The sequence below is a fragment of the Actinophytocola sp. KF-1 genome (assembly GCF_054661535.1).
Genome location: NZ_BAAFVK010000008.1, coordinates 337,000 through 393,958, shown reverse-complemented (window position 1 = coordinate 393,958; position 56,959 = coordinate 337,000). Strand labels below are relative to the sequence as shown.

Annotated in this window: 50 protein-coding genes and 1 pseudogene (1 of these 51 cut by a window edge); 21 read left to right on the top strand and 30 right to left on the bottom strand. The window is 73.4% G+C overall.

Translation table 11 applies throughout. The features are described 5' to 3' along the window. Positions 1-104: 104 nt before the first annotated feature. From ACYQ77_RS25775 to ACYQ77_RS25760, 4 genes are read left to right on the top strand one after another with little or no spacing between them, the layout of a single operon-like run. Positions 105-1,181, top strand: coding sequence for a polyprenyl synthetase family protein (locus ACYQ77_RS25775; RefSeq protein ID WP_459715639.1), 1,077 nt, complete (start codon positions 105-107; stop codon positions 1,179-1,181). Between the two features lie 8 nt (positions 1,182-1,189). Then, positions 1,190-2,695 carry a phytoene desaturase family protein gene (gene crtI, locus ACYQ77_RS25770; RefSeq protein ID WP_459715637.1) on the top strand — a complete coding sequence of 502 codons (1,506 nt, stop codon included), beginning with the start codon at positions 1,190-1,192 and terminating at the stop codon, positions 2,693-2,695. Then, positions 2,692-3,654, top strand: coding sequence for a phytoene/squalene synthase family protein (locus tag ACYQ77_RS25765; RefSeq protein WP_459715634.1), 963 nt, complete (start codon positions 2,692-2,694; stop codon positions 3,652-3,654). Before crtI ends, ACYQ77_RS25765 begins: the two co-directional genes overlap by 4 nt. Next, on the top strand, positions 3,651-4,376 hold the full coding sequence (locus tag ACYQ77_RS25760) for a class I SAM-dependent methyltransferase (protein WP_459715631.1): 726 nt from the start codon (positions 3,651-3,653) through the stop codon (positions 4,374-4,376). The genes ACYQ77_RS25765 and ACYQ77_RS25760 overlap by 4 nt, the downstream gene beginning before the upstream one ends. Here ACYQ77_RS25760 and ACYQ77_RS25755 read toward each other — a convergent pair. Both ACYQ77_RS25755 and ACYQ77_RS25750 read right to left on the bottom strand, forming a co-directional pair. Then, positions 4,352-5,368: a DUF5914 domain-containing protein gene (locus ACYQ77_RS25755; RefSeq protein WP_459715629.1), complete on the bottom strand. Its 1,017-nt coding sequence runs from the start codon at positions 5,366-5,368 to the stop codon at positions 4,352-4,354. The genes ACYQ77_RS25760 and ACYQ77_RS25755 overlap by 25 nt on opposite strands. Next, the gene (locus ACYQ77_RS25750; protein WP_459715626.1) at positions 5,328-6,197 is read right to left on the bottom strand and encodes a YhjD/YihY/BrkB family envelope integrity protein; all 870 of its coding nucleotides are present in this window, start codon (positions 6,195-6,197) and stop codon (positions 5,328-5,330) included. Before ACYQ77_RS25750 ends, ACYQ77_RS25755 begins: the two co-directional genes overlap by 41 nt. A 95-nt stretch (positions 6,198-6,292) precedes the next feature. On the opposite strand from ACYQ77_RS25750, the gene ACYQ77_RS25745 reads away from it, so the two are divergent. Then, positions 6,293-7,024 carry a CDP-alcohol phosphatidyltransferase family protein gene (locus tag ACYQ77_RS25745; protein ID WP_459715624.1) on the top strand — a complete coding sequence of 244 codons (732 nt, stop codon included), beginning with the start codon at positions 6,293-6,295 and terminating at the stop codon, positions 7,022-7,024. Here the strand turns inward: ACYQ77_RS25745 and ACYQ77_RS25740 are convergent. From ACYQ77_RS25740 to ACYQ77_RS25730, 3 genes are read right to left on the bottom strand one after another with little or no spacing between them, the layout of a single operon-like run. After that, positions 6,986-8,458: a phytoene desaturase family protein gene (locus tag ACYQ77_RS25740; RefSeq protein ID WP_459715621.1), complete on the bottom strand. Its 1,473-nt coding sequence runs from the start codon at positions 8,456-8,458 to the stop codon at positions 6,986-6,988. The two genes, ACYQ77_RS25745 and ACYQ77_RS25740, sit on opposite strands and share 39 nt — an antisense overlap. A 1-nt stretch (position 8,459) precedes the next feature. Beyond that, complete coding sequence (locus ACYQ77_RS25735) at positions 8,460-9,569, bottom strand: glycosyltransferase family 2 protein (protein ID WP_459715618.1); 1,110 nt, start codon at positions 9,567-9,569, stop codon at positions 8,460-8,462. Next, positions 9,566-10,375, bottom strand: coding sequence for a carotenoid biosynthesis protein (locus ACYQ77_RS25730; RefSeq protein ID WP_459715615.1), 810 nt, complete (start codon positions 10,373-10,375; stop codon positions 9,566-9,568). The genes ACYQ77_RS25735 and ACYQ77_RS25730 overlap by 4 nt, the downstream gene beginning before the upstream one ends. 94 nt (positions 10,376-10,469) lie before the next feature. Between ACYQ77_RS25730 and ACYQ77_RS25725 the strand changes: the two genes are divergently transcribed. Next, a complete protein-coding gene (locus ACYQ77_RS25725) occupies positions 10,470-12,026 on the top strand; it encodes an FAD-dependent oxidoreductase (protein ID WP_459715613.1) in 1,557 nt (518 codons plus the stop codon). 14 nt (positions 12,027-12,040) lie between these two features. Here ACYQ77_RS25725 and ACYQ77_RS25720 read toward each other — a convergent pair whose 3' ends face one another. Beyond that, a complete protein-coding gene (locus tag ACYQ77_RS25720; protein ID WP_459715610.1) occupies positions 12,041-13,255 on the bottom strand; it encodes a GNAT family N-acetyltransferase in 1,215 nt (404 codons plus the stop codon). A 132-nt stretch (positions 13,256-13,387) separates the two neighbouring features. Here ACYQ77_RS25720 and ACYQ77_RS25715 point away from each other — a divergent pair, with 132 nt between their 5' ends. Further along, positions 13,388-14,113 (top strand): DinB family protein, encoded by a 726-nt coding sequence (locus ACYQ77_RS25715; RefSeq protein WP_459715607.1) that lies wholly within the window; start codon positions 13,388-13,390, stop codon positions 14,111-14,113. Positions 14,114-14,120: 7 nt separating this feature from the next. Here ACYQ77_RS25715 and ACYQ77_RS25710 read toward each other — a convergent pair whose 3' ends face one another. After that, a complete protein-coding gene (locus ACYQ77_RS25710) occupies positions 14,121-15,119 on the bottom strand; it encodes a LacI family DNA-binding transcriptional regulator (protein ID WP_459715604.1) in 999 nt (332 codons plus the stop codon). An 84-nt stretch (positions 15,120-15,203) separates the two neighbouring features. Here ACYQ77_RS25710 and ACYQ77_RS25705 point away from each other — a divergent pair, with 84 nt between their 5' ends. Together ACYQ77_RS25705 and ACYQ77_RS25700 are read left to right on the top strand one after the other, a co-directional pair. Then, entirely contained in the window at positions 15,204-17,084 is a 1,881-nt protein-coding gene (locus tag ACYQ77_RS25705; protein ID WP_459715603.1) for a discoidin domain-containing protein, read from the top strand. Between the two features lie 52 nt (positions 17,085-17,136). After that, positions 17,137-18,954 (top strand): ricin-type beta-trefoil lectin domain protein, encoded by a 1,818-nt coding sequence (locus tag ACYQ77_RS25700; protein ID WP_459715600.1) that lies wholly within the window; start codon positions 17,137-17,139, stop codon positions 18,952-18,954. Between the two features lie 121 nt (positions 18,955-19,075). Here the strand turns inward: ACYQ77_RS25700 and ACYQ77_RS25695 are convergent, their stop codons facing one another. Beyond that, on the bottom strand, positions 19,076-19,618 hold the full coding sequence (locus tag ACYQ77_RS25695) for a hypothetical protein (RefSeq protein ID WP_459715598.1): 543 nt from the start codon (positions 19,616-19,618) through the stop codon (positions 19,076-19,078). Between the two features lie 118 nt (positions 19,619-19,736). Here ACYQ77_RS25695 and ACYQ77_RS25690 point away from each other — a divergent pair, with 118 nt between their 5' ends. Beyond that, positions 19,737-20,318 carry a TetR/AcrR family transcriptional regulator gene (locus ACYQ77_RS25690; protein WP_459715595.1) on the top strand — a complete coding sequence of 194 codons (582 nt, stop codon included), beginning with the start codon at positions 19,737-19,739 and terminating at the stop codon, positions 20,316-20,318. A 143-nt stretch (positions 20,319-20,461) separates the two neighbouring features. On the opposite strand, the gene ACYQ77_RS25685 is transcribed toward ACYQ77_RS25690, so the two are convergent. The 5 genes and pseudogenes from ACYQ77_RS25685 to ACYQ77_RS25665 all read right to left on the bottom strand — a co-directional run bounded on the left by ACYQ77_RS25685 (position 20,462) and on the right by ACYQ77_RS25665 (position 24,801). Further along, positions 20,462-20,971, bottom strand: a complete 510-nt coding sequence (locus ACYQ77_RS25685; protein WP_459715593.1) for a YbaK/EbsC family protein — start codon at positions 20,969-20,971, stop codon at positions 20,462-20,464. Continuing rightward, positions 20,961-21,263: an ArsR/SmtB family transcription factor gene (locus ACYQ77_RS25680; RefSeq protein WP_459715591.1), complete on the bottom strand. Its 303-nt coding sequence runs from the start codon at positions 21,261-21,263 to the stop codon at positions 20,961-20,963. The genes ACYQ77_RS25685 and ACYQ77_RS25680 overlap by 11 nt, the downstream gene beginning before the upstream one ends. A gap of 285 nt (positions 21,264-21,548) precedes the next feature. After that, positions 21,549-21,962: pseudogene (locus ACYQ77_RS25675) on the bottom strand (IS30 family transposase); the annotation flags it as partial. Positions 21,963-22,163: 201 nt separating this feature from the next. Then, positions 22,164-23,492: an alpha/beta hydrolase gene (locus tag ACYQ77_RS25670; RefSeq protein WP_459715588.1), complete on the bottom strand. Its 1,329-nt coding sequence runs from the start codon at positions 23,490-23,492 to the stop codon at positions 22,164-22,166. A gap of 160 nt (positions 23,493-23,652) precedes the next feature. Continuing rightward, complete coding sequence (locus ACYQ77_RS25665; RefSeq protein ID WP_459715586.1) at positions 23,653-24,801, bottom strand: serine hydrolase domain-containing protein; 1,149 nt, start codon at positions 24,799-24,801, stop codon at positions 23,653-23,655. Between the two features lie 176 nt (positions 24,802-24,977). Between ACYQ77_RS25665 and ACYQ77_RS25660 the strand changes: the two genes are divergently transcribed. Both ACYQ77_RS25660 and ACYQ77_RS25655 read left to right on the top strand, forming a co-directional pair. Then, entirely contained in the window at positions 24,978-25,607 is a 630-nt protein-coding gene (locus tag ACYQ77_RS25660; protein WP_459715583.1) for an MBL fold metallo-hydrolase, read from the top strand. Next, positions 25,604-28,411: a helix-turn-helix transcriptional regulator gene (locus tag ACYQ77_RS25655; RefSeq protein ID WP_459715580.1), complete on the top strand. Its 2,808-nt coding sequence runs from the start codon at positions 25,604-25,606 to the stop codon at positions 28,409-28,411. Before ACYQ77_RS25660 ends, ACYQ77_RS25655 begins: the two co-directional genes overlap by 4 nt. Positions 28,412-28,454: 43 nt before the next feature. On the opposite strand, the gene ACYQ77_RS25650 is transcribed toward ACYQ77_RS25655, so the two are convergent. Both ACYQ77_RS25650 and ACYQ77_RS25645 read right to left on the bottom strand, forming a co-directional pair. Beyond that, positions 28,455-29,411, bottom strand: coding sequence for a hypothetical protein (locus tag ACYQ77_RS25650; RefSeq protein ID WP_459715577.1), 957 nt, complete (start codon positions 29,409-29,411; stop codon positions 28,455-28,457). A gap of 4 nt (positions 29,412-29,415) precedes the next feature. Next, positions 29,416-29,769, bottom strand: coding sequence for a hypothetical protein (locus ACYQ77_RS25645; RefSeq protein WP_459715574.1), 354 nt, complete (start codon positions 29,767-29,769; stop codon positions 29,416-29,418). Between the two features lie 51 nt (positions 29,770-29,820). Between ACYQ77_RS25645 and ACYQ77_RS25640 the strand changes: the two genes are divergently transcribed. Beyond that, complete coding sequence (locus tag ACYQ77_RS25640) at positions 29,821-33,396, top strand: CHAT domain-containing protein (RefSeq protein ID WP_459715572.1); 3,576 nt, start codon at positions 29,821-29,823, stop codon at positions 33,394-33,396. A gap of 93 nt (positions 33,397-33,489) precedes the next feature. Here the strand turns inward: ACYQ77_RS25640 and ACYQ77_RS25635 are convergent, their stop codons facing one another. Continuing rightward, positions 33,490-34,653 (bottom strand): S1 family peptidase, encoded by a 1,164-nt coding sequence (locus tag ACYQ77_RS25635; protein WP_459715569.1) that lies wholly within the window; start codon positions 34,651-34,653, stop codon positions 33,490-33,492. Between the two features lie 527 nt (positions 34,654-35,180). On the opposite strand from ACYQ77_RS25635, the gene ACYQ77_RS25630 reads away from it, so the two are divergent. Then, a complete protein-coding gene (locus tag ACYQ77_RS25630; RefSeq protein ID WP_459715567.1) occupies positions 35,181-35,612 on the top strand; it encodes a hypothetical protein in 432 nt (143 codons plus the stop codon). A gap of 80 nt (positions 35,613-35,692) precedes the next feature. On the opposite strand, the gene ACYQ77_RS25625 is transcribed toward ACYQ77_RS25630, so the two are convergent. The 11 genes from ACYQ77_RS25625 to ACYQ77_RS25575 all read right to left on the bottom strand — a co-directional run bounded on the left by ACYQ77_RS25625 (position 35,693) and on the right by ACYQ77_RS25575 (position 47,326). Next, a complete protein-coding gene (locus ACYQ77_RS25625; protein WP_459715565.1) occupies positions 35,693-36,610 on the bottom strand; it encodes an NADP-dependent oxidoreductase in 918 nt (305 codons plus the stop codon). A gap of 112 nt (positions 36,611-36,722) precedes the next feature. Then, positions 36,723-37,310: a uracil-DNA glycosylase family protein gene (locus tag ACYQ77_RS25620; protein WP_459715563.1), complete on the bottom strand. Its 588-nt coding sequence runs from the start codon at positions 37,308-37,310 to the stop codon at positions 36,723-36,725. A gap of 72 nt (positions 37,311-37,382) precedes the next feature. After that, positions 37,383-38,012: a TetR/AcrR family transcriptional regulator gene (locus tag ACYQ77_RS25615; RefSeq protein WP_459715560.1), complete on the bottom strand. Its 630-nt coding sequence runs from the start codon at positions 38,010-38,012 to the stop codon at positions 37,383-37,385. 118 nt (positions 38,013-38,130) lie between these two features. Continuing rightward, entirely contained in the window at positions 38,131-39,096 is a 966-nt protein-coding gene (locus ACYQ77_RS25610; protein WP_459715558.1) for an ABC transporter permease, read from the bottom strand. A 10-nt stretch (positions 39,097-39,106) separates the two neighbouring features. Continuing rightward, entirely contained in the window at positions 39,107-40,036 is a 930-nt protein-coding gene (locus ACYQ77_RS25605) for an ABC transporter permease (RefSeq protein ID WP_459715556.1), read from the bottom strand. Further along, entirely contained in the window at positions 40,014-41,099 is a 1,086-nt protein-coding gene (locus tag ACYQ77_RS25600; RefSeq protein WP_459715554.1) for an ABC transporter ATP-binding protein, read from the bottom strand. Before ACYQ77_RS25600 ends, ACYQ77_RS25605 begins: the two co-directional genes overlap by 23 nt. Beyond that, positions 41,096-42,118 (bottom strand): ABC transporter ATP-binding protein, encoded by a 1,023-nt coding sequence (locus ACYQ77_RS25595; RefSeq protein WP_459715551.1) that lies wholly within the window; start codon positions 42,116-42,118, stop codon positions 41,096-41,098. The genes ACYQ77_RS25600 and ACYQ77_RS25595 overlap by 4 nt, the downstream gene beginning before the upstream one ends. Further along, positions 42,115-43,947 (bottom strand): ABC transporter substrate-binding protein, encoded by a 1,833-nt coding sequence (locus ACYQ77_RS25590; RefSeq protein WP_459715549.1) that lies wholly within the window; start codon positions 43,945-43,947, stop codon positions 42,115-42,117. The genes ACYQ77_RS25595 and ACYQ77_RS25590 overlap by 4 nt, the downstream gene beginning before the upstream one ends. 57 nt (positions 43,948-44,004) lie before the next feature. Beyond that, positions 44,005-45,291: a HAMP domain-containing sensor histidine kinase gene (locus ACYQ77_RS25585; protein ID WP_459715546.1), complete on the bottom strand. Its 1,287-nt coding sequence runs from the start codon at positions 45,289-45,291 to the stop codon at positions 44,005-44,007. Positions 45,292-45,294: 3 nt separating this feature from the next. Further along, entirely contained in the window at positions 45,295-46,002 is a 708-nt protein-coding gene (locus ACYQ77_RS25580) for a response regulator transcription factor (protein WP_459715543.1), read from the bottom strand. An 85-nt stretch (positions 46,003-46,087) separates the two neighbouring features. Beyond that, positions 46,088-47,326: an alpha/beta hydrolase gene (locus ACYQ77_RS25575; RefSeq protein ID WP_459715540.1), complete on the bottom strand. Its 1,239-nt coding sequence runs from the start codon at positions 47,324-47,326 to the stop codon at positions 46,088-46,090. A 107-nt stretch (positions 47,327-47,433) separates the two neighbouring features. On the opposite strand from ACYQ77_RS25575, the gene ACYQ77_RS25570 reads away from it, so the two are divergent. From ACYQ77_RS25570 to ACYQ77_RS25555, 4 genes are all read left to right on the top strand, one after another. Next, the gene (locus tag ACYQ77_RS25570) at positions 47,434-49,122 is read left to right on the top strand and encodes a GNAT family N-acetyltransferase (RefSeq protein ID WP_459715537.1); all 1,689 of its coding nucleotides are present in this window, start codon (positions 47,434-47,436) and stop codon (positions 49,120-49,122) included. Positions 49,123-49,391: 269 nt separating this feature from the next. After that, complete coding sequence (locus tag ACYQ77_RS25565) at positions 49,392-49,793, top strand: cupredoxin domain-containing protein (protein WP_459715535.1); 402 nt, start codon at positions 49,392-49,394, stop codon at positions 49,791-49,793. 258 nt (positions 49,794-50,051) lie between these two features. Beyond that, positions 50,052-51,464, top strand: a complete 1,413-nt coding sequence (locus ACYQ77_RS25560; RefSeq protein WP_459715533.1) for a phenylacetate--CoA ligase family protein — start codon at positions 50,052-50,054, stop codon at positions 51,462-51,464. A gap of 1 nt (position 51,465) precedes the next feature. Next, entirely contained in the window at positions 51,466-52,449 is a 984-nt protein-coding gene (locus ACYQ77_RS25555) for a hypothetical protein (RefSeq protein ID WP_459715530.1), read from the top strand. Here the strand turns inward: ACYQ77_RS25555 and ACYQ77_RS25550 are convergent. Both ACYQ77_RS25550 and ACYQ77_RS25545 read right to left on the bottom strand, forming a co-directional pair. Further along, entirely contained in the window at positions 52,430-52,849 is a 420-nt protein-coding gene (locus ACYQ77_RS25550) for a hypothetical protein (protein ID WP_459715529.1), read from the bottom strand. The two genes, ACYQ77_RS25555 and ACYQ77_RS25550, sit on opposite strands and share 20 nt — an antisense overlap. A 1,118-nt stretch (positions 52,850-53,967) precedes the next feature. Then, the gene (locus tag ACYQ77_RS25545; protein WP_459715527.1) at positions 53,968-54,693 is read right to left on the bottom strand and encodes an SDR family oxidoreductase; all 726 of its coding nucleotides are present in this window, start codon (positions 54,691-54,693) and stop codon (positions 53,968-53,970) included. Positions 54,694-54,776: 83 nt separating this feature from the next. Between ACYQ77_RS25545 and ACYQ77_RS25540 the strand changes: the two genes are divergently transcribed. After that, positions 54,777-55,643, top strand: coding sequence for a LysR family transcriptional regulator (locus tag ACYQ77_RS25540; RefSeq protein ID WP_459715525.1), 867 nt, complete (start codon positions 54,777-54,779; stop codon positions 55,641-55,643). A 161-nt stretch (positions 55,644-55,804) separates the two neighbouring features. After that, complete coding sequence (locus tag ACYQ77_RS25535) at positions 55,805-55,951, top strand: hypothetical protein (RefSeq protein ID WP_459715523.1); 147 nt, start codon at positions 55,805-55,807, stop codon at positions 55,949-55,951. Positions 55,952-56,084: 133 nt separating this feature from the next. On the opposite strand, the gene ACYQ77_RS25530 is transcribed toward ACYQ77_RS25535, so the two are convergent. Further along, complete coding sequence (locus ACYQ77_RS25530; RefSeq protein ID WP_459715522.1) at positions 56,085-56,783, bottom strand: helix-turn-helix transcriptional regulator; 699 nt, start codon at positions 56,781-56,783, stop codon at positions 56,085-56,087. Between the two features lie 86 nt (positions 56,784-56,869). Between ACYQ77_RS25530 and ACYQ77_RS25525 the strand changes: the two genes are divergently transcribed. Beyond that, positions 56,870-56,959, top strand: partial view of a hypothetical protein gene (locus ACYQ77_RS25525; RefSeq protein ID WP_459715520.1) — the start only. Its footprint extends 351 nt past the window's final position; only the first 90 of its 441 coding nucleotides appear in the window; it begins with the start codon at positions 56,870-56,872; the stop codon falls past the right edge of the window.

The following is a 56,959-nucleotide window of genomic DNA, read 5'->3' as shown; positions in this document are numbered from 1 at the left end:
GGAGCGCGGTGGTTGAGGCGGTCCGGCGGGGGTACCCGACTACTGCGCAATCGACGCACAACCGACGCAGTCGTAGGGGAGCGCCCGTGACCATGGCCGTTCGAATGGCGAGCTCACCTGACAGCAGCAGGGAATGGCGGGCCGGCACACGCGCCGCGGTCGCCGAGGCGGTCAGCCGCTTCGTCGCCGACCGCTGCCGGGACCACCTCGGTCCGGCGCCGGAGACGCGGCTGCTCGCCGACGTCCTGGTGCGCTTCGTGGCGGGTGGGAAGTACGTGCGCTCGGCGTTCGCGCTCGCAGGCTGGTCGTGCGTGGCGGCGCCGACCCCCGCCGCGGTGCGCGCCGCGGGCAGCCTGGAACTGTTGCACTGCTTCGCGTTGCTGCAGGACGACGTGATGGACGAGTCCCCGCTGCGGCGCGGCGGGCCCGCCGCGCACGTGGTCTTCGCGGACTGGCACCGCGAGCAGGGCCTCACCGGTTCGCCGTCGCGGTTCGGCGAGTCGGCCGCGGTGCTCGCGGGCGACCTGTGCCTGGTGTGGGCGGAGCAGATGCTGCGCGAGAGCGGGGTCGGCGACGCGGCGCTGGCGCGGGCGCTCCCCCGCTACGACCGGATGCGCAGCGACCTCGCGGTCGGCCAGCTCCGCGACCTCGTGAACGACGCCCGCCGCAGGCCCGCCCTCGCCGACGTGCGGGCGGTGGCCAGGGCGAAGTCCGGGGACTACACCGTCCGCGGCCCGCTCGAACTGGGGGCGGAGCTCGCGGGCGCCACCCCGGCGCTGCTCGGCGCGCTCGGCCAGTACGGCGCCGCGGTCGGCGAGGCGTTCCAGCTGCGCGACGACCTGCTCGGCCTGTTCGGCACCCCCGACCGCACCGGCAAGCCGGTGGGCGAGGACCTGCTGGCGCGCAAGGCGACCACCGTGCTGGTCCTCGCGCGGGAGCGGGCCGACAGCGCGCAGCGGGGGGAACTCGCCCGTCTCGCCCGGCTGCCCGCGCTCGAGCAGTCCGATGTGGACAGCTACCTGGCGGTGATCGCGGCGACCGGGGCCGGGGAACAGGCCGAGCGGTTGATCGAACAGCGGCTGCGCGAGGGCATGAGCGCGCTCGCGAACGCGGTGCTGCCCGACGAATCCCGGCAGCGCCTCGCCCACCTCGCCGACCTGTGCGGCAACCGGAACTCCTAGGAGGCGTCGTGCGAACCGTACGAGGACGGACCGACCGCGTGGTCGTCGTCGGCGCCGGGCTGTCGGGGCTGGCGGCGGCCCTGCACCTGGCGGGCCAGGGGCGGGAGGTGGTGGTCGTGGAACGGGAGCCGGTGCCGGGCGGCCGGGCGGGCAGGCTCGACGTCGGCGGGTACCGGCTGGACACCGGGCCGACGGTGCTCACCATGCCGGACATCGTCGAGGAGACGCTCAACGCCGTCGGCGACTCGATCGGCGGCCGGATGGAGCTGTGCCGCCTCGCGCCCGTGTACGACGCGCGGTTCGCGGACGGCAGCAGGCTCGCCGTGCACAGCGACGTCGACGCGATGACCGACGCGGTCCGCGACTTCGCGGGCGCCGGCGAGGCGGTGCGGTACCTGCGCCTGCGGGAGTGGCTGACCCGGCTCTACCGCGCGGAGTACGACCGGTTCATCGCCGCGAACACCGACTCGCCCCTGTCGCTCCTGACGCCCCAGCTCGCGCGCCTGGTCGCCATGGGCGGCTTCGACAGCCTCGGCAGGCAGGTGGGGCGTTTCCTGCGCGACGAACGGCTGCGGCGCGTGTTCAGCTTCCAGTCGCTCTACGCGGGCGTCGCCCCGCAGCGCGCGCTCGCCGTGTACGGCGTCATCTCCTACATGGACACCGTCGCCGGGGTGTTCTTCCCGCGCGGCGGGGTGCGCGCCCTGCCGGACACGCTCACCGCGGCGGCACGCGACGCGGGCGTGCGGTTCGAGTTCGGCGCGGCCGTCACGGCGCTGGAGCGGCGGGGGCGGCGGGTGACCGCCGTGGTGACCGACCGCGGCGACCGGTTCCCCTGCGACGCGGTCGTGCTCACCACCGAGCCGCACGTCGCGTACCGGCTGCTCGGCCGCGCGCCGCTGCGACCGCTGCCGCTGCGCGCGGCGCCGTCGGCGTTCGTCGTGCACCTCGGCCTCCCCTCGGGCGCCGACACCGGGCACCACGTACTCAGCTTCGGCGCGGCGTGGCGCGAGACGTTCCGGGAGCTGATCGACCGCGGCCGCACCATGACCGACCCGTCGCTGCTGGTCACGCGCCCGACGGCGACCGACCCGGCGCTCGCGCCGGAGGGCCGCGACCTGCTGTCCGTGCTGGCCCCGGTGCCCAACCTGGCGCGTGGCCGGATCGACTGGGACACCGTCGGCCCCGCCTACGCCGAGCAGGTCCTCGCCGAGACCGAACGCAGGCTGCTGCCCGGGCTGACGTCCTCGGCCGAGGTGCTGCACACGACCACCCCCGCCGACTGGGCGCGGGCCGGGCTCGCCGCGGGCACCCCGTTCAGCTACGCGCACTCCCTCGCCCAGACCGGCCCGTTCCGGCCGGGCAACTTCCCCCGCTCGACCGGCAACGTGGTGCTCGCCGGGGCCGGCACGGTCCCCGGCGTCGGCGTGCCGACGGCCCTGATCTCCGGCCGGCTCGCCGCCGACCGGATCACCGGCGCGACCGCGCAGAAGAGGACACTGGTGGGTGCCCGATGAGCCACCGCGAACTCGACGCCGCCGGGATCACCGACCCGGCTCTGCGCACCGCCTACCTGCGCTGCCGCGTGCTCAACGCCGTGCACGGCCGCACGTACTTCCTCGCCACCCGGTTGCTCGCCCCGCACCAGCGGCCCGCCGTGCACGCCCTCTACGGGTTCGCGCGGTGGGTCGACGACCTGGTGGACGAGCCGGGGCCGGACGCGGCACCCGAGGTCGTGGCCGCGCACCTCGACCGCGCCGGGCAGCTGCTGTCCGCCGGGCTGGCAGGTGGGGACGGCGACCACGAGCCGGTGGTGCGCGCGCTCGTCCACACCGTCCGCCGCTACGACATCGACCCCGGGCTGTTCTCGGCGTTCCTCACGTCGATGCGGATGGACCTCGACGTCCGCGACTACGCGACCCGGGCGGACCTGGAGACCTACACCTACGGCTCCGCGCGGGTGATCGGGCTGCAGATGCTGCCCGTGCTGGGCACCGTGACCGACCGGGCGGCGGCCGAGCGGCCCGCGGCCCTGCTCGGCGAGGCGTTCCAGCTCACCAACTTCCTGCGGGACGTGGCGGAGGACCTCGACCGGGGCCGGGTGTACCTGCCCGCGGACGAGCTCGCGGCGGCCGGTGTGGACCGCGAGCGGCTGGTGTGGTGCCGGGCGCGGGGCGCGGCGGACGCCGTCGTGCGCGCGGCCGTGGCCGACCAGGTCGCGCGGACGTGGGCGGTCTACCGGGAGGCGGCGCGCGGGATCCCCATGCTGCGCCCGGAGTCCCGGCCGTGCGTCGCGACCGCGTTCGCGTTGTACTCGGGCATCCTGCGCCGCGTCGAGGCGATGGAGCACGACGTGTTCGCGGGGCGCGCGGCCGTCAGCACCGGCCGCAAGCTGCGGGTCGCCGCGCCGGCGTTCGCGCGGGCGTGGTGGTCGCGCCGGTGCGCCCGCGCCGTGCACGAAGGACAGGCGGCGTGAACCGGCTGCGGGACGCGGACCTCGCGTCCGCGTTCGACGCGGGCGCGCCCGCCTACGACCTGCTCGTCGACCGCAACCCCGGCTACCACGAGCACCTGCGGCTGTCCGCGGAGCGCGGTCTCACCGGCACCGAGCAGCGGGTCCTGGACGCCGGGTGCGGCACGGGCGCGTCGACCGCGGCGGTGCTGTCGGTGGCGCCGCACGCGGAGGTCGTCGGGGTCGACGCGGCGGGCGCGATGCTGGACCGGGCGCGGGCGAAGCGGTGGCCGCCCGGCGTGCGGTTCGTGCACAGCGGCGTCGAGGACCTGGCGGCCGCGGGGGTGACCGGGCCGTTCGACGCGGTCTTCGCCGCGTACCTGTTCCGCAACCTCACCGACCCGGACGGGCAGCTGCGCGCGCTGCTGGACCTGCTGCGGCCGGGCGGCACGCTGGTGGTGCACGACTACGTGGCCGGGGCGGACGGTGTCACGCGGGCGAAGTGGCACGCGGTGTGCTGGGGCATCGTGATCCCGCTCGCCGTGGTGCACCGCGGCGGCACCGGCCTCTACCGGCACCTGTGGCGCAGCGTCGCGGAGTTCGACGACGCGCAGGCGTTCGCGAACCGGGTCGCCGCCGCGGGTTTCGACCGGGTGCGGTTCGCGACGGTGCCCGGGTGGCAGCGCGGGATCGAGCACACGTTCCTCGCCACCCGGCCGGATCAGCGCGCGGAACGCAACGCGTAGCGGCGTTCCGCGTAGGCGAGGTCGTCGCGCCACAGGCGGGCGGCGGCCCGGCGCATCAACGGGCGCAGCAGCGGCGCGACCCGCTGCGCGTGCGCGAACCCGGGGCGCCGCGACGTGGCGATGGTCGCCTCGACCACCGCGGTCCTCGGCCACCCGTCGGGCCCGGGTCCGCGCGGGGTCGCGTGCGTCTCGACGACGCTGTCCCGGCCCTCACCGTCGGTGATGCGCATGACCACCGTCCTGGGCTCCGGGCACGTGAACTCCGCGCGCACCGGGACGCCGAGGCGGGGCGCGACGCGGAACGTCACGTCGACGACGAACCGGTCGTCGCCGTCGGCCACGCCGGTGTCCGCGGCGGGCGCGGACACCACGGTGAGCCGGGTGAACGAGTACGGGTGGAACCACGCGCCGTGCCACGGGTCGAGGCGGTTGGCGACCACGTCGTCCGGTTCGCACACGCCGGTGAGGGTGGCGACGGCGGCGACGCTCTGCTCGGGGTCCGGCCGGGCCCCGAGCACGGGAGTGGGCAGCGGTGGTTCCCCGCCGAGGGCGTCGAGCCGCACCCACGCGAGCACCCCGTCGTCGTGGGCGGGCAGCGGGCGCCAGCCGGGACCGCCCGTCGCGTCGAGCGGCAGTCCGTGCCACCGGCAGCGCAGCGTGCCGCAGTCGACGCGGCCGAGCGCGAGCGGCGCGCCGAGGTGCGGGCAGACGCCGGACCCCACCACGAGGCCGCCGTCGGCGCTCCGCCACGCGACGAGCTCCTGGCCTCCGACCGCGGTGCCGAAGGGACGGTCGCCGCGGATGTCGGTGCTCGCCGCGAGGACGAACCAGTTGCCGGACGGGCGGGCCGCCGCGCGTTTGGCGGCGGCCTCGATCACCGCGGGCTTCGCGGCGGCGAAGGCAGGCTCCTGCGCCGGCCAGTCCTGCTGGTCGAGCGGGCGCACGGGCACGTCATCCGGCCACCGCGCGATCAGCCGGTCGAACAGGGCCATGGGGAGTTCCTCTCCGCGAGTGGACGGTGTGGGCGCTGACGGCGACGCGGTACCCGGCGAGCAGCACGACGTGCAGCCCGAACAGCCACAGGCCGAGCGCGACGACGTCGCCGACGAACGGCAGCCCGCCGAACGGGATGCTCCAGTCGACCGGGATCGCCAGGAACAGCACGAAGCCGTGCAGGAAGCCGGTGAGCACCGCGCCGAGGGCGAACCCGGCGGCCACGGCGGCGCGGGCCGGGAGGACCGCGGGCCCGGTCGCCGCGAGCACGAAGCCGACCACCAGCCACATCGGCAGCAGGTCCAGGTGGAACGACAGCACCACCCCGAGCACGGTGGCCCACCCGCCCGCCGCGTACAGGGGCGCGACGACCGGTGCGAACGCGAGCGGGAACGCCACGAGCAGCGGCGCCGCGACGAGCACGGGCACGAACCGCAGGCGCCCTGCCCAGCCGTCGGGCCCGCGGACCGGCCTGCCCGTGACCGCGATGAGGCCGCGCCGCAGCCCCTCGCCGTACAGGCTCGCGGGCAGGAGCATGGCGACCAGCAGCGGCCAGCCCGCGGTGACGGCCTTGCCGGCGAGTGCCGTCAGCGCCGGGGTGGCGTCGTGCGCGCCGGGCAGCGACCGGCCGAGCAGCCGGGCCCCGTCGAGGACGAGCCCGTCGCCGAACAGGGCCGCCGCGCCCCGCAGTGCCAGCAGCAACACGGGGACCACGGCGACCATCCCGTAGAAGGTCAGTCCCGCCGCCCACAGCGCGAGGTCACGGCCCCGCAGGGCGTCGCGGACGTGCCTGGCCACAGCACGGGTCGTCGCACCGGGGCTGGGCATGCCGCCGGGATACCCCGCACGGCCGGTCTCACCCGGCCCCGACGTGTGACGCCGTCCGGAGGGCGGAGCGCGACCCGGCCGCATAGCGTTGGCACGTGACCGACGACGAGCGGCAGGCGCACGACCCGGTGGCGGGCTGGTCGCGGCTGCACGGCGAGGACGTCTCCGGCAGCCGCGTCGTCGTCGGGTGGCTCCGGTTCGTGCACCGGCTCGCCCGCCGGGTCGAGCGCGTGCCGCCGGACGTGCTGTCGGCGGCGGGGGTCGTGGTCGCGGCCGGCGCGGCCGGGCTCGCCGCGCTCGGCGGGCGGTGGCCGCTGGCGGCGCTGGTGGCGGTGGTCGCGACCGGGGTGCTGGACGGGCTCGACGGCGCGGTGGCGCTGCGCACGGGACGAGCCCGGCCGCTCGGCGCGGTCGTCGACGCGGTGGCCGACCGGGTCGCTGACCTGTGCCTCGCGGCGGTGCTCCTGGTGCTCGGCGCGCCCGGCTGGGCGGCCGCGGCGCTGGGTGCCGCGGTGCTGCTGCACGAGTACGCGCGGGCCAGGGCCCAGGGCGCGGGCATGGGGTCGGCCGGTTCGGTGACCGTGGCCGAGCGGCCCACGCGGATCATCGTCGTGGCGGTCGCGTGCGCGGGGGCGGGGACGTTCCCGTCGGGCACGCCGGGACCGGGCTGGTCGTGGGGCGCGGTCTCGGCGGCGGTCTGGGGTGTGGTCGCCGCGGTGGGGTTCGTCCAGCTGACGGCGGGGATCCGCGCGGAGCTGGCCGGGCGACCGTGGGTGGACCCCGCGGGGTCAGGCCGGGCCCACCAGCCCGGCGACGATGGCGGCTGACATCGCCACGAGCGGCAGCCCGCCGCCGGGGTGCGCGGAGCCGCCCACCAGGTACAGGCCGGGCACCGGTCCCTGGTTGCCGGGCCGCAGCAGCGCGGCGCGCGGTCCGTTGGAGGACGAGCCGTAGATCGAGCCGCCGACCGACCCGGTGTCGCGCGCCCAGTCGGCCGGGGTGCGGACCTCGCGCCACCGGACCCGGTCCCGCACGTCCAGCCCGCGGTCGGCCATGACCGCCAGCACGCGGTCCGCGTAGTCCTCGGCGAGCCCCGGCGCGGTCCAGTCGACCGGGCCGTGGCGGGGCGCGTTCACGAGCACGAACCACGCCTCGTCGCCGTCGGGCGCCACCGCGGGGTCGGCCGGGGAGCAGACGTACACCGCCGGGTCCGGCACGGGCCGCGGCGCGGCGCCGAAGATGGCGTCGAACTCGGCGTCGTAGTCGGCGGGGAACAGCACCCGGTGGTGGCGCGGCTCCGGAGTCCGCCCGCGCAGGGCGAGCAGCAGCACGAACCCCGACAGCGACGGCTGCACCCGGCGCAGCGCCCGCAGCGGACGCCGGGCCGCAGGTCCGGTCAGCAGGTCGCGGTACAGGTGTTCGGCGTCCACGTCGGACACCACGAGGCCCGCCGCGAGCCGCGTCCCGTCCGCGAGGCGCACGCCGGTCACCCCGGCCGCGCCGCGGTCGATCCCCGCCACGGCGGTGCCGAAGCGGAACCGGACGCCGAGCGCGCGGCACCGGCCTGCGAGCGCGTCGGCGAGCACCCGGAGCCCGCCGCGCACGTACCAGCCGCCGAACCGCTGCTCGACGAACGGGACCACGCTCATCAACGCGGGCAGCCTGCGCGGGTCCGACCCGCTGTAGGTGGCGTAGCGGTCGAGCAGCACACGCAGCCGCGGGTCGGTCAGCCTGCGCCGCCCCAGCGACCGCAGCGTGCGCCACGGCGCGATCGCCAGCAGGTCCCGCACGCTCGCCGACCGCCGCACCAGGTCGCGGACGCCGCCGAGCGGGCGCTGCAGCACCGGCTCCCCCACCAGGTCCCACAGGCGGGCCGCGTCGGCCATGAGCGCCTGCCACTCCCGCGCGGCCCGGTCCCCGAACGCCGCGGCGAGCGCGGCGGGCACCCGGTCCTCCGCGTGGGGCAGGTCGACCTCGGTGCCGTCCGCGAACCGGTAGTGGCACACCGGGTCCACGGGCACGATCTCGACCACGTCGTCGAGCGGGGCGCCGGTCGCCGCGAACAGGTCGCGGAACACGCCGGGCAGGGTGAGCAGCGACGGCCCGGTGTCGAAGGTGTAGCCGTCGCGGCGCAGGGCGCCGAGCTTCCCGCCGTGCGTCCCGGCCTGCTCGACGACGGTCACGCCATGCCCGAGCGCGGCGAGCCGGGCGGCCGCGGCGAGCCCGCCGACACCCGCGCCGATGACGACGACGTCGGCCACGTCAGGCGCTCCCCCGCAGCGACCGGCCCTTCCACGTCAGCCGTCCGGTCCTGCGTGCGCGCCACGACCGCCGCAGCAGCGCCAGCAGGACGCCGACCGAGACCGGGTGGGCCAGCGCGTCCGGCCAGGCACGCCCGCCGGTGTGCCGGGCCGCCACGACCCGCCCGGCGACCCCGGCGGCGTAGCCGACGAGGCCCGCGCGCGACCCGGCCAGCGCGGCGGCGGGCGGCAGCACGTAGAGCCACACCAGGCCGAGCGCGAGTGCCGCCGCCGCGACCGGGCTGCCCGCGACCGACCACAGCGACTTGGTGTAGCCGTCCCGGACCTCCGGCCACCCCGCGTACATCCGGCAGGTGGCGACGGTGCTGCCGTCCACGACGACCCCGCGCCCGCCCGCGCGTTTGACCGCCCGCATGAGCGCGATGTCGTCGAGCACGGCGGTGGCCACGGCCGCGAAACCACCCGCGCGGTCGAGCGCGGCGCGGTCGAGCACGAGGAACTGCCCGTTGGCCGCCGACAGCGACGGGCGCGGTGACCGCTCGGCGAGCCGCAGCGGCAGGAACACCAGCCAGGACCACTGCAGCAGCGGCTGCACCAGCCGCGTGGGCAGGTCGTCGGCGAGCTGCCGCGGGAACGGCGACACGGCGTCGAGGCCGAGGCCGCGGAGCAGGGCGACGGCGGCGGCGACCGCGTGCGGCGCCAGCACGACGTCGGCGTCCACGAACACCAGCACGCTGCCGCGCGCCTCCTCGGCGAGCCGGGCGCAGGCGTGCGGTTTGCCGGGCAGTCCCGGCGGTGGCGGGTCACCGTCGACCACGCGCAGGCGCCGGTCGCCGCCCGCCGCGTCGCGCACGACGTCGGCGGTGCCGTCGGTGGAGCCGTCGTCGAGCACCACGACCTCCATGTCCGGGACCCCGCGCTGGGCGAGCAGCGAGCGGATCGCGGGTGTGACCCGGTGGGCCTCGTCGCGGACGGGCAGGCACACCGAGACCGGTTCGGCGACCTCGGGCGGGTCGGCGGGTGGCACGCGCATGAGGCGCGCGTTGACGACCGCGTGGCAGGCGGACAGGACGGCGGCGGCGGCCGCGGCCCGCACGACCGGACCGCTCACCGGTAGGTCCGCCACAGCACCACCGCGAACGGCACCGCGACCAGCCCCATGAGGATCCCGGCGACGAGGGACACCCACGGCCGGTCGAAGAACGCCGCGTGCGCCCACACCGACGACCCGTAGGTCCACAGGTACAGCAGCGGCGCGGGCCCCCGGCGCGGGTCGAGTTCGGCGCGGCGCGGCGCGGCGGGCGTGCCGCGGTGCAGGAACAGCACCATCAGCACCGCGACGAGCAGCCACCCGGCGAAGTTGGTGAGCGGCACGTCGGCCACCCCGGGCAACCCCGGCGACGGGTGCGCCCAGACCCAGTGCCCGGCGTCGACCATCTGCGGGTCGAGGAACACGTCCCACGACGCGAGCGCCCACGCGCCGACCGCGACGACGGCCCACGGCGAGGCCGGTCCGGCGAGCGCACGCCCGGCCAGGAGGGCGGGCCACGCCATCATGATCCACGCGAGCGGGACCAGCGCGGGCACGCCGAGCACCTCGACGCCGAGCGTGCCGGTGTAGCGGTACTCGCCGAACGGGAATCCCGTGTGCACGCCGACGGTCTCGGCGAGCAACCCGCCACCGCCCGCGACGAGCACGAGCCGGGCCGCGGTCCCCGGCCCGGACCTGGCGGTCGCGTCGCACACCGACGCGACCGCGAACGCCACCACCGCGATCACCGTCGTCGGCAGCCGCTGCCCCGGCTCGGTCATCGAGTAGACGATCTGCGCGAGCACGACGAGCAGTCCGGCCGCCCAGGCCACCAGCGCCGCGGCACGTATGCCCGCGACGCGCCGGGTCGGTGCTGTCGGGGGCATGGGCGAACACTAACCGCGCGGCACCGGTCCGGCATGACGGCGCGACCGCGGCCTTCGCCCAGCGCACGGCGGCACGCCCTGCGAGCATCAGTGGATGCTGCCGATGCGTGGAGAGCCGTCCGGACCGCCGCCGCGTCCGGGCCGGGACCGCTACGCCGAGGTGCTCCCGGCACCACCCGGCCGCCCGTCGGCCGGCCACCTCGGGCGCCCGCCCCGCGTGGTCGTCGTCGGCGGCGGCATCGCGGGTGTGACCGCGGCGGTCGCCCTCGCGGAACGCGGGGTCGCGGTGCGGCTGCTCGAGCGGGAGCCAGACCTCGGCGGCAGGCTGCGCGGCTGGTCATCGGGACCGGGACGCACGATGACGCGCGGCTTCCACGCGTTCTTCCGGCAGTACTACAACCTGCGCGCGCTGCTGCGGCGTGTCTCCCCGGACCTGGACGTGCTGCGCCCGGTGCCGGACTACCCGCTGCTGCACGTCGACGGCACGGCCGAGAGCTTCGCGCGCATCCCCCGCACCCCGCCGTGGAACGTGGCGGGATTCGTGTTGCGCAGCAAGACGTTCACGCTCCCGGACCTGCGCAGGATGAACCCCGTCGCCGCGGCCCGGCTGTTCGACGTGTCCGTCCCCCGCACGTACGCGGAGCTCGACGCCGTCGACGCCACGACCTTCCTGCGCGACGTCGGATTCCCCGCCGCGGCCCGCCACCTGGCGTTCGAGGTGTTCTCCCGCAGCTTCTTCGCCGACCCCGCGAACCTGTCGGCGGCCGAGCTCGCCACGATGTTCCACATCTACTTCCTCGGGTCCAGTGAGGGCCTGATCTTCGACGTCCCCCGGGACGGCTACCCGACGACGCTGTGGCACCCGCTGCGCCGCCTCCTCACCCGCCTCGGCGTGGAGGTCCGGACGGGCACCGCCGTGTCCGCCGTCGAGCGCGACGCGTCCGGGTTCACGGTCGGCACCGGGGGCGAGCGGCTCCACGCGGACGCGGTGGTGCTCGCCACGGACGTCCGCGGACTGCGGCGGCTGGTCGCGGCCTCCCCCACGCTCGGCGACCCCGGCTGGCGGGCCCGCGTCGGCGAGCTGGACACGACACCGCCGTTCCTGGTCAGCAGGCTGTGGCTGGACCGGCCGGCACGGCCGGAGCGCCCGCCGTTCCTCGGCACGAGCGGGTTCCGGCTGCTCGACAACGTCAGCGTGCTGGAGCTGTTCGAGGACGAGGCCCGCGCGTGGCGGGAGGAGACCGGCGGGTCGGTGGTCGAACTGCACGCCTACGCCCTGCCCGACGACGCCGACGAGGACCGGGTGCTGCACGACCTGACCGCGCAGATGCGCACGGTCTACCCGGAGCTGGCGGACGCGCGCGTCCGCCACGCCGAGCAGGTCCTCGCCGCCGACTGCCCGCTGTTCGCGCCGGGCAGCTTCGCCCGCCGTCCCGCGGTCACCACACCGGACCCGGCACTGGTCCTGGCGGGTGACCTCGTGCGGGTCGACCTGCCCGTCGCGCTGATGGAACGCGCCGCGACGACGGGCTTCGCCGCCGCCAACGCGCTGCTCGCCGGGTGGCGGGTGCGCGGCCACGAGATCTGGTCGGTCATGAACGGCGGCCGGTCGCCGTTGCTCCGCAGGGCAGCCCGCCGCTCCGCGTCCTGACCGGGTTCAGCGGGTCAGAACAGTTCGAGGCAGCACGGTTCGCCGTCGTTGAGGAACGCCAGTGACGCCGGGGACAGCGTCCCCGGGCGGCACTCGCGGACGCGGCCGGCGGCGGCCAGCGTCGACAGCCGGGTCCCGCCGAAGAAGGCCACCGCCAGGGCCGACACGTCCAGCGCGAGGTCGGCGGGCGCGTCGGTGCGGGTGACCTCGGCCCGGCCGTCCGGCCCGGCCACCAGGCGCCACCGGCCCGCGTTCCACGGGCACACGTCGTCGGTCACCTCCAGCACCAGGTCCACGGGGACCAGGTACCTGCGTGCCGCCAGCGCACGGTCGACGTCGACCAGCCGCACCCACAGCCCGTCGAACACCGTGCGCAGCGCCGCGCGGGGGTCGGCGAGCATGTGCACCAGCGGCTCGTCGACCCCCGCGCGGAGCACGACCTCGCCGACGAGGTCCATGTCCAGCAGGTACCGCAGGACCGCCGCGTACGCCGCCGGGGTCGCGGCGGTCAGCTCGTGCACGGTCACCGTGGTCCGGGGGCCGCGGTCCTGCCAGTCCGGCTTCGCGCGGTACACGGCGTACGCCCGCGGGTGCACCACGAACCGCATCGCGGTCTGGCCGTGGCGGCGGGCCGGGGCGTCGAACAGGTGGAAGGCCCAGCTGCCGTCGGTGCGGTCCAGGTTGCCCGCGCGGGTCTGCCAGACCTCGTCGTGGAGGTCTCGGACGACCGGCAGCGCCCGTTCGCGGGGCAGCTCGCGCACCGGCTCGGGATCGACGGCCACGTCCCGGCGGAACGCGGTGCCGCGCGGCAACGCGATCCTGGCGTGCTGGGTGCCGAGGCCGTACCCGAACCGCCCGTAGATCCCGCCCTCCGACGCCCACAGGATCGCCAGCGGCTCCCCGGCCTCGTGCAAGAGTTCGAGCTGGCTGCGCATGACCATGCTCAGCACACCGCGCCTGCGATGGCCCGGCGCGACCCCGATCGACGTCACCGCCCCGGCGCGTACCGCGTCACCACCGGGCAGCACGACCCGGCGGCTCAGGAGCTGACCCGTGCCGATCATGGTCTCGCCGTCGAACACCGCGTGGCTGCGCGACGGCTCGAACACGGTCCGCTCCTCGGCGAGGAAGTCGTCGCCGTGGTCGATCAGGAAGGCACTCGCGAGGACCTCGCTGAAGGCGGGCAGGTCCGCGTCGGTGAGCGTGCGGATCGTGAGCTGGTCGGCCATGCCGCAGTGATACGCGGGCACAGCCGGTGACGCGAACCAATTTCCGGCGCGGCGCGGGATCGCGCGGGCCGCGCCGCCGTGGGCGAACCGGCATCGGGCCGGCTTGTCGGTGCCCGGACCTAGCATGGGCGCATGACGCGATACGTCGACGAGGACCTGCACGGCGCGGAGTTCCGCGAGTGCGATCTGACCGGGGCACGCATGATCGGCGTCGTCATGCAGGACGCCGTGATCGACGGGCTCGTCACGAACCTCGTGGTGAACGGTGTCGAGGTCAGCGGGTACGTCGAGGCGGAGCTCGACCGGCGGCATCCGGTGCGGGTGCTGGTCCGCTCCGACGACCCCGCCGATCTGCGCGAGGCGGCGCGCAGGCTGCACGCCGGCTGGGCCGCCACGATCGAGCGGATCCGCCGCACGCCCGGCATCGAGCGCCGTAGTGTGCACGACGAGTGGTCGGCGGCGCAGACGTTGCGCCACCTGGTCTTCGTGCACGACTCGTGGTTCCGCCGCTGCTGCCTGGGCGCGACGGAGCTGTTCACGCCGATGGGCATCGGCCCGGCCGTCGAGCCCTACCGGGAAGCGCACGGGCTCGACCTCGCGCTCGACCCGGCCTTCGACGAGATCGTGCGCGTGCGTGCCGCGCAGACCGCCGAGCTCGAGGCCTGGCTCGACGGGGTCACCGCGGAGCGGCTCGCGGAGCGCGCGCCGGTGCCCGACGACGACGTCTGGCCGCCGTACGCCCGGGGCCGCTCGGTACTGCGGTGCCTCCGCACGGTGCTCAACGAGACCTTCGAGCACCACCGCTTCTGCGTCCGCGACCTCGACCTGATCGAGGCGCAGGACGCGGTGCGGGCCTGACGGTCCGTCAGCGCGCGCGGGCGGTGGAGTCGCGGACGACCAGCGTGGTGGCCAGTTCGATGTGCAGTGCCTCCGGCTGGTGCCCGTCGAGGACGCGCATCAGCTGGGAGACCGCGATGCGGCCCATCTCCTGGAGCGGCTGCCGCACGGTGGTCAGCGCCGGGTCGGTCGCCTGGCTGAGGTCGATGTCGTCGAACCCGGCGATGGACAGGTCCTCCGGGACACGCAGGCCGCGGTCGCGGGCGGCCTGGAGGGTGCCGACGGCCACCTTGTCGTTGAAGCAGACGATCGCGGTCGGGCGCGGGGCCCGGTCGAGCAGCTCGGCGGCGGCCGCCCGTCCCTCGGCGGTCGTGGGTTCGACGTGCCGCAACCGGTCCCCGGTGAGGAGGATCCCCGCCTGGGCGAGCGCGGCGCGGTGACCGGCGAGGCGGGCGTCGCCGGCCAGCCACTCCTCGGGGCCCGCGATGACGCCGATGTCGCGGTGGCCGAGGCCGATGAGGTGGTCCGCCACCGCCCGCGCGCCGGAGAAGTGCGCGGCGGACACGGCGGCGATGTCCGGTGGCGGCGGGGTACGCGGGTCGACCACCACGAACGGGAAACCCGTGCGGGACAACGCGACCAGCGCTTCCCCGTCCTCCGGCGGCAGGATGAGGATCGCCGCGTCGACGTCGTCCTGCCCCGGCAGGCCGGGCAGCGCGTCGCTGTGCTGGCCGGACTCGCCCGCGTCCAGCAGCAGGCGCAGTCCGTGGCGCTTCAGCGCCTCCGCGATCGACGACACGATCAGGCCGAAGTAGTCGGTGAGCACGTACGGGCAGCGGACGTAGACGGTGCGCTGCTTGACCGGCGCGGCGGCGGGGAGCCTGCGCCGCTCGACGGCCTTCAGCACCAGGTCGCGTGTTCGCGGCGCCACGTTGACGTGGTCGTTGAGCACGCGGGACACCGTGGCGACCGAGACACCGGTCTCCGCGGCGATGTCGCGGAGGGTCGCCCGCGGGTTGTCCGGCATGGCTCTTGACGATACCGAACACGCGGGTGTTTCATCATGCAAAAGCGTGTTTCATTGTGCTTCATTCCCTGTTACAGGATGATGATGACGACGATCGTTCGTGGACTCGCGACCGCCACCCTCCTGCTCGGCCTCGTCGCCGTGCCCGCCGCAGCCGGACCGGAGGCGCCCCAGGCCAGGGTGTGGGTGACCACGCCGGACCGGGCCGAACTGATGGCCGAGCGCCCGCCGGTCACGTTCGGCACGACCCCCTCGCCGCACCCCACGATCGTGGTCGACCCGGACCGGGCCTACCAGGCCGTCGACGGGTTCGGCGCGTCGATCACCGCCTCGTCGGCCACCGTGCTCGCCGGCCTCTCCCCCGCCGCCCGCGCCGGCACCATGCGCGCGCTCTTCGACCCGGTGCACGGCATCGGCGTCAGCTTCCTGCGGCAGCCGGTCGGCTCCTCGGACTTCACGGCCGCAGCGGAGCACTACACCTACGACGACGTGCCACCCGGGCAGACCGACTTCCCGTTGCGGCACTTCAGCATCGCCCACGACGAGGCCACGATCCTGCCGCTGCTGCGCGAGGCGAAGCGGCTGAACCCGGGGCTCACGGTCATGGCGACGCCGTGGAGCCCGCCCGCGTGGATGAAGACCGGTGACTCGCTCGTCGGCGGGCGGTTGCAGGACGACCCCGCGATCCACGACGCGTACGCCCGCTACCTCGTGAAGTTCGTGCAGGCCTACACGCGCGCGGGCGTGCCGATCGACTACCTGTCGGTGCAGAACGAGCCGCAGAACCGCACCCCGGACGCCTATCCCGGCACCGACATGCCGGTCGCGCAGCAGGTGAAGGTGATCGAAGCGCTCGGCCCGAAGCTGCGGGCCGCGAGCCCGCGCACCAGGATCCTCGGCTACGACCACAACTGGGCGACGCACCCGAACGACGGCGACGAGGAGACCGACTACCCGTACCAGCTCCTGCGTTCCCCGGCGGCCCGCTGGCTCGCCGGCACCGCGTACCACTGCTACCACGGCGACCCGAGCGCGCAGACCGCGCTGCACGACGCCTTCCCGCGCAAGGGGATCTGGTTCACCGAGTGCTCCGGCTCGCGCGGCGCCACCGACCCGCAGGCGAAGGTCTTCCGCGACACCCTGACCTGGCACGCCCGCAACGTCGTCATCGGCACGACCCGCAACTGGGCGCGCAGCGCGGTCAACTGGAACATCGCGCTGGACAGCACCGGCGGCCCGCACCTCGGCGGCTGCGGCACGTGCACCGGCCTGGTCACGGTCCTGCCGGACGGCTCGGTGCGCACCGACGCCGAGTACTACACGATCGGGCACCTGTCGAAGTTCGTGCGGCCGGGCGCCCGGCGGATCGCCAGCACGTCCTTCGGCACCACCGGGTGGAACGGTCAGATCATGGACGTGGCGTTCCGCAACCCGGACGGCTCCACCGCGCTGGTCGTCCACAACGAGAACGACGACCCGCGGACGTTCGCGGTCGACGTCGGCGACCGCACCTTCGAGTACACGCTGCCCGGCGGCGCGCTGGCGACGTTCACCTGGCCGCGCGTCCACGACAGCGGGCTGGACTTCGTGCCCCTGGCGGGGGCGACCGCCACCGCGTCGACGGGCACCGGCGCGGACGCGATCGTGGACGACGACGCCTCGACCCGCTGGACCAGCGGGACGGGCCAGGCGCCCGGCCAGTACGTGCAGGTGGCTCTTGGCGCGCGCACGCACTTCCGCCGGGTGGCGATCGACAGCGGCGGCAACCTCGGCGACCACGCCCGCGGGTGGCGGCTGTCGGCGAGCGACGACGGCACGACGTGGCGCACCCTCGCGACCGGCACCGGCGTCGGCCAGCTCACCGACGTCGACGTGCGCCGCACCAGCGCCCGGTACCTGCGGATCACCGCCACCGCCGCGGCGGGGAACTGGTGGAGCATCGCCGACCTGCGCCTCTACGACTGACTTCGCCGCACACCGACGTGCGGTGATTGCTCCCAACCCTGCAAGGAGCGTCATGTCAACAACGAGAATCCGGCGGCGTGCCGTCGTCGTGGCCGCGGTCGCGGTCACGGCGGGAGCGCTGCTCGCCATCCCCGCCACCCCGGCGGCCGCTGCGCCGACCGTCGGCGTCTGGCTCACCACCGGCGACCGGGCGAACCTGTTGCGCCCGCAAGGGAACGTCGAGTTCGGGTCCGGCGGCAGCGGCCCGGTGATCGCCGTGCACCCGGGCGCCACCTACCAGTCGATGGTCGGCTTCGGCGCGTCCTTCACCGACGCCGCCGCGTGGAACGTGTTCAACTCACCGCGCCGCGACGAGATCATGAACGCGTTGTTCAACCCGAGCACGGGTATCGGCCTGAGCTGGCTGCGGCAGCCCATCGGCGCCACGGACTTCTCGCGCAGCTTCTACACCTACGACGACGGCGCGCCCGACCCGGCGCTGTCACGGTTCTCCACCGCGCACGACAACGCCTACATCCTGCCGCTGGTCCGGCAGGCGAAGGCGTTGAACCCGCGCCTGTCGATCATGGCGTCGCCGTGGAGCGCGCCCGCGTGGATGAAGACGAACAACAACCTCGTCGGCGGCTCGCTGCGTGACGACCAGATCGGCGTGTACGCCGACTACCTCGTCAAGTTCGCGCAGGCGTACGGGGCCGCCGGCGCGCCGATCGACTACATGAGCGTGCAGAACGAGCCGAACTTCTCCCCACCCGGCTACCCGGGCATGCTGATGTCCGCCCAGCAGCAGGTGAACATCATCAACAACCTGGCGCCGAAGCTGCGCGCGGCCGGGCTCGGCACCCGGCTGCTCGGCTACGACCACAACTGGGACAACACGAGCTACGCGCAGCAGGTCAACAGCGGCGCGGGCGGCAACGTCGTCGGGTCGGCGTGGCACTGCTACGGCGGCAACCCGAGTGGACAGTCGGTGGTGCGCGCCGCCCAGCCGGGCAAGGAGATCTTCTTCACCGAGTGCTCCGGCACGTCGTCGGGCAGCGACGCGGCCACGTTCCGGGACACGTTGCGGTGGCAGGGCATCAACCTCGCGATCGGCACCACGCGCAACTGGGCGCGGACCGTGACGACGTGGAACATGGCGCTCGACGCGGGCCACGGCCCGGTGATCGGCAGCTGCACCGACTGCATGGGCGTGGTGACGACGAACGGCAGTGGTGTCACCTACAACGCCGAGTACTACGTCCTCGGCCACCTCAGCAAGTTCGTGCGGCCGGGCGCGGTGCGGATCGACTCGACCGGCTACGGCGAGGGCGGCGTCCAGAACGTGGCGTTCCGCAACCCGGACGGCACGATCGTGCTGGTCGCGGTCAACAGCGGTGGCACGCAGAACTTCCAGGTCTCCTACGGCGGTCAGACGTTCGGCTACCAGCTCCCCGCCGGCGCGATGGCGACGTTCACGTGGCCGGGCGGTGGCACCACCCCGCCCGCCCGCACCGGCCCCGTCACCGGCCTGGGCGGGAAGTGCCTGGACGTCACCGACGGCTCGACGGCCAACGGCAACCAACCGCAGATGTGGACGTGCACGGGCGGGCCGAACCAGCAGTGGACCCTCGCCACCGACGGCACGGTCCGCGGCCTGGGCAAGTGCCTCGACGTGACCGGCAACGGCACCGCGGACGGCACGGCGGTGCAACTGTGGGACTGCTTCGGGGGCGGGAACCAGCGGTGGACGTACACGTCCAGTGGTGACCTCGTCAACGTGGGCAGCGGCAAGTGCCTCGACGTGCGGGACAACAACACCGCCAACGGCGCCAGGCTGCAGATCTGGACCTGCACGGGCGGGTCCAACCAGAGGTGGACCGTGCCCGCCTGATTTCCGACCCAGGGGTGACGCTTTCCCCGTCACCCCTGGGTAGATTCGGGGTCGTGATTCGCGGGGGCGGTCACGGAGTCCGATCACCATGCTGTACCCCAGATGTCGTCACGACGGCGGTTCAGGCGTCGCCGCGGTCCTGCCGCAGCGCGGAAACGAGGAAGAACACACCACCGACCGCGGCGTAGCCGGCGAGAACCGCCAGCGTCGGGTCGTCCCCCGCGGCCTGCGCGATGAACGTCGCGCCCGCCACGGCGGAGAGCCCACCGCTCAGGATCATCGGCCACTGGCCGCCCGTGCCACGCCGGACGACGGCGACGCCGAGCTGGACGAGACCCGACACGATGGCCCAGCTCCCCCACACCCGCAGCACGCCGGGGATGCCGGTGCCCGCGGCGACGGCGAGACCGGCGGCGGCGACCAGGCTGATCGCGACGTTCACGTACAGCAGCGTGACCGGCCTGGTCCCGGTCGACGACCGGGCGTCGACGACCGCGGCGGCCACGTCGAACACCGGGTACAGCACGAGCAGCGCGACGCTGACGGGGCCGAGACTCGACGCGGTCGCGAACAGCAGCCCGGCCCAGACGACGGCGAAGGCGAACCGGACGAGGTACAGCCGCCGCAGGGAGGACCCCACACCGGACGCGGTGGTCGTGCTCATGCTTCTCCTCAAGTAGATAGAACGATCGGTCTCGCTGAGCATGGCACCGCGGTGGCGAGACCGTCAAGACCGAACGTTCTATCTGCTACCGTGAGCAGGACGAACCGGGAGGTGACAGGTGTCCGAGGCACGGTCCAGGCTGCTCGCGACGGCGAGCCGGCTCTTCTACACCGAGGGGCTGCACTCGGTGGGCATCGACCGCATCGTGTCGGAGGCGGCGGTGACCCGCGCGACGTTGTACCGGCACTTCCCGGGCAAGGACGACCTCGTGGTCGCCTACCTGACCGCGGCCGACGAGGCGATCCGCGCGCAGGTGGCGACCGCGCGCGCCGCCGGGCTCTCCGCCCACGACACCGTCCGCGCGGTCGCGGAGGGCATTGCCCGCGACATCCGGTCGGCCGCGTTCCGGGGCTGCGCGTTCCTGAACGCGGCGGCCGAGTACCCCGATCCGGCGCACCCGGTGCACCAGGCCGTGCTCGCCCACCGGCAGTGGTTCCTCGACACCGTCACCGAACTGCTGGCGGCCACCGGGGAGCAGGCACCCGAGCCCGCGGCACGGCACTTCGTCATGCTCCGGGACGGCGCGATGGCGGCGGGCTGCCTCACCGACCCGGCACCGGTCTGCGAGACCTTCCTCCTCGGTGTCGAGGGCATCTTGAAGTACCGAGACACGCCCGTCCCGACCGCCGGCGGGAGCTGACCGCCGGCGGCACCCAGAAGTGCTCGGCATCGACGACCGCGCGGCGGCGCCGACTCCGGCAGACGGTGGCAGCGTCGGCGAGGGCGTACACGGTGACGGCGAGATGCCCGCCGTCCACATGGCACTGCGCGGGCCGCACCCGTTCAGTCGGTGGTGGCGATCGGTGCCACACGAGGCGCCGCCAGCCGGGCGTAGTCCTCGGTGGCCAACGCGATCGAGCGGTCCAGCCGCGCGGCGTTGAAGAACAGTTCCGGCACCGCGAACAACCCCGGATCGGCGATCAGCTCCAAGCGCGGGTGATAACTGAACGGCAGCACGGTCCCGCTCACGCTGCCCGCCAGTTCCTCCGCCTTGTCCCTGCCCGCGAAGGCCACGTACGTCCCGTCCAGCAGCGCACGCACCGCCCGCAGGTCCACGCGCGCGTCCCCGGGCACCACCGCCAGCACGTACCGGCTCTGCTTCTTGCCGGTCTTGACCATGACCACCAGGCACTTGGCCGCCGCGGCGACGGGGTGTCCGCGCAGGGCGCTGACCACGTCGGTGCGTCCTTCCGGCGCGTGGTCGATCAGCCGGTACCGCGCACCCGCGGCGTCCAGTTCGGACACGAGCCGCTCGTACAGGTCCAGCGCGGGCGCCGCGACGTCACCAGTCACCGCTCAACAACTCCTTGGCTTCCGCGATCCGGTCCTCGTCGCGCCGGTAGAAGACCCACTGCTTGATCTTCTTGCCGCGGACGAGGCCGGCCTGACTGAGGATCTTCATGTGCTCGCCGCAGGTCGGCTGGCTCACGCCGAGTTTGTCGGCGATGAACAGCGAACAGACCCCGTCCCGCACGAGGTCGCCGTCGCGCTGCGGCGGGAAGTGCCGCTCAGGGTCACGCAACCATTCCAGGATCGCCAGGCGCTTGTCGTTGGCGAGCGCCTTGATCAGGACCACGTCGAGCACGAAGGGATTATGGCAATTGCCTAATTACCTGTCCAGGGCCGGAACACGATCCACCCCATCGCGCAGTACACCCACACGGCCTCGCACGCGCCGGCCACGCGAGGCGGTAGCCGACGCCGAGCGCGGCCAGCCCGGCACCGACGCCGAGGATCAACGAGGTAGTTGGCCTCGACCACCATGACGTACCGGGCCACCTGCGGCCGCTCCCCCGCACCTCGGCACGCGTCCGAACCGTGGACGGCACGGCGGTGACCATGTCGTCCCCGGGTGGCCACGAGGTGGTTGCAGGGTGATCTCGGCGTGCCGGGCCATCTCGTTGCCGCGGTCCCGGGTCAGCGACTGGCGCGACTGGGTGGGCAGGGTCTGGATGATCTCGATCATGCGGTCCCGGACCTGCCGCGCGTCGTGTCCGTCGGGCAGGTGCAGCAGCACCACGAACCGGTGGAGCGCCCCACCCGGGTACCGATCGCGGACCGGTTCGCCTTCCCGAGGATCAGGTCAGCTGCCCAGTGGCCGGGCACCGCCCGGTCTCCGGCTTCGGCCGGGCATCCACTGGTGTGGATCATGCCGGGGATCCGGGGCTGGCGGGCGGCTGCCGTTGCGGTTTCCGCAGCGTCCGGCCGGACCGCGGTCAAGGTCAGCTCACGATGCAGCCCCGTTGCGGGCTTGGACATCGATCGCCTGATCGATCGTTTCGGGCGCCGCGCCCGCACCCGGGCAGCCAGACCGGCCTGGACCGCCCGGTACGACTCCGCCGTTACCGGCTACTTCACTGCGCGAACCACCGCCGACCCGTCCTCACCCGACAACCCAGCCACCACACTCCAACTACCAAGAAAGTTGCAACCACCAGACGAAACCGCCCACTGCGTGTCCCACGTCGGCGGGGTCGACCGCCGGCTATCGCGGCAGGACCGTTTCCACGTCGACCGTGGTGATGTGGGCGAGTGGGTGCCGCTGTCCGGTGAGGACCGGGTCGGCGCTGGTGTCGCCGAGCAGGTGGCGGCGGAAGAAGGCGGTCACGTACGTGGTGGTCACCAGCCGCTGCCCGGTTTCGGTGAGCTGGGCGTCGACGCCGCCGTCCTCCGCGTCGCAGTGCCCTGGCCGCGGCCGCGGCTCGCCGGAGTAGTCGTAGGTCTGCTGGACGTCGTCGTGCGCGAGGACCTGGCCGCTGCGCGGGGACCACTGGCTGTTGAGGAAGTTGTGGTTCGCGCCGTGCACCTGCCACAGGTAGAGCGGCGCGGTGGTGCGCCCGCGCGCGTTGTCCACGTAGTCGCGGCCACCGCCGACGGAGTAGTCGCAGCTGCCGGTCACCGCGGCGAACGGCAGCCCGGTCACGCGGTAGTCGAGGTTCTCCGGCGCCTCCGGGTCGGGCGCGTAGTACTCGGCGGGCGCGAGCGGCACCGCGGCGCGCACCGTCACGCCCGCGGGCCAGTCGCCGCGGTGGTTGTCGGACGCGTGCCACATGACGCCGCGCCCGCCGCGGGAGTGCCCGAGGGTGCCGACCCGGCGCAGGTCGATCCGCCCGGTGAAGTCGACGGCCACCGCCCTGCCGCTGTCCAGGGCGGTGAACCGGCCCGCGAGCGCACCGCCGCCTGTCGCCGACAGGTCGCGCCACATCCTCAGGTGCTCGTTGATCAGCGCGGCACGTGCCATGTCGGCCGCCTGCCCCAGTTCACCGGCGTTCACGCCGTTCGCGCTGATCGACACGGCCACGATGCCCGCACGGGCCAGCGCCCGGCCGAGGTAGTCGTAGCCGCGGTAGCTCGGCATCGGCGGGGTGCCCGGTGCGCACGGCCAGCGGTTCAGCGCGGCGCCCGCCCGCGTGGCGGTGGCCGCCAACCGCGCGCGCTCCGCCGGGTCCTGGACCGGGTCCGGCCCGTAGAGCCGGTACGAGGCGTCCGTCCACGTCCGCCCGGCCGCGCGGTCGGCGCACGTCTCCCACATGCCGTGCGACAGCACGACGAGCGGGTACGGCCCGCCGCGCAGATCACGCGGGTAGTGCACGACCGCGGTCAGCTCGAGGCCTGCCACGTCGCCGGGTTCGCCGGTCTCGGGGTCGAGCGAGTGGAAGCCGGGCACCCGGAACGCCGTGTCCCCCAACGTGTACCGCACCGAGGCGACGGGGTGCGGTCCCGGTGCGGCGTGCCCGTCGGACGCACCCGCCAGCCCCAGGACGACCGCGACCACACCGGCCACGGCACCGCGTACGAGACGACCACCCGGCATCGCACATCCTCCCACCGCACGACAAAGCACCCGCGACGCTAGGGAGGGCCGGTAACAGCGCCGTCACAGCCGCCACGCGGTCACCGCTCAGCCAGGACACAGACGTGCGGCCCGCGGTCGTCGACCGCGGGCCGCTTGCCCGGTCCCCGTGGAACGGGGCTCAGCTACCGCTCTTGACCGCGTTGGTCAGCACGACGCACGGGTTCGCGTTGCCCGCACCGATCGCGCTGTTGGTGACCAGTGCGACCTCCACGTTGCCCGCGAACTTCCCGTGGCACGAGAACACGAGGTGGGTGCCGTCCTGCGAGTAGGCACCCGCGTGGACGTAGCCGCCGGCGGGCACGTAGGAGTAGGGCCGCCAGCCCAGCTTCATGGTGTCCATCCACTGGCGCACGGTCGGCGACACGATGGTGCCGTACCGCAGGTGGACCTGCCAGCGGACCAGGTCCACGGCCGACATGTGCAGCCCCCGGTAGCTCGCGCACGCCTCGAAGCTCGTACCCGACAGCTGGTAGAGCACGCCACCGCTCGCGAGGTTGTCGCGGTCGTAGGCGTGTGGCGCGGTGTCCAGGTTCGTCGCGAGGCAGTTCACCCAGGAGATGCCCGCGGGCGCGAACAGCTTCTCGTTGACGTAGTACATCGACCACGGGATGGAGTTCGGCCCGATCCAGTCCGGGAGGCCGCGGCCGGGCTCGGTCAGGCGCCACAGCCTGGCGATGACCACGCGTGCGAAGGCGTAGTTCATGTTCTCGTACTTGTCGTCGGACTCGTCCGGGGTGACCGGCTTGGTCATCATGAACTTGACGCCGTCGTAGCGCGCGTTCACGTTGAGCTTCTCGGTGTCGCTCAGGTTCGCCACCAGCTGCGCGAGCCCGGAGAAGTGGCCGAGGATCTGCTTGATCGTCACCTGCTGCCACGACGGGTGGGCCCCGGTCCGCATGTCCGGTGGCAGGTAGGGCCAGATCTTGGCGTCCGGCGTGAGCCCCGCCGCCTCGGTGAGCTTGAGCAGCGCCGCCGCGACGATGTTCTTGGTGGAACTGGCGATCTCGATGCGGGTGTACGGCGTGAAGTCGACGTTGTTGTCGATCCGCGCCTTGCCGCCCCCGTCCATCGCCGCCACCTTGCCGTTCTCGGTGATGGCGTAGGCGTAGCCGACGGTGGCCCCGCCCCCCAGCGCCGCGTCGAGGGCCTGCGCCACCTTCGCGGTGTCGACGTCCACTGCCGGGGTGCCGAAGTCGGCCCCCGCCGTGCCCGTCCCCGCGATGGTGAACGCGGCCACCGCCGCCGCGATCATGGTCGCCTTCTTCATCGGTCTCTCTCCCCTCGTCCGCCGCCGGCCCGTTCCGGCGGCGCTGGCACCACCCTCGCGCCGCGCCACCCCCAAGGGCATGAGGGCCGGTCCCTCACTTCGCGGGGGTGGGGGACGTGGGGGATCCCCCAAGTGCGCGGTTCCACCGCGCGTGTCCGGCCGGTTACGATCTTCCGATGCGACCGCTGGCACCCGGTGTGCACCAACTGCTTGGCCGCCCACCGCACATGATCAACGCCTATCTGGTCGAGGACGTGCTCGTCGACGCGGGCACACCGGCGGCCCGCCGCCGGATCTCCCGCCAGCTGCGCGGTCAGCGGATCAGCGCGCACGTGGTCACGCACGCGCACCCGGACCACTTCGGGTCGAGCCACGCCATCTGCGAGGAGTTCGACCTGCCGCTGCTGGCCGGGCAGCGCGACATCGAGGCGATCGAGACCGCGACGCCGGTCAGCGCACCCGGGCGGCTGCCGAAACTGCTGTCGCACATGAAGATGCCCCCGCCGCACCCCGTCAAGCAGGGGCTGAAGGAAGGCGACGAGGTCGCCGGGTTCACCGTGCTGGACGTGCCAGGCCACTCCCCCGGCCACATCGCGCTGTGGCGCGCGCACGACGGCGTGCTGATCTGCGGCGACGTGTTCTTCCGGATGCCGAGGGTCTCCGGGCCGCCGAAGTTCCTCACGTGGGACGCCGAACGCAACCGCGAGTCCATGCGGCGGCTGGCCGACCTGAAACCCAGCCTCGTGCTCTTCGGGCACGGCAGGCCGCTGCGCGACCCCGACCGGCTCAGACGCTTGGTCGGATGAACCGGGAGGACCACACGCTCGAGCGGGACCGGGAGCTCGAGCGGATCGCCGCCGCGCTGGACGGTGCCACCCGGGGCGAGGGCCGCGTCGTGGTCATCGAGGGCACGGCGGGCATCGGCAAGACCCGGCTGGTGCAGGTCTGCCGCGCGCTGGCCGAACAGCGCGGATTCACGCGCCTGCAAGCGATCGGCGACGCGCTGGAGAGCGCGATGCCGTGGGGTGTGGTCCGCCAGCTGGTGGAACGGTCGGTGTCCCGCTACCGGGGCGAAGACCGCGACGCGGTCCTGGCCGGGCCGCTCGGCACCGCCCTGGCCACGCTCGACGGCGCGGCGGCGGACCCGAGTGAAGCCGAGCTGGCACGCACGCTCCACGCGCTGTGGTGGGTCGCGGTCGACCTGTCCGCCACCCGGCCGCTGCTGATCACGGTGGACGACGCGCACTGGGCCGACCTGCCGTCGCTGCGGTTCCTCGTCTACCTGTCCCGGCGGATCTCGGACCTGCCGGTCGCACTGGTCGTGGCGACCCGGCCGCCGCAGGAGAACTCGGGTCCGCTGGCCCTGTTGAGCGACTCGCGGCACGCCGAGCGGATGCTGCCCCGTCCCCTCACCCGTGCGGCGCTCGCCGCGCTGGTGACGTCCCGCGGCGCGCGGCCCGCCGCCGAGGTGGTCACCGCGTTGCACGACGCCAGCGGCGGGAACCCGTTCCTCGCCACGGTTCTCCTCGACGAGATGGACACGCTCGACCTGCCGCTGGACCGGGCCGCGACCGCGGAACGGGTCGGCGCGCTCGGGCCGAGCACCGTGTTCCGCGCGGCGCTGGGCAGGCTGCCCACCGACGCGGTGCGGCTCGCGGGGGCGGCGGCCGTGCTCGGTCCCGGCGGTGACCCGTGGCTGACCGGGGCGGTGGCGGACGTGGCCGTCGCGGACCTGCCGGCGGCGGTCGAGGCGCTCGTCGCGGCACACGTGCTCGCCGACGACAGCGAGCACCTCACGTTCCTGCACCCGGTGGTGCGCGAGGCGGTGCTGGCCGACCTGGGTCCGATGTCGCGTGCCGCGCTGCACGCCCGTGCCGCCGCCGAGCTCAGCGCGGTCCGGGCGCCGGCGGAGCGGATCGCCGTGCACCTGGTGCACGCGCCCCCCGGCACCCTGCCCGACGCCGTCGAGGTGCTGCGCCGCGCGGCGGCGGCGCTGCTGGCCGCGGGCGACGGCACCACCGCCGCGAGCCACCTGGAGCGAGCGGTGAGCGAACGGCCGGACGACCCCGGGCTGCGTGCCGAGTGGGGGCGTGCGCTGCTGCGCACCGGGGACGCGCGCGCGGCACGGGTCCAGCTGCGGGCCGCCGCGGACGGGCTGCCGGACGCCGAGCTGGTCGCGGCCGCCGCGTCGGCCACCGCGCTCGTCGACGGTCCGCGGGCCGCGATCGACGAGCTGAGGGCGGCGATCGACGCGCGCCCGGCCGGTGACCGGGAGGCGGGCCGGATGCACCTGGAGGCGCGGCTCGCGGTGATCAGGTCGTTCCTGCCCGAGCAGCGGCAGGAGGCGTCCACGCACCTGCGCGGGTACGCCACCCTGCCCGGCACCACCCCGGACGAGCGCACCCTGCTCGGACTGCTGGCGCAGACGGGCCGCTACGAGGTGTGGCCCGCGGCGGAGGTGGCGGCGACGGCCCGGCGCGCGCTGGCGGGCGGCGCGTACTTCGACGACGCCACCGGCAGCACCGACGCCATGGTGGCGTGGGTGGTGGCCCTGGTGGCGCTGATCTCCGCCGACGGCTTCGACGACGCCCGGCGCGAGATCGAGCGGGCCAAGCAGCGCGTGCGCGTGCACGGCTCGCCCGTCGAGTTCGCCATGGTGTGCAACCCGGCGCTCTTCCTCAACTGGCAGCTGGGCAACGTCGCGTTCGTCGAGGCGGAGGCGGAGGGCGTGCTCGCGGCGGTGTCCACGGAGGACCCCGTCTCGCACGTGATCGCCCTGCGCGCCACCGCGTCGCACTTCGGCGCGTACAGCGCGCTCGAACGCGGCGACGTCGACGGCGCCGCTGCGCTGCTGGCGCGGTTCGACGCCGAACACTCCGACGTGCCCAGGGTGCTCCCGACGATCTGGCTGCACGAGCCGAGAGCCGGTGTCGCGCTCGCGCGCGGCAACCCGGAACTGGCACGCGCCGAGGCGTTCGAGCAACGCGACCAACTGCGCGCGGCAGGCGTCGACCCGCCGACGATCTCCTGGCGCGCGCCCGCCGTCCGGGCCCTGATGCTGCTCGGCGAGGAACGTGCGGCACACACCCTGGCCGGCGAACTCGTCGACGTCGCACGCACGTGGAACACCCCGACCGAAGTCGGCGCCGCCCTGCGGCTCCTGGCACACGCCGATCCCGGCAACCGGCTGGAGCTGCTGACCGAAGCGGTGGCGGTGCTGGAACGCTCCCCCGCCCGGCTGCACCGGGCCCGCGCACTGATCGACCTCGGCGAGGCGCTGCGCGTGGCGGGCCGCCGCGGCGAGGCCCGCGCCCCGCTGCACCGCGGCATCGACCTCGCCACCGAATGCGGCTCGATCGCCTTGCGCACCAGGGCGGTCGCGGCACTGGAAGCGGTGGGCGACCGCCCGAGGAAGCTCATGTTCGCGGGCGTCCAGGCACTCACCGCGAGCGAACGCCGCGTCGCCGACCTCGCCGTGACCGGCCGCGCGAACCGCGAGATCGCGCAGGAACTGTTCGTCACCCCGAAAACCGTGGAGAACCACCTCGGCCGCATCTACACGAAGCTCGGCATCAACGGCCGCCGCGAACTCGCCCGCGCCCTGGCGTAGCCATGACGGCCAGGGCATCGCGGGGGGGGGTTGCCGCGGTGTGTCAGGTTCCTTTGCGGAGCTGTTCGGTGATCTGCCTGCCGAGCGCGGGGGTGATGGCGCCCGGGGGCGGGGACATGCCGAGCTGGGTCGCGAGGGTGGCCGCGTGGAGGTCGACGGCGGACTCGGCGAGGTCGGCGAGCGCGGCCACGGCGGCTCGGCCGCGGCGCCAGCCGACGAGGACGACCGCCACGCCGATCGGGGCCGCGGGCCACCACATCGCGGTGACCGGCAGGTAGAGCACGCCCCAGCCGGCCAGCACACCTGCGCTGTTCCACGCGTCGGCGGCGGAGCGCAGGTCGGCCCTGGCCGCGTCCGGGACGACCAGTTGCAGCCGGGGCCAGACGGCCGCCAGGTCGAGGCCGTACTGGTTGCGCACCCGTACCTCGGCGGCGGCGAGGCGGTCCCCCATCCACGTGGGCCTGCTCGGCGCCGCGAGCGCGATCCGGTTGCGGCGCGCGGCGGCGGCCGCCGCGGCGGCCTCGGCCCGGGACAGGCGTTGCCCGGCCGCCGCCCGCACGGCGGCGCCCTCGGCGCGGGCAACGTCCACATCGGACCTCGCCGCTTCCTCGGCGTCCCGCGCGGCCGCGTACCGCGCGTCGAGTTCGTGCCAGCGGTCGCGGCGGCGGGCGGTCAGGGACGCGAACCTCCCGGACGTGCGCGGGTCGACCGTCCACGACCACCGCAGCGCCGCGCCCGCCGCCTGGGCCAGCAGTCCTGCGGCGACGGACGCCAGCAGCAACGCCACCAGCGCGACGGCGAGCGTCGCCGCCGGGGCGTCGCCCGCGGCGGCGCCGATGCGGCCGACCTCGTCGACGAGGTGCCCGGCGTCCAGCGCGTGCTCGTGGCCCAGCAGACGACCGGTGCACACCGTGGCCACCAGCAGCAGGCCCGGCAGCACGACCAGCGCCATCCACTTCTCCGCCAGCTTGGTCGCGAGCGTGGTCAGCAACGTCGTCATGGCGTCACGCCTGGAAGAGGAGCGGAACCGGCGCGAGGCGGCATTCCGGCACCGGACCGCCGGGCGCCCTGCGTTCGGCCCGGTCGCACCGGCCGTGCGGGCAGACGTACCAGCCGCCGACCGGCTGTCCTGGACCGAACGGCCCGCCGCCGACCAGGTCCGCGTCGACGGCCCTGGTCCGCAGCTCCGGGCCGCCGACCTCGCGGCTCAGCTCGACCAGCCGGTCGGCCACGTCCTCGCCCGCGATCGTCGCGTCCACCAGGCGTTGCAGGTCCGCGACCCGCCCTTCCTCCCTGGCCAGGCGGCGTAGTCTCGGCAGCTGCAGGCAGAACTGGGCGACGACGTCCGCGGCGGTCATGCCGCTCAGTGTCGCGCAACCGGCCAGGGGCCAGGAAGGTCTGGTTCGGTGATGCGGGAGATCCCCGAGCTCGCGGAGCTCGTCGACCGGCTCGAGCGGTTCGTGGTCACCTCGGACGCGGCGATCCTGCTGGACGAGCGGACGGCCGCGCTGACCGCGCGGCTCCTCCCGGTGGCCCACCACGATCTCCGGGTCGCGCACGCGCTCGGGTGGACGCACTGGTACCGCGCGATGGTCGCACCGGAGGAGCAGGCGGGGACCGATCTCTACCTCGCGGTCGACCTGTTCGCCCGCGTCCACGAGGTGGATCCGGGCCAGGTGCCCGACGAGGTGCGGCGCGAGTTCGCCACCGGGCAGGAGCCAGGGCGCCCGAGCCGGGAAGAGGTCGGGCAGTACGGCCGGGACCGGTTGGCCGAGGCCAGGCATACCGGTGACCTCGACGCCCTGTCGGACGCGGTCGAGGCGTTCCGGCACGCCGCCGACGGCGCCCCCGCCGACCACCCGGAGCTGCCGAGCTGGCTGTCCAACGTGAGCGTCGCCCTCCAGTTGCGGTACCGGTCCACGGGTGACCCGGCGGACCTCGACGAAGCGGTCGCGACGGCGAAGGACGCGGTGGCGCTCACCGAGGACGGGCACATCGACCACGCGTACCGCGTCAACGCGCTGGCCACCGCGTACCAGCTCCGCTTCCAGCGCACCGGCTCCCTCGACGACCTGGACACGGTCGTCGCGCTGGCCCGCCGCGTCGTCGCGCTGACACCGGCAGGGAACGCCAACCGCGGTGAGTTCCAGAACAACCTCGCGGTGGTCCTGCTGACCAGGCACGAGCGCACGCACGCGCTGGCCGACCTGGACGAGGCGTTGACCGTGGCCCAGGACGGGGCCGACGCGGTGGCGGACCGGCTGCGCCCCCGCACAGTGTCGAACCTCGCGCTGATGTGGCTGCGCCGGTTCGAGGCGTCCGGCGACACGGCGAGCCTCGACCGGGCGGTCATGCTGGCGCAGGAGGCCGTCGACACGATGGCGCCCGGCGATCCGCAGCGGCTCGACATGCTGCACAACCTCGCGCTCGTGCGGCGCGTCCGCTACGACCACGTCGGTGACATCGCCGACCTGAACGCGGGTGTCGACGTGAGCAGGGCGGTCGTGCGGGAGCTGCCCGCCGGCCACCCGCACGAGGCGGTCGCGCTGGACCACCTGGCGTCGGCGCTGCTGACCCGGCACGACCGCGCGGGGTCCGCGGAGGACCTGGACGAGGCGGTGGTGGCGGCGACCGCGGCCGCCGGGAACCCCGTCGCGAACCCGGCCGACCGGCCCGCGTGGCACAACACCCTCGCCAAGGCGTTGCTCGACCGGTACCGGCTGCGTGGTGAGCGGGCCGACCTCGACCGCGCGGTCGAGGTCGCCCGGGACGCGGTCGCCGGGATCCCGGCGGACGACCCGGACCGCGCCCTCGTCCTGAGCAGCCTGGCCGGGGCCCTGCAGCAGCGGTTCGAGGTCGGCGGTGCGCGCGGCGACCTCGACGAGGCGGTCGGCGCCTGGCGCGCCGCCCTGGCCGTCACCGCCGAGGGCCGGGCCAACCGGCCCGACCTGCTGGGCAACCTGGCGGCCGCCCTGTCGCTGCGGTACCTCGCGCTCGGTGCCCCCGGTGACCTGGCCGAGGGCGGCGACCTTGCCCGGCAGGCCGTCGAGGCCACCCCCGCCGGGCACCCGAACCGTCCGCTCCGGCTGTCGAACCTGGGCGTGTTCCTGCGGACGCGGTACGACGCGCTCGGCGACGTGGCCGACCTGGCGGCGGCCGTCGCCGCGTTCGAGGAGGCCGTACGGGCCACCCCGGAGGGACACGGCGACCGGCACATGTTCCTGTCCAACCTGGCCATCGCCCGCTCGGCCCACGCCGAGCTCACCGGCGGCGCCCTCGACGACGCGGTCGCGGACGCGGACGCCGCGGTGCGCGCGACCCCGGCCGATCACCTCAACCGCGCCGCCTACCTGCGCAACCTCGGCAACGTCCTGAACGAGCGCCACCGGCGCGACGGCGGCGCGGAGGACCTCGCGCGGGCGGTGGAGTGCTTCCGTGCCGCCGCGGCGATCGCGACGGCGCCGGTGTCCGACCGTGCCGGGGCGGCCGCACGCTACGCCCAGCTGGCCGCGGACAGCGGGCGGTGGGCCGAGGCCGCGGACGGTTACCGGACCGCGGTCGAGGCACTGCCGCTGCTCGCGGGCCGCCACCAGGCGCGTGCCGACCAGCAGCGCGTGCTGGCCGAGATGACCGGGCTGGGGTGCGACGCCGCCGCGGTCGCGATCGAGCTGGGCGACCCGGCGGGTGCGCTGCGGCTGCTCGAGCAGGGCCGGGGTGTGCTGCTCGGCCGGAGCCTGGACCTGCCCGGCGAGCTGGCTGCTCTGCGGGACAGCGAGCCGGACCTGGCCCGCCGGTTCGCCGACCTGCGCGACGCGCTGGACACGCCTGCCGGGACCCGGCCGGGCACGGGGTTGAGCGGCGACGCGCGGCACCGCCTCGCCGCCGAGCTGGACGCCCTGGTCGCGGAGATCCGGACCCGGCCGGACATGGCGGACTTCCTCGCCCCGCCTGCGCTCTCCTCGCTGGCCGCCGCCGGTCCCGTGGTCGCGGTGAACCTCGGCAGGCACCGCTGCGACGCCCTGGTCCTGAGCGCGGCGGGGGACGTCGAGGTGTGCCCGCTACCCGACCTGCGCCGCGCGGAGGCCGGCACGCGCGCCAACCAGCTGATCGACGCCACCCGCACGGGCGGCACCGGCTCGGCCGCCGACCTCCGCGCCGTCCTGACGTGGCTCTGGGACGTGATCGCCCGGCCCGTGCTGTCGTCGTTGGACCTGCTGTCCGGTTCGAGGGCACTGCCGCGGCTGTGGTGGCTGCCGACCGGACCGCTCACCGTGCTGCCGCTGCACGCGGCAGGCGCGTACGACGCCACCGGACGCCACCACGGTGTGCCGGATCTCGTGGTGTCCTCGACCGTCTCGACGCTGCGCGCGCTGGCCGCCGCACACGCCCGGCCCGCCGGTCCCGGCGCCGCCGAGGTGCTGGCGATCGCCGTCCCGGACGTCGAGGGCATGCGGCCGCTGCCCAACGCCGAAGCCGAGGCGGCCATGGTCGCCGCCACGGCCCCCGGCCGGGCCACGACCCTCATCGGTCCGGCCGCGACCCGGGACGCCGTGCTGACCGCGCTCCCCCGGGCCGGGGTCGCCCACTTCGCCTGCCACGCAGGCTCCGAGTTCGCGGACCCGTCCGCGAGCGCCCTCGCACTGCACGACGGGCTGCTCTCCGTGCTCGACCTGAACGCCATCCGGGTGACCGGCGCGCGGATGGCGTACCTGTCGGCCTGCGAGACCGCCAGCGGCGGCGCACTGGTGGACGAGGCGATCCACCTGTCGTCGGCGTTCCAGCTGGCCGGCTACCGGCACGTGGTCGGCACGCTGTGGCCGATCGCCGACGACCTCGCCGAACAGCTGGCCAGAGCCATCTACCGCGACCTCGCCGCCCGCCCCGACGCCGTGGCCACCGCCGTCCACCGCGCGACGGTCCACATGCGACAGAGATACCCGCGCAACCCGCACACGTGGGCGGCCCATCTCCACCTCGGCCCCTGACGGCGCCCTCCCCGGTGAGAGGGTGCCGTGGCGATCACGGCACGCTCCTGGCGGCCCCGGGGAGTTCCGGAGCCGCCAGGAAGGACGTGAACGTCACGGGCTGGTGATCAGTGTCAGCCCGTAGGTGGCCAGGATCGGGTTGATCTCCTGGTAGAAGGTCGTGCCGCCGGAGGAGCAGTTGCCCGAGCCGCCCGAGGTGACACCCTGCGCCTGGTTCGCGCTCAGCCACGAGCCGCCGGAGTCACCGGGTTCGGCGCACACATTGGTGCGCGTCAGGTTGTAGACGGTGCCCTGCGGGTAGTTGACCGTCCAGCCGCGGCTGAGCAGGGTGCCGCACCACATGCCGGTGGTGGAGCCGGACCGGCAGATGCCCGAGCCCGCCGGGACCTGCGCCGAGCCGTACACGTAGTACCAGTAGCCGTTGTAGCCCTCGACGTAGCCCCACAGGTTCACCCCACCGGCGGCGCTGATGTACGAGAAGTCGTTGCCGGGGAACTGTGAGCCCGCGAAGGTGCCCAGCAGCGCGCCGTTGCCGTCGGTCGCCGTGCTGCCCGGCGTGCCGCAGTGGCCGGCGCTGACGAAGCCGCCGTACACTGCGAACCCGACCGAGCAGCGGCCCGCGTAGTTGATCCAGTATGGCCAGCCGCCCACGACGTCGGCGTAGGTGCGCGGCGAGTCGTTCTCCTCGACCACGCGCACCGACGGGTGCATGGCGCGCACCGACGCCAGGAACGCCTTCGCTTCCGCGTCGAGCTTCTTGGCGTTCACCGCCACGACCACGCTGTTGGTCTTGTCGTCGACGACCCAGCCGTTGATCGCCGACGGCGCGGCCTTGCCCGCGAACCGGTCGATGCGGGTCTTCACCGCGTCGAGCTCCGCCCGGCTGTGCGACACGACCCGGACGGTGACGCCCTTGCCCAGCCCGGAAGCCTTGGCCCGATCGGTGGTCTGCACGACAAGCGTGCCGGACGCCGCGTCGAACCAACTGCCCGCGTAGGCCGCGCCCAGGGCCGCCCGCGCGTTCTTCTCGGTGCCGCGGGCCTTCTCCTCCTGGATCAGCCGGGTCTTCACCCCGGCCGCGGACAGCCCGAGGTCGCGCTGCATGGCGTCGGACATGGCCTGCGTGATCTTCGGCGCCGTCACCGGTGAGGTCGGCGCGAGCTTCTCCGCAGCGCCGGCGGAGGTGAGTCCGGCGACGGTGAGCCCGGCAGCGAGAACGACAGCAGCGCACACACGCGCCGTTCTGGTACGTCTCATGTGTTGGGTCCTTTGTGGTCACTGAACGCAGGGGAATGCGGACCGAACGGTCCCCCGGCCGATGACGTGAGAATTCGACCGGGTGTCGCGGGTGTCAAGAAATTTCCCAGGCGACCGACGAAAGGTTACGTCGCGACCGAGAGAGCGCCCAGCCGCCGTCCGTGTGGTCGAAAGTCACGACGAGTAACGGACAAAGCAGGTCATATCGCCTGTTCGGGGGGCGGGAAAACCGCCGTTGCGCCATCCAGACCAGGACACCTGACCCGGCAGCGGCAATTCATCCCCGCCGTTGCCGTAATGAGCGCGCGGGCATCCGACAGTGATCATTCTACCCCGAACAATGCGCGCACCCGCCGAACAGCGAGCAGGCGGTACACCCATTCGGCCGTGTTCACGATCGATCGAGCGCCGCAATGCCGCAATCGCCGTCCCCCACGCGGGTGATACCCGAAATCCGCGTTCTGCGCTAACCGTCGATTGTGGACGCTTATAGTCGGTTTCTTGTCCGTTGTGCGAGTGGAGGAACCGTGAAAGCCATCCGTATCCGATTAGCAGTGGTACTCGCGCTGGTACTGACCGCGTCGCTGGCCGTGGTCCTCGGGCCCGCCTCGGTGCTCCCGGCAGCCCATGCGACGTGCGCAGGCGCGGGCATCGCCGGTCAGATCGACCAGAACGTGGGTGGCAACCTCGTCGCCAGGGAAGCCAACGTCGCGGGGGCCTGCAACGCCGACGGCGTTTACCGCGGCACCATCGGCGACCGTCGCGAGGACGGAAAGTGCGCGCAGGTCAAATTCCGTGACGCCGGTATCGTGAGCACCCAGGGCATCGACTGCACCGCCAACAACGGTCCCGTCGAATACGTCTTCTACGACCGCAACGGCAACCACAACGCCGACATCAAGGTCTGCATCGAAGGCACCTGCGACGATTTCCCGTGGCTCAACATCTGGGGATACTGAGCGTTCCGGACCGGAGCGGTTCGACGAGGACTCCTGGCGGCGCAGGGACCGCTCCGCCAGGAGTCAACCCAGCGAGTCCCTCACGGACGCATCCGGATAATCGTCTTCCCCTTGCGCCGCTCCGCCGGGTTGAGCGCGGCGACCGCGTCGTCGAGGGTCGCGACGGTGTCGATGTTCGGCCGCAACCGTCCGTCCCGCACCCGCTGGACGATCTCACCCAGCTGGGCACGGTCGGACTCGACGACGAAGTCGATCGCCTGCCCGGCCGCGGGCCGCGCCTCGGCCGGCCCGGTGACCGACACCAGTGTGCCCCCTGCCCGGACGAGGGCGGCGGACCGTTTCTGGATGTCGCCGCCGATGACGTCGAAGACCAGATCGACCTCGCCGACGTCGTCGAGGGAGTCGTTCTCGAGGTCGACGAACTCGTGCGCGCCGAAGTCGAGCGCCTTCTCGCGGTCCGCGGCGCGGCCGGTGCCGATGACGTGGGCGCCGAACTCACGGGCGAGCTGCGTCACCATCGCCCCGACCGCACCGGCGGCGCCGTGGGCGAGGACGCTCTGCCCCGCCCGGAGGTGGCCGTGGTCGAACAACCCCTGCCACGCGGTGAGGCCCGAGATCGGCAGGCTCGCGCCCACCGCGAAGTCGACGTCGCCCGGCAGCGGCGCGAGGTTGCGCGCCTCGACGGCCGCGTACTCCGCCAGGGTGCCGTCGCGATGCCAGTCCGTGAGGCCGAAGACCCGCTGACCCACCGACAGCCCCGTCGTGCCATAGCCCAGGGCACTGACCACGCCGGCCAGCTCGTGCCCGAGGATCGACGGCGTCCGGTCACGGCCCGCGCGATCGGTCCACGTCGAGGGCCACTCCACCTCGGTCGGCACGTATCCCGACGCGCGCACCTCGACGATGACGTCGTTGATCGCGGCAGCCGGACGGGGCCGGTCCGCCAACGTCGTCCCGGCCGTCCCGCCGGCCGGGTCCGTCACCACGATCGCTCTCATGTGGACACCTCGCCCTGATCGGTCCCGCGTCCCCCGCGACTCCGCAGGAATGGACTCTTTAGTCCATAACACTCGCCGTCGGCGCCGATGTCAAATGCGACAGCCGGGACAACTAGGCGGTGATCGCCTTGGCGACCAGCGACCGCAGCACGGGCACGACCTCCGCCTCGAACCAGGGGTTCCTGGACTGCCAGCGGAAGTTCATCGGCGACGGGTGCACCAGCGGGATCGTGGACGGCAGGTACTCCGCGTAGGCGCGGACGGTCTCGGTCAGGCTCGGCTTCGCCCGCTTCCCCAGGTAGTACTTCTGGGCGTACCCACCGACCAGGATCGTGAGGGCGATGTCCGGCAGCTCGCCGAGGATCCGTTCGTGCCACCGGCCGGCGAAGTCCTTGCGCGGCGGGAGGTCACCGGCGGCGGCCTTGCCGGGGTAGTAGAAGTCCATCGGGAGGATCGCGAACAGGTTCGGGTCGTAGAACTGCTCGTCGTCGACACCGAGCCAGCCACGCAGCTTCACACCGCTGGCGTCGTTCCAGGGCACCCCGCTCTCCTGCGCCCGCCTGCCGGGCGCCTGCCCGATGAGCGCGACCCGGGCGGCGGGCGCGGCGGAGTAGACCGGCTCGTAACCGAGGTCGCGCGCCCAGGCGTTGGACGGATGGCCGACGATCTCCGCCCGGATCCGGTCGAGCTCGGTCCGCACTGCTCTCCTCCCCTGGAATGGACCCTGTGGTTCAGTTGTGCACGGGCGGGCGGCGACGAGGCCGCCACGCGGTCAGGCGATGAGGAACGACCTCACGTGGTCGAGCGCCATGTCGAGGGCGATTTCCATGGGAGCGATGTCGCGCGCGGTCTCGGCGAGGAGGTACCCGCCCTGCAGGGCGGCCATGAGACCGGTGGCGAGCTTCCCGGGATCAGCGTCCTGCTTGAGGACCCCGCCGTCCCGCATCCGGCGCAGGCCGGCGGCGAGCAGGGCCTCCCACTCCGCGAACGACTCGGCGAGCGTCCTGCGGGCCTCCTCGTCCTGGTCGGCCAGCTCGCCGGCCAGCGACCCGAGCGCGCAGCCGTACGCGCCGTGCTGGAGTGCGTTGCGCCGCACGAGGGCGTTGCGCCACCGGACCAGCCCCTGGAAGGACTTCAGCCGTTGCAGGGACCCGCGTTCGCGCTCGAGGACCTGCGCCGCGCGCTCCGCCACGACGGCGCGGACCAGCTGCTCCTTGTCCGCGAAGTGGTTGTAGAGCTGCGACTTGCTGGTGTTGCTCGCGGCGCGGACGTCGTCCAGCGTGGTCGCGTTCACGCCCTTCACGTACATCAGTTCGATGGCGGCCGCCACGATGCGCGCGCGGGTGGCGGCGCCACGCGGCGTCAGCCTCCGCGTGTCCGGTGTGCCCTCCGGCCTGCTCACCGGCCCAGGCTACCTCCTTGATCACCTCCCCACCTGCCGCTGGACCACACAGTCCAGGGACACGGGACGAGCCTCACCATGAGTGCGACGAACCGCTCCCCCGACGCGGCAGCGTGGTTCAGGACAGGCGGATGCGCGGGTCGAGCACGGCGTAGAGCAGGTCGACGACGATGTTGGCCGCCACCACGAACACGGCGGCGAGGAGCACGACGGCGATGATCACCGGTTCGTCGGCGTTGGTGACGGCCTGCACGGACATGCGGCCGAGGCCGTTGAGGCCGAAGACCTGTTCGGTGACGATGACGCCGCCGAGCAGGGTGGCCACGTCGATGCCGAACTGGGTGACCACGGGGATCATCGCGGCCCGCAGCCCGTGCCGGTAGGTCACCCGGCTCTCCCGCAGGCCCTTGGCCCGGGCGGTGCGGATGAAGTCCTCGCCCAGCACCTCGACGAGTTGTCCCCGGGTGAGGCGGACGTACACCGCCATCGTGGCCACCGCCAGGGTGACCCACGGCAGCACCAGGTGCAGCGCCCACTGCCCGGGGCTGGTGGTGAGCGGCACGTACCCGCCGCCGGGGAACACCGCCACCCCGGCCAGGTGCAGCTGGTAGAAGAACACGAACAACAGGAGCAGCCCGAGCACGAACGTCGGGAACGACAGCCCCGCCAGCGCGAACAACGTGGCGCCGCGGTCGAGCAGGCTCCTCGGCCGCGTCGCGGACAGCACCCCGATCAGCACGCCGAAGAACAGCCACAGCACGGCGGCGCCGAGCGCGAGCGACGCCGTGACGGGGAAGGCCGCCGCGATCAGCGACGTGACGGGCTGGTGGCTGTAGTAGGAGTAGCCGAGGTCGCCGTGCAGCAACCGGACCAGGAAGTGCCCGTACTGGACGAGGACGGGCTGGTCGAGGCCGAGCTGGTGGGTCACGGTCGCGACCAGCTGCTGGTTCTGCGCGGCGAACTTGCCGAGCAGCAGCTGCGGCACGTCGTGCGGGGCGACGAAGAACAACACGAACACGATGACGCTGATGAGCCACACCACCAGCACGCCGGTGAGCACCCGGCGGATCAGGAACCGGACCACGGACACCTCCTCAGCGCCCGCCGCGCGGGTCGAGCGCGTCGCGGACGCTGTCGCCGAGCAGGTTGAACGCGAGCGTGGTGAGGATCAGCGCGAGCCCGGGGAACACCAGGAACCACCAGGCCACCTGGTAGAAGCCCTGCGCGTCGCTGATCATGTTGCCCCAGCTGGGGGTCGGCGGGATGATCCCGACGCCGAGGTAGGACAGCGTCGACTCGAACACGATCGACACCGGGATGAGCAGCGTCGTGTACACGATCACCGGCGCGACCAGGTTGGGCAGCACGTCCACGAACATGATCCGCAACGGCCCGGCGCCGAGCGAGCGCGCGGCCGCCACGTACTCCTTCTCCCGGATCGCGAGGGTCTGCCCGCGCACGATGCGGCCGACCGCGGCCCACGAGAAGAACGCGATCACCGCGATCTCGATCAGCTCGCTGGGCCCGGCGACGGTCACCAGCGCGATCGCGAACAGCAGGAACGGGAACGACAGCACGACGTCCATGAGCCGGGCGAGCACCGCGTCCACGGCCGGGCCGAGGTACCCGGCGCACATCCCGACGAGCACGCCGGCCAGCACCGCGACCACCGCGGCGCCGACGCCGACGGCGAGCGAGACCTGGCTGCCGTAGACGATCCGCACGAGCAGGTCGCGGCCGAGGTTGTCGGTGCCGAGCCAGTGGTGCGCGCTCGGTGGCATCGGCAGGCCGTCCGGGCTGATGCCGTGCACCCGGTCCTGCTGGGTCGGCGACCAGCCCGCGAGGAGGCTGATCGGTTTCGCCAGCACCGCCACCAGCACCAGCAGCGCGATGAACACCGCGCACCCGACGGCGACGCGGTCGCGGCGCAGCCGGTCCCACGCGAGCCGCCACGGGCCGCGCGCCTCGACGGTCCGCGCGGGCAGGGTGCCGACGTCCAGCTCACCGAGGTCGATCGCGGACATCGCCGTGTCCTTCCGCCAGTCCGGGTCCGGTGGTCAGGTCGTCCCCGGGTGCCACCGGGAAGTGGCACGCGGTCAGGTGTCCCGGCGGGTCGCCGTCGCGGACCACCAGCGGCGGCGCCTCGTGCGCGCAGACCGGCCGCGCCTTCGGGCAGCGGGGGTGGAAGTGGCAGCCCGTGGGCGGGTCCACGGGTGAGGGCACGTCGCCGGTGAGCACGATGCGTTCCCGCGCCCGGGCCCGGTCGGGGTCGGGCACGGACGCCGCGGACAGCAGTGCCGCGGTGTAGGGGTGCCGCGGCCGCGCGTACAGCCCGGCGGCGGCCGCCAGCTCGACCACGCGGCCGAGGTACATCACCGCGACCCGGTCGCTGACGTGCTCGACCACGGACAGGTCGTGCGCGATGAACAGGTAGGTGAGCCCCAGCTCGTGTTGCAGGTCGGTGAGCAGGTTGAGGATCTGGGCCTGGATGGACACGTCCAGTGCGGACACCGGTTCGTCGCACACCAGCAGCGTCGGCCGCAGCGCGAGCGCCCGCGCGACGCCGATCCGCTGCCGCTGCCCGCCGGAGAAGTCGGCGGGGAACCGGTTGTAGTGCTCTGGGTTGAGCCCCACGAGCGCCATCAGGTCCTGCACGCGCCGTTTGCGTTCCGCGCCGTCGGCGACACCGTGCACGGCGAACGGGTCACCGATGATCGACCCGACCCGTCTGCGCGGGTTGAGCGCGCCGTACGGGTCCTGGAACACCATCTGGATCTCCCGGCGCACCGGCCGCAGCGCACGCCCGGACAGCGCCGCGATGTCGCGGCCGTCGAACTCGACCCGGCCCGACGTCAGCGGGTGCAGCCGCAGCACGCACCGGGCGAGCGTGGACTTCCCGCACCCGGTCTCGCCGACCAGCCCCAGCGTCTCGCCGCGGCGCACCGTGAGGCTGACCCCGTCGACGGCCCGCACGGCGCCGATCCGCCTGCGCGGCACCGCGCCCCGCCGGACCGGGAAGCGCTTCACCACGTCCGTCAGGCGCAGCACGACGTCACTGCTCATGTCGCTGCTCATGTCGCTGCTCATGTCTTCGCCTCCGCCGCCGCGGCCCGCTCCCGTTCGGCCTCGATCTGATCCCCGAAGCCGGTCAGCCTGACCGGCAGCCAGCACGCGGACCGGTGCCCGGGACCGACCGGGCGCAGGTCCGGCTGGTCGGTCCGGCAGCGGGGCATGGCGTAGCGGCAGCGGGGGTGGAAGGCGCACCCGCCGGGCACCGCGATCATGCTCGGCGGCAGGCCGGGGATCGGCCGCAGCACCCCGGAAACGCCCGCCGCGCCGGGGATCGACTCCAGCAGGCCCTTGGTGTAGGGGTGGTGCGGCGCGTAGTAGGTGGCGCGCCGGTCCGCGGCCTCCGCCACCCGGCCCGCGTACATCACGAGCACCTCGTCGGCGATGTCGGCGACCACGCCGAGGTCGTGGGTGATCAGGATCAGCGCGGTGCCGAGTTGTTCCCGCAGCCGGGCGAGGAGGTCGAGGATCTGCGCCTGGACGGTGGCGTCCAGCGCGGTGGTGGGTTCGTCGGCGATGATCAGCTCCGGTTCGAGCGCCAGCGCCATCGCGATCATCACGCGCTGCCGCATGCCGCCGGAGAACTCGTGCGGGTAGTCGTCCACCCGCCGGGCCGCGTGCGGAATGCCGACGAGGGCGAGGAGTTCGATCGCTCTGGCCCGCGCCGCCCGCCGGGTGACCGGCCGGTGCGCGCGGATCAGCTCGGTGATCTGCCAGCCGACGCGGTAGAGCGGGTGCAGGCTCGACAGCGGGTCCTGGAACACCGTCGCGATCCGCGCGCCGCGGATCGCCCGCAGCCGCGCGGGTGGCATGGCGAGCAGGTCCTCGCCGTCGAAGAACGCCTGCCCGCGCACCTCCGCGCCCGGCACGAGCCCGATGAGGGTCTGCGTGCACACCGTCTTGCCGGACCCGGACTCGCCGACCACGCCGAGCGTCCGGCCCGGTTCGACGTCGAAGGAGACACCGCGGACGGCCAGCACGAGGCCGTCCGCGGTGGGGAACGAGACCCGCAGGTCCCGCACCGACAGGAGGCTCATGTCGCGAGCCACACGTTGGTGTAGTCGTACTGCACGGAGAACGGCCAGTAGATCGCGTTGTGGACGCGTGCCGACCGCATCAGCGGCGTCGACTGCGCCTGGAACGGGATGAACGGCGCGTCCTTCATGATCTGCACGTCCGCGGCGTGCAGTGCCGACGCCACCTCGTTCTGGTCGGTGGCCGCGAGCGCCTTGTCGATGTCGGCGTTGACCTTGTCGTTGTCGTAGTCGCCCCAGTCGGTCGACCCCGGCCCGTAGGTGCGGCCGTCGAACAGCGGCTCGACGATCGCGCGGGCGTTGTTGCCGTACCAGTCGGGCACCCAGCCGGGCTCGGAGATGTCCCACACGCCCGACTTCGCGGCCGCCGGGTCGGACAGGTACTTGCCGTAGTAGTCCGACGCGGCGGACGGCTTGCCGACCACGGTCACGCCGCACTTCGCGAAGTCCGCCTGCACCGACTGGTACACGTCCGGGTGCTTGCCGGAGGTGCGGTAGATGTCGGTGAGCTTGAGGCCGTGCGGGTAGCCCGCCTTCGCCAGCATCGACTTGCACCTGGCCGGGTCGCCGCGGCTGCCGGGCGTGGCGTACGGGTCGATCTTCTTGTACCCGACGTTGCCGGGCGGGATGACCTGGCCCAGCGGGGTGTTCAGGGACGGACCGCCGTAGATCCGGCCGAGCGCGACCTTGTCGACCGCGTACTCCAGCGCCCGCCGGACCTCGACCTTGTGCAGTGCGCCGCCGTTGCCGGGGCTCTGCAGGTTGAACACGAGGAACGGGTTGGTGTCGAAGTTCGGGTAGATGCCGAGGCGCGCGTCGGACGCCGCCTTCAGCGAGGGCACGTCCGCGGTCGGCACGGTCGTGTCCCACTCCAGGTCCTGCGTGCCGGCGGCGATCTGCTGCTGCACCCCGTTCTCGTCGGCGCCGAGCGTCACCTGGATCTGGTCGACGTACTGGTGGCGCAGCGGGTCCGAGCTCTGCTGCCACGCGGGGTTGCGGTCGAGCACATAGGACTGGCCGGGCACGTACTTCGTGATCGCGTACGGGCCGTCGGAGAGCGTGTGCTGCCGGAAGTTCGCGTCGTCCGGCAGGTAGTTCAGGTACTCCTCCGGCGCGGCCGAGGAGAACGGCAGCGCGAGGATGTTCACGAAGTCACCGGCCGGCTTGACGAGCGTGAACCTCAGCGTCGAGTCGTCGGCCGCGGTGATGCCGCTGATGTCGTGCCCGGTGATGTAGGCCTTGAACGCGGCCACGTTCTGGGGCACCTTCGCGAAACCCGCGCAGTAGTCCTTCATGCCGGCAATGGTGTCCTCGAAGTAGCCGGGCGCGCCGACGGAGTTCTGCGTCGGGTTGCACAGCCGTTTGAAGCCGAGCACGAAGTCCTGCGCGGTGACCGGGCGCGCGGGCGTGGTGTTCCACCGCACCCCGTCGCGCAGGTGGACGGTGACGGTCTTCCCGTCGTCGCTGATGCCGCCGTTGGCCTTGGTCGGCAGGTCCGTCGCGACGTCCGGGGCGGGCTGCACCGCGGTGTCCTGGTCGGTGGACGCGGGATAGCTGAACAGCTGGCGCGTGAACGTGCGTTCCAGCGAATAGCTGGTGGTGTAGTAGGCCGACGCGGTGTCGAGGTGGTCGACGTCGGCGTTGCCGACCACCCGCAGCACCCCGCCCTTGACCGGTGTGCCGCCCGCGTTGACGTTGGCGTCCTGGTTGAACCCCCCGCTGCCGCCGGTCCCGGACGTGGTGGACGGCGTGGTGCCGCACGCGGCCACGCCGAGCGCGACCACGGCCATCATCGACACGAGCGTGATTCTTCTGTTGCCTCTTGCGGACATACGACGCAGCACAACGCCGGCGCGCGTGTGGACGGAGCGAATTTCCCGGGAATTTAATCAGGACGAACGTGACAGGTCCGGCACGGTGGCGGGCAGGACGACGGTGAACGTCGGCGGCGCCGCGACCGCGAGCCACAGCCTGCCCGACTCGGCCTCGGCGAGCCTGCGCGCGAGCGGCAGCCCGAGCCCGTGGTCGGCCTCCCGCATCCCGGCGAACGGGTCCCCGGACGGGCCGGGTCCCTCGTCGGTGACGTCCACGGCGACCGCCGAACCGGGCCCGCGCGCGGCGACCGTCACCGTGCCCTGCCCGTGCCGCAACGCGTTGTCCAGCAACACGGACACGACCTGCCGCAGCACGGGCGCGGCGACCAGCCGTCCCGCGACCCGGTCCGGGACGTGCACGCGCAACGCCCTGCGCTGGTCGTCGAACAGCCCGCGCCGGTCGCGGACCAGCTGGGCGAGCACGTCCCCCACCGGTGCGAGCCCGGCGCGGGCGGGCAGGTGCCGGGCCAGGTCGAGCAGGTCGGCCACGGTCTCCTCGAGGTCGTCGGCGCGGGTGAGCGCGTCCTGGATGGACGGTCGCAGCTCGTCGTCCGGCAGTTCGAGTGCCGCCTCCAGCTGCAGGCGCAGCCCGGCCAGCGGCGTGCGCAGCTGGTGCGAGGCCTCCGCGCTGAACGCGCGTTCCCTGGCGACGAGGTCGCTCAGCCGGGCGGCCGTCGTGTCCAGCGACCCGCCGACCAGGTCGATCTCGGCGATGCCCGACCGCGGCGCGCGCACGGTGAAGTCGCCGCCGCCCAGCTCGGCCGCGGCCGCCGAGAGGTCCTCCAGCGGACGTGCCAGCCGCCGCGCCTGCCCGCGTGCGACCAGCCACACCCCGCCGACCGCGACGACGCCGAGCCCGGCCATCGCGAGCCACGCCAGCACCACCCGCCGGTAGATCCCGGCCCGGGGCGTGGCCACCCGCACCACCCCCGCCATCCGCCGCCCGTCCCCGACCGCCGCGAGCAGCACCATCTCCTGCCCGGTGTCGGCGGACAGGACGTCCCCGGGCGCGAGCCCGTCGGCGACCCCCGCGGTCACCGGTCCGTCGCCCGCGAGCCGCGCACCGTCGACGCGGTAGACCGCGACCGAGATCCCCGCAGCGACGCGCGGCAGGGTGCGCGGTGCCGCGCCCCGCACCAACGCGGGAGCCACGGTCAGCGAGGCGGTGTCGGCGGCCTGCTCGAGCGCGGCACGCGCGTCGTCGACGTAGTAGCGCGCGACCGCCACCGCCAGGGGGACGCCGAACAACGCGACGGCGAGCACCGCGGCCGCCACCGCGAGCGCGACGATCCGCCCGCGCACCGCTCAGCCCTCCCCCACGGGCCCGTGCTCCAGGCGGTACCCGTAGCCGCGCACGGTCGTGATCGCGGGGGCGTCCGCACCCAGTTTCCTGCGCAGCGCGGCGATGTGGACGTCCAGCGTCTTGCTCTCCTGCCACGTCGTGCCCCACACGTCGGCCATCAACGCCGCCCTGCTCACCGCGGTGCCGGGCGACCGGGCCAGCCGGGCGAGGAGGTCGAACTCCTTGGCACGCAACGGAACCGTGCGGTCACCCACCGACACCCGCCTGGCCAGCGGGTCCACGCACAGGCCGCCGACGCGGACCGCCTCGGCGGCGCCGGCGGGCGCGTGGCTGCGCCGCTCGTGCGCCCGGATCCGGGCGCGCAGCTCACCGAGCCGCACCGGCTTCGTGAGGTAGTCGTCGGCCCCGGACTCGAGCCCGACGATCACGTCCACCTCGTCGGTCCGCGCCGTCACGATCACGACCAGACACCCCGGCTGCAACTCCCGCACCCGGTGGCACACCGCGATCCCGTCCATGTCGGGCAACCCGAGGTCCACCACGGCGACCGCGAACCCGCGCGTGGCCGCCTCCCGCACCGCGGCCGCGCCGCTCGCGTGCCACCGGACGTCGTACCCGTCGCGCCGCAGGCTGGCGGACAGGACCCGCCCGATCACCCGGTCGTCCTCGACCAGCAGCAGGCTCCCGGCCCGCGCGGCGGTCGGCATCATCGCCGGTCACCACCTTCCGACGTGGCCCCTGCCCCCGATGGTCCGCCCCCTTCCTGTGAACTCCCTGAGGTCCGTGCCGGGTTCCTCAGGCCGGTTCCCCGGCCAGCGAGGCGGCGAACGCCGGCAGGACCGCGGCGAACGTCCGCGCCGCGAACTGCCACGTGTGGCCGCCGGGACGGACGACCACCCCGGTGCGCATGCCGTCGTGGTCGCACGCCCGTGACAGCAGGCGCGCGGCGAGCGTCGTGCGGTGCTCGTGGCTGCCGTCGACGAAGAGGCCGGTGGTGCCCGGGTACCGCGGGTGGTGGGCGAGGACGGTCAGCGGGTCGTGCGCGGCCCACGCCGCGACGCTGCCGCCGTACAGGTTGTCCACTGTGGCCGCGCGGTTGCCGGTGTTCGGGCCGAGGTCGCCGGAGATGTCCAGGAAGTGGGCGAACACCGCGGGGTGCTCGACGGCGAGGTCGACGGCGCAGGTGCCGCCCATCGACCACCCGACGACGCCCCACCCGGTGGCCCGCGCGCCGAAGTGACGAGTCACGTAGGCGGGGATGTCGCGGACCAGGTGGGTCTCGGCGTTGCCGTGCGGGCCGTCGACGCACTCGGTGTCGACCGCGAAGCCGCCGGACGGGTCGGTGAACACGAGGATCGGCGCCCAGCCGTGGTGGCGGCCCGCGTAGGCGTCGGCGGCGGTGACCGCGCCGCCGACGCGTATCCAGTTGTCCGGTTCCGCGAACTCGGCGCCGATCATCTCGACGGCCGGGAAATGTTCTTTCCGGCCGGTCCGGAACCACGCGGGCGGTAGGTAAACGTATTCCAATCGGTGCGCGAAATGACTGTAATCCGCCGGGACGTCGACCGCGACGACCCGACCGTGCCGGGTATTCGGGTCGACCGACGACAGCTGCGCGCGGTCGATCTGCGCGGGCACCGGCACGCCGGCGAGGTCGTCGAACGCGACGCCCACCGTCGGGTAGTAGCCGACGAACGCGTTGACCGTGCTCGCGGCGGCGGCGACCGCGAGCAGCGCGGCGACCACGGCGATCCCGCGCTGCCACGCCGCCCCGCGCAGCAGCGCCGCCATCAGGGCGAACAGCGCCATCCCGACCCAGAACCACACTTCGTCCGGCAGTGGCTCCGGCTGCCGCAGGGCGGCGTCCGCGACCATCCCGGCCGCCACCGCGAGCCCGGCGGCGAGCGCCGCGGCGACCGGCGCCCGGCGCGTCCACCAGCGCCTGCCGGGCCGCGCGACGGCCACCAGGACGGCCACCGCGGCGGCGGCCCGGAGGGCCACGGGAAACCATCCGGACAGCAATGACACACTCACGTGCGCCATTGTCGCGGCATTGGCTGAGAATTCTCTGAAATTCGGACAACGCGGTGGCGGACTCGCCTTTCCGGGCGTATCACTTGAGGCGGCGAAGGGACGGGGCGATGCGAAAGTCCTGGAGCGTCTACGACGGACGGGCGGTACGGGTGGTCGCGACGGTCACCCGGGTCGCGGGCCTGCTCGCGATCCTCGCGGTGGCGCTGCCCGCGGGCAGGCGGATGGTGCGGCCGTCGCTGGCGACGTGGGTCGGGTTGCCGTACCAGGCGCACGTGGCGGCGCCGGTGCTGACCGCGGTCGGCGGGCTCGGGTTGCTGATGCTGGCGACCGGGCTGCGCAGGCGCAAGCGGCGGGCGTGGCAGCTGGCCGTGCTGCTGACCGCGATGATCACCGTGCTGCAGCTGGTGTTCCGGCACGCGCACGTCGCGGCGCTGGCGGCGGCCGGGCTGCTGGTGGCGCTCGTGGCGTACCGGCGCGAGTTCACCGCGCGGGCCGACCCGGCGGACCGGTGGCTGGCGCCGAAGGTGTTCCTGCAGGTCGCGGTCGGCGGCATGGCCGTGAACTTCGCGCTGCTGTTGTTCGGCGGGCACCGGCTGCTCGGCGATCCGCCGGTGACCGAGCGGCTCGCGCACGCGGCGCTGTCGCTCGTCGGCGTGTCGGGGCCGGTGCGCTTCCGGGTGGTGTTCCTCGACGACGTGACGGCCGCGATCGGGCTGGTGAGCGGGGTGGCCGCGGCGGTGCTCGCCGGGTACTTCCTGTTGCGGTCGCCGGAACCGGCGCCCGCGCGGTGCACGGACGCGAAGCTGCGCGCACTGCTCGGCGACCGCGACTCCCTGGCGTACTTCGCGCTGCGGCCGGACAAGTCGGTCGTGTTCTCCCCGTCGGAGAAGGCGGCGGTGACCTACCGGGTGCTGGCGGGGGTCGCGCTGGCGTCGGGCGACCCGCTCGGCGACCCGGAGGCGTGGCCGGGCGCGGTGACGGCGTTCCTCGACGAGTGCGCGCGGCACGGCTGGGTGCCCGCCGTGCTGGGCTGCTCGGAACGCGGCGCGACGGCGTGGTGCCGCCACGGCCTGCGCGCGCTCGAGCTCGGCGACGAGGCGGTGGTGGACACGACGACGTTCACCACCGAGGGGCGCGCCATGCGGGACGTCCGCCAGCTCGCGGCCCGCGCCCGCCGCGCGGGGTACACCGTCCGCGTGCGCCGCGTCGCCGAGGTCTCCACAGTGGAACGGACGTTGCTCGCCGAGCTGGCGGAGTCGTGGCGCGGCACGGAGCCCGAGCGCGGGTTCTCGATGGCGTTGTGCCGCACCGCGGCCGCGTCGGATCCAGACGTCGTGCTGGTCACCGCCGAACACGACGGCACACCGGCCGGGCTGCTGCAGTTCGTGCCGTGGGGCACCGACGGGCTGTCGCTCGACGTGATGCGCCGCGACCGCGCCGCGCAGGGCGGCCTGAACGAGCTGATGATCACCGAGTTGCTGGCCGCCTGCCCGGCGCTCGGGGTGCACCGGGTGTCGCTGAACTTCGCGGTCTTCCGGGCCGCGCTCGAACGCGGCGAACGGATCGGCGCGGGCCCGGTCGCACGGGCGTGGGCGTCACTGCTGCGGCTCGGGTCGCGGTGGTGGCAGATCGAGAGCCTGTACCGGTTCAACGCGAAGTTCCGCCCCACGTGGGTGCCGAGGTACATCGCGTTCCCGGCGGCACGCGAGCTGCCCAGGATCGCGCTCGCGGCCATGGAGGCGGAGGGCTTCGGCGGCAGGCCCCGGGCGCTGCTGCGGGCACTGCAGCGGGTCTGACGGACCGTTCGTGCGGGGCGGCCGAGCGGTCGCGGCGGTGTGCACGAAGCCGGTCCGCGTGATCGCACAGCGTTTCTTTCTGCGCCGGATGGTGGCGGGGCACGGGGCTGATTGCCGGAATACCGCCCATTGAATGGGTCAACGAAATCCGAAAAAGAAATCATCGACTAATTGCGGACACGCGTATTACGATGACGATCGAGGGGATTTCCCAGCGAGCCTTCCACCAAATCGGACATTAGCGAAACAAGCGCACCGGGGAGCCGTACATGGCATTTCCGAAGATTCTCTTTGCGTTGCCTTTACTCGCCGCCGGCGCGTTCCTGCCCGCCGCCGGCGCCGACCCGCCCGCGCCACCGGGCGGCGTCGTCGGCATGGACCACGAGGTCTTCACGATCAACTCGATCACCGTGCACCGCGGGGACACGCTGACGTTCGCCAACAACTCGCGGTTCCTGCACATCCTCGGCCCCGGCCGGGACGGCCTGCTCGGCGAGGTCGACGGACTGCCGATGCACGAACGCGCGCTGACCGAAATCAACGACCGCTACACCACCGGCCGGTGGGAAAAGACCGGCACGTTCTACATCACCTGCTCCATGCATCCGGACATGACGGTCAAAGTCATCGTCGAGGATTGTGGCTGCTGTTCGCACGCCTCGTGCGGATAGTGGGCGCGGCCGTTTTGCCGGCCACGTCGAATCGGTGGCTGTCCAGATTTCCCGGAGGGAGGTAGCAAGGATGTCGACTCTCGTTCGCAGCATCAAGCACGCGCGTTACGCACTCGGTTCGCTGACCGCGGTGCTGTTCGTCGCCGGCGCGGGCGCCGCCCTGTAGGAGCAATCCCGCCGCGGGCCGGGTGGCGTCGTGACGACGGCGCCCGGGCCGCGGCGGCCGCGGGAGAACTGTGCTGCAGAAGGGAAAAGCAGGTGTTGGAGACCGGTATCCGGCAGTTCCGGATGGCGATGGGCATGGTGTGGGGCAGGCGGCTCAAGACCGGCAACATCGCACGGCTCGTCGAGGACGCCCTCGCCACGCTCGCGGAGTTCGGCGAGCCGGGCCCGGACGCCGGGGAGCTGATCGACGGGCCACTCGACGATCCGGCCGCGCGGCTGGACTTCGCCACCCGCGGCGTGCGGCGCACCGCGGCACGGCTCGCGGCCACGTCACCGTTCTACGGCCGCAGGTTCGCCTCGGCCGGGGTGACGCCGGAGCGGCTCGACCTCGCCGGGCTGGCCGCGATCCCCGTGACGGTGAAGCGTGACCTGGTCGAGCGGCCGGACGACTTCCAGTGCTCCGACAGCACGCGCTACCTGACCACCCGCACCACCGGCACCACGGGACGGCCCGCCGAGATCTGGCTGTCCCGCTACGAGATGGATCTCTGGCCCGCGCTGGGCGCGCTGGCCGGCGTGCTGCGCGGCGAACTCCTGCCCGGCGACGTCATGCAGGTCAACGTCAGCTCGCGCGCCACCGCGAGCGTGCACCTGGACGCCGCGGTGTGCCGGCTCGTCGGCGCCGGCTGCCGGGTGCTCGGCATCGTGCCGCCGGACGAGGCGCTCGACAGCCTCGGCGAGGGCGGCGCGACACACCTCGCCACCGTGCCGAGCTACCTCGCGGAACTCGAGAAGGCGGCGCGGCGGCGCGGCATGGGGCCCGCCGACTTCCGGCTCCGCACCATCGACGTCGGCGGCGAGGTGCTCTCCCCCAGCCTCGCCGACGCCGCGCGGGCGACGTTCGGGGCGCCGACCGTCCGGGACCTGTTCGCCATGACCGAGGTGGCGCCGGTGTCCGGCCGCACCTGCCGGCAGGGCCACCTGCACGTCGACATCAACACGGGGCTCGTCGAGTACCTGGACCTGGAGACCGGCGCGCCCGCCGGGCCCGGCGCGCTGGCCACCGTCGTGATCACCCCGTTCTTCCCGTACCGCGACTGCACGCCCGTCTTCCGGTACGACACCCGCGACGTCGTGCGGCTCCTGCCGGACGAGCCGCTCACCTGCGAGGTGGCCGCGATCCCCGGCACGAGCCCGATCGTCGGCAAGGCCGACCAGCTGCTGCGCCTCGGGCCCGACGTGGTCACCCCGAGGCAGCTGGTCGAGGCCGTCGAGGCGCTGCCCGGCGGACCGTGGCCCGCCCGGTACCGCGCGACCGTCCACGAGGGACGGCTCCGGCTCACGCTGCCGCGCTCGGCCGTCGACGACATCGGGCCGGCGGCGGCCGCCGGGCACTTCGCCGACCACGGCATCGACGCCGACCTCACCGTCGTGAGCGACGCCGAGGCGCCCGCGCTGCGCCCACTGCGCTGCGACCTCCACGAGACGACCTTCGCCGGAGCGTGACATGAACTCATCGCAGTGGATCCTGTCCACCTTCCAGCTGTGCGTCGCGCTCATCGGCGCCGCCGCCGCGAGCCTCGGCGCGCTGGCCTACTTCCGCCGCGTGCGGATGGAACGCCCGGCGATCGGCAAGTTCAACGGCCGCGACATCACGATCCTCTTCCTTTTCCTGATGGTCCTGCCCGCGTTCTACCTGCTGATCCCGCGGTGGGCGCTGGAGACGCTGCTGGTGCTCACGTTCATGTCGGCGCTGTCCATCGGGCTGCAGCCGCTGCTGCGCCCACGTCCGATGTGGTTGCTCATCGGTCTGCTGATCGGCGCGGACCTCTGGTTCGGGCAACGGCTGCTCGGCACGGTCGTGGGCTGGCAGGTCTTCTGGACCGAGAACAGCCTGATCGTGCTGATCGCCGCGATCTCGGTCGCGAACCTCTACGTGCAGGGCGGCATGCAGCTGCGGCACGTGGCCTGGTTCGCGGCCGCGCTTGCCGTGTACGACTCGGTGTTCTCGATCGGTTTCCCGGTGACCAACCTGCTGGTGCGCGACTTCGTCGGCTACCCGCTCTTCCCGGCCATGGGCATGCGGATCAGCTTCAACGAGGCCATCGTCGGCCTCGGCGACCTGCTGGTGTACGCCGCGTTCACGATCGCCGCGGTCAAGGCGTACGGCCGCCCGGCACTACGGCTCGCGCTGACGCTCATCCTGGTCTTCGGCGCCGCGATGCCCACGCTGTCCGGCCTGCTGATCAACTACATCGACGCGCGCCTCGACGTGATCATCCCCGCCCAGACGTGGTTCGGGCCCGCCGCACTCGTCGGCTACCTGTGGCTGCGCCGCCGCTACGGCCCCGAACGCACGATGCGCGAGTACCTGGCAAGCCCCGACGCCGGACACCGTGACGTCCCGGCGGTGCCACCGGTCCTGGCGGCGCCTACCCCGGCCGTCGCCGACCGCGCATCCGAAGACACCCCTACCGAGGTCGTCTCGTAGGTCCGTGGCAACTACTGACTTTCCAGGACTGCACGCGGGCCACGTCACGACAGGCATCCGGCAGGGTGTCGAACACGTAGTTCCCGTCCTGGTCGGCTGGTCTGCTCTCGATCTCTCGTCGGCACTTCGCATCCCCCACCGACGCGATGATTTCGTAGGCTTTGCGTTCGTCGCCGGGATCACCAATGGGGCCGTCGTGGATGGCGAACCCGCCGTCGCGTGCAGCAACCGGCCGCCGTCCAACGACAGGGTCGTACACGAGGTACAGGTTGTGGTCGAACGAGTCATATTCGAACAGCCACACGGCCTGGCCGTCCGCCAACCCGCAGACCCTGCCGGTGATGTCGACACCAGTCTCGCCGTCGACGTGCCCGCCATTGGCAGGTTCATCGAAGGTCACGACGTCCCCACATTCCGGCGGCGGTGGGTCCTTCGAGACAATCGCGAAGACACCTGCCACGGCGGCTGCGAGGACGGCACCGGCTGCGCCGATGACGGCGGCTCGATGCGCTCCTCCTTCCTTCCCGTCTCCCGCACCGGCCACTCGTGGCTTTCGCCGAGAACTCATCGCTCGTCCTTCTCGCAGGCCCGACCGTGTTCGTTGCCATGGTGGACAACAACGGCGGATCGCGGATGGACCAGATCCGGATCGGCGAACCTGCCCGACACGAGGTGGTGCGGACGGGACGAACCGTGTTCCCTCCTGCCTCCCCGCCGCACTCGTTCGGACGCCCTGCGGACTGTACGGACCGGACAAACCACGAGAGCCGGCTTGTCTGTTCCGCACAAGCGGCATCGGCGTGTGCGAAGCCATGCTGGACAGCGTCCCGCTCGGACTGGACCACGTCCTTCGAGCGGCGACGGTGGGGCAGCTGGATGAGCATCGAGGTAGCCGGCGTCGGCTATCGCTCCGGTTCGGACGATCACCGGCTGCCGAGAACCCGCACGGACTTCGCGCACCTGGGTCCCGAGGGTTCCCCGTGCCGTCAGGGCGGTCGCACCCCGGCGTCCTCCCATCGCCCTGACGGCACGCCACCGTGGTTGCCTTTGGGGTTTCGCCGTTCTGGCTTGTCCCCGTCCTGGGTTCGCCGTCCTGGGTTGTCCCCGTCCTGGGTTGTCCCCGTCCTGGGTTGTCCCCGTCCTGGGTTGTCCCCGTCCTGGGTTTGTCCTCGCCGGACGGGCGTCCTCGCCGGACGGGCGTCCTCGCCGGAGGGCGTCCTGCCGGACGGGCCTCCTCGCCGGAGGGGCTGGTCTCCGGGATGGCGGCGGGTTGGGCACGGGGTCGGGTTGGCAAGGACTGCTGTTGAGTGGTGGTGCCTGCCATCCCGTCGACCTCCCGGAGGGCTATCACACCGCGTCAAGGGGGCCCGGCGGCTTTGGGCATGTGGGTGCGTCGTGCTTCGGGCCCCCTTGACCCGGTGTGATCGGGCTTCGCCAGGTCGACGGGATGGCAGGCACACCCTCAGCGGGTGTTGGGGGCTTCGCCCGCTTCGCGCGGGTTCGACGCCCCCGGGGGGGTCACCAGGGGACAGTGCCCTCGTCGTCGAAGAAGCCGCCTCGGGGGCCGTCGTCCGGCAGCGTTGCCAGCCGGATCGCGATCGCGGCGCCCTGTTCGGGCGTTCGGGGGGCGTTGAAGCCGGTGAAGTCGGTCGCGACGTAGCCCGGGCAGCAGGCGTTCACGATGACGTTCGAATCGGCGAGACGGCGGGCGTACTGGGCCGTGACGCTGTTGAGCATCGACTTCGAGGGTGCGTACGCGGCCATGATCGGGCCGGTCTGCAGTGCGAGCGATCCCATGTTGCTCGACACGTTGACGATGCGCGGCGCGTCGGCGCGGCGCAGCAGCGGGAGCATCGCGTTCGTCACCCGGACCACCCCGAACACGTTCGTGTCGAGGACCGTGCGGACGACGTCGAGGTCGAGTGTCGTCGGATCTTGTGCGCCGTCGTCGGTGCGGCCGGCGATGCCGGCGTTGTTGACGAGTACGTCGAGCCGTCCGGTCGTCTGCTCGACGGTCTTCGCCGCCGCGGTGGCGCTGTCGTCCGAGGTGACGTCCAGGGCGACGCCGAACGCGTCGACACCCGAGGCACGCAGCCGGTCGACGGCCGCCGCGCGCCGGGCGTCGTCACGGGCGCCCACCGCGACCGTGAAACCGAGCGTGCCGAGTCCTTGTGCGATGGCGAAGCCGATCCCCTTGTTCGCGCCGGTGACCAGCGCGGTCTTCGTGTCGTTCACGTGCTCCATGCTCGGCGCGCCGCAGCGCACTGTCCAAGATCGATTCGGTACGCCCTGATACTCACCGGGTATCACGCGCGTAGGCTTCGTCCGTGCACGACCTCGAGACCCGCGAACTCAGATACTTCGTCGCCGTCGCGGAAGAGCTGCACTTCGGTCGTGCCGCCGACCGGCTCGGCATCGCACAACCACCGCTCTCCCGTGCCATCCGCCGCCTGGAACAGCGCCTCGGCGCCCGGCTCCTCGACAGGGACCGCCGTGGCGTGGCGCTCACCGACGCCGGCGCGGTGCTGCTCCGTGAGGCCAGAACGGCCCTCGACGCGGTCGCGGCCGCCGCGCGCCGGACGCGGAGGGCGGCGAACCCGACGCCGTCCCTGGTGCTGGCGACGAAGGCCGGGGCGTCCCACGAGCTGCTGCGGCGGCTCCTCGACGCGGTCGCGGGCGACGCGGGCGCACCACCGGTGGAGGTCCTCCTGTGCGAGGTCGGCGAGCAGGCGGGACTGGTGCGCGATGGGCGCGCCGACGTCGCGCTGATGCACCGGCCGTTCGACGACATCGCCGGGTTCGACACCGAGGACCTCCACACCGAGAGCCAGGTCGCGATCCTGCCTGCGGGGCATCCCCTCGCGTCGCACGACCGGCTCATGATGGCCGACGTCAGCCACGTGCCGGACCTGCCCATCGCCCGCTGGCCCCGGCTCGACGGGTCCTACCCGGACGGTCCCGGACCGGAGGTGCGCACCCAGTCACAGCTCGCCCAGCTCGTGGCGCTCGGCAAGACGCTGCTCGTCATCCCGGCCTCCAGCCGCGCGTGGCAATGGCCGGAACACGTCGCGATACCGGTCGTCGACGCACCCGACGTCACCACGGTGCTCGCGTGGCAGGCGGGCAGTCGCTCACCGGCGATCGCGGCACTCGTCCGCATCGCGGCCGGGCTCCGCGACCACGCCCCAGGCTGAGCCTCGCCACCCGATCGGGTGGCTCATGCCCCTCGTCTCCCCCCGGCGGGGGAACAGCAGGTAGGAGGCTTCGCAGGCGGCCCTCTACGCTCCGCCCAGGCACGTCGAGGGAGGACGCGCCGCTCGGGGATACGGAGAAACCGATGGCCGACTGTGGGGCCATGACCACACCGATCTACGACAGCCTGCTCAGGGAACTGGCCATGGCACCGCCCGCCGGCGCCCCCGGCGCGACAGAGCACCCGGGAACACCGGCGGAACACACCGCTCGGACCGCGACCGCCACTCCCGGCCCGGCACCGCGGTGACCGGCATCCTCCTTGGGGTACTCGCGAGCTACTTCGTCGCGGCGTGGCTCACCGATCGCAGGCGCCGCACCCGCCGACGCGAACCGGATCTGCCGGCACCGCGAGCCTGACCACCGCCGCGAACCTGACCGGCTCAGGCGGACCGCGGTCCGACGAGCTGCACGCAGCACCGACCGGGGCCGGGTTCGAGGCGAGCCGTGACGCCGGTGGCGGCGAGACCGTCGATGACGCCGTCGACGAGGCGCAGGTTCATGCCGCACACGAGCTCGGTGTGCAGTTGCGCGAGGCTGTGGAAGGGGCAGTTGACGAGGACCACGGTGTCGCCGTCGATCCTCGGTTCGAATCCGACATCCCCCAGCGTGCGCAGGACCGCCGCGTGCGGGTCGCCGGTCTGGCGGGCGGCTTCGCCGATCTCCTTGCCGACCTCGTGGGCTCGTCGTCGCAGCGCGTCCCCTGGCGGCTCGCCGGACGCGTCGGTGTCGTGCAGCGCACCGGCGAGCAGGCGCGCGGCCAGTTCGTAGCGCCGTTCGGGCAACGACACCGCGATGTGTGCCTGCGACCGCCGGTACAGCTTGGACGGGCGCCCCGCGCCAGGGCCACTGCGGCCGGTGCGGCGTTCGTAGACGACCTCCAACAGCCCCTCGGCCACGAGCTTGTCGAGGTGGAAGACCGCCGTGGCACGGGGCAGCCCCACCGCCTCGGCGGCCTCGTCCCGGCTCACCGGGGCGGCCTGCCGGACCACGAACTCGTACAACCGCCGACGGGTCGGCTCGTCGAGCGCGGCGATCGCGGCGACGTGCCCGGAGTCCAGCGAGGTCGGCGTCTCGTCCACGTCACTCATTCTAAAACTCACTTCTGTTGACTAAATGTCGTCCAGGTTTCTAAGATTAGCGCAACCTGTTGATAGAAGGAGGAGTCATGACCACCGACGTGCCCTCGGCAGCAGTCACGACCGGCTCACTGAAGTCCGATCCGGCCTTCCAGGCGTTCGTGTTGCTGCGGAGCGTG

Excerpts from the sequence above, each read along its gene's own strand:
- ACYQ77_RS25625 (WP_459715565.1), bottom strand. The coding sequence starts at position 36,610 with ATGAGAGCGATCGTGGTGACGGACCCGGCCGGCGGGACGGCCGGGACG.
- ACYQ77_RS25755 (WP_459715629.1), bottom strand. The coding sequence starts at position 5,368 with ATGGCCCTGTTCGACCGGCTGATCGCGCGGTGGCCGGATGACGTGCCC.
- ACYQ77_RS25590 (WP_459715549.1), bottom strand. The coding sequence starts at position 43,947 with ATGTCCGCAAGAGGCAACAGAAGAATCACGCTCGTGTCGATGATGGCC.
- ACYQ77_RS25660 (WP_459715583.1), top strand. The coding sequence starts at position 24,978 with ATGCGACCGCTGGCACCCGGTGTGCACCAACTGCTTGGCCGCCCACCG.
- ACYQ77_RS25555 (WP_459715530.1), top strand. The coding sequence starts at position 51,466 with ATGAACTCATCGCAGTGGATCCTGTCCACCTTCCAGCTGTGCGTCGCG.
- ACYQ77_RS25545 (WP_459715527.1), bottom strand. The coding sequence starts at position 54,693 with ATGGAGCACGTGAACGACACGAAGACCGCGCTGGTCACCGGCGCGAAC.
- ACYQ77_RS25605 (WP_459715556.1), bottom strand. The coding sequence starts at position 40,036 with ATGTCCGCGATCGACCTCGGTGAGCTGGACGTCGGCACCCTGCCCGCG.
- ACYQ77_RS25640 (WP_459715572.1), top strand. The coding sequence starts at position 29,821 with ATGCGGGAGATCCCCGAGCTCGCGGAGCTCGTCGACCGGCTCGAGCGG.
- ACYQ77_RS25695 (WP_459715598.1), bottom strand. The coding sequence starts at position 19,618 with ATGAGCACGACCACCGCGTCCGGTGTGGGGTCCTCCCTGCGGCGGCTG.
- ACYQ77_RS25730 (WP_459715615.1), bottom strand. The coding sequence starts at position 10,375 with ATGCCCCCGACAGCACCGACCCGGCGCGTCGCGGGCATACGTGCCGCG.
- ACYQ77_RS25715 (WP_459715607.1), top strand. The coding sequence starts at position 13,388 with ATGACGCGATACGTCGACGAGGACCTGCACGGCGCGGAGTTCCGCGAG.
- ACYQ77_RS25750 (WP_459715626.1), bottom strand. The coding sequence starts at position 6,197 with ATGCCCAGCCCCGGTGCGACGACCCGTGCTGTGGCCAGGCACGTCCGC.
- ACYQ77_RS25670 (WP_459715588.1), bottom strand. The coding sequence starts at position 23,492 with ATGCCGGGTGGTCGTCTCGTACGCGGTGCCGTGGCCGGTGTGGTCGCG.
- ACYQ77_RS25565 (WP_459715535.1), top strand. The coding sequence starts at position 49,392 with ATGGCATTTCCGAAGATTCTCTTTGCGTTGCCTTTACTCGCCGCCGGC.
- ACYQ77_RS25655 (WP_459715580.1), top strand. The coding sequence starts at position 25,604 with ATGAACCGGGAGGACCACACGCTCGAGCGGGACCGGGAGCTCGAGCGG.
- ACYQ77_RS25720 (WP_459715610.1), bottom strand. The coding sequence starts at position 13,255 with ATGGCCGACCAGCTCACGATCCGCACGCTCACCGACGCGGACCTGCCC.
- ACYQ77_RS25700 (WP_459715600.1), top strand. The coding sequence starts at position 17,137 with ATGTCAACAACGAGAATCCGGCGGCGTGCCGTCGTCGTGGCCGCGGTC.
- ACYQ77_RS25635 (WP_459715569.1), bottom strand. The coding sequence starts at position 34,653 with ATGAGACGTACCAGAACGGCGCGTGTGTGCGCTGCTGTCGTTCTCGCT.
- ACYQ77_RS25705 (WP_459715603.1), top strand. The coding sequence starts at position 15,204 with ATGACGACGATCGTTCGTGGACTCGCGACCGCCACCCTCCTGCTCGGC.
- ACYQ77_RS25570 (WP_459715537.1), top strand. The coding sequence starts at position 47,434 with ATGCGAAAGTCCTGGAGCGTCTACGACGGACGGGCGGTACGGGTGGTC.
- ACYQ77_RS25595 (WP_459715551.1), bottom strand. The coding sequence starts at position 42,118 with ATGAGCCTCCTGTCGGTGCGGGACCTGCGGGTCTCGTTCCCCACCGCG.
- ACYQ77_RS25650 (WP_459715577.1), bottom strand. The coding sequence starts at position 29,411 with ATGACGACGTTGCTGACCACGCTCGCGACCAAGCTGGCGGAGAAGTGG.
- ACYQ77_RS25665 (WP_459715586.1), bottom strand. The coding sequence starts at position 24,801 with ATGAAGAAGGCGACCATGATCGCGGCGGCGGTGGCCGCGTTCACCATC.
- ACYQ77_RS25725 (WP_459715613.1), top strand. The coding sequence starts at position 10,470 with ATGCTGCCGATGCGTGGAGAGCCGTCCGGACCGCCGCCGCGTCCGGGC.
- ACYQ77_RS25535 (WP_459715523.1), top strand. The coding sequence starts at position 55,805 with ATGACCACACCGATCTACGACAGCCTGCTCAGGGAACTGGCCATGGCA.
- ACYQ77_RS25580 (WP_459715543.1), bottom strand. The coding sequence starts at position 46,002 with ATGATGCCGACCGCCGCGCGGGCCGGGAGCCTGCTGCTGGTCGAGGAC.
- ACYQ77_RS25645 (WP_459715574.1), bottom strand. The coding sequence starts at position 29,769 with ATGACCGCCGCGGACGTCGTCGCCCAGTTCTGCCTGCAGCTGCCGAGA.
- ACYQ77_RS25710 (WP_459715604.1), bottom strand. The coding sequence starts at position 15,119 with ATGCCGGACAACCCGCGGGCGACCCTCCGCGACATCGCCGCGGAGACC.
- ACYQ77_RS25775 (WP_459715639.1), top strand. The coding sequence starts at position 105 with ATGGCGAGCTCACCTGACAGCAGCAGGGAATGGCGGGCCGGCACACGC.
- ACYQ77_RS25600 (WP_459715554.1), bottom strand. The coding sequence starts at position 41,099 with ATGAGCAGCGACATGAGCAGCGACATGAGCAGTGACGTCGTGCTGCGC.
- ACYQ77_RS25765 (WP_459715634.1), top strand. The coding sequence starts at position 2,692 with ATGAGCCACCGCGAACTCGACGCCGCCGGGATCACCGACCCGGCTCTG.